This is a genomic window from Mariniradius saccharolyticus AK6 (assembly GCF_000330725.2).
Classification (GTDB): domain Bacteria; phylum Bacteroidota; class Bacteroidia; order Cytophagales; family Cyclobacteriaceae; genus Mariniradius; species Mariniradius saccharolyticus.
The window spans coordinates 1-57,671 of sequence record NZ_AMZY02000023.1 but is presented as its reverse complement, the minus strand read 5'-3'; the positions used below and the strand labels follow the sequence as shown (position 1 = coordinate 57,671).

The window sequence follows — 57,671 nt, the reverse complement described above, 5'->3', positions numbered from 1 at the left end:
TTTTCACCTTGGGCAACCAAACTTCGGTAAAGCCTGTCTCCGCCTTTTTCGTCCTGATTGGTGAACTTGGTGTCGGCGTGGGCAAAAACCTCAGGCTTCTTGATCGAATGGTTGAGCAGGTACATGTCCAAATCCCCATCCTGGTCATAATCAAAAAAGATTGAGTGCGTGGAAAAACCGACAAAATCCAATCCCCAATCAGCGGATGCTTCTCGGAATGTCAGGTCACCTTGGTTGATGTAGAGTCTGTTTTGGCCCTTCAGGCCTTTGTAGTCCCCGACTTGGCAAACGTACAGATCCAAAAAGCCATCGCCGTTTACATCTGCCATGGTCACGCCAGTGGACCAGCCGCCTTCGCCAGTTACCTGCGCCGATTCGGTGATATCCTCAAATTGAAAGTTTCCGTTGTTGAGGTACAGTTTGTTGCTGCCTTGGTTGCTGGAAAAATAAATGTCCACCAAGCCATCATTGTTGATGTCCCCGAGCGCTACCCCGCCACCGTTGTAGAAATACAGGTATTCGAGGATATTAAGCTCCGGAGTGGATTGGAGGGTGTTTTTGAAATCGACACCAGTCTTTGCACTTTCCGTTAAGGAAAACAGCGTTTCCTGCCCTTGCTTATTGCATGCACTGAGCAAGACGACGAAAATAAAGGCCAGAAAGCTTCGCGACATCTTACCTACAATTAAAACCTTCATTTTCGGCAATGGCCCTTAATACAATGTCCGAAGTAAATAACTTATCGATCTTATCCTTTATTGAAACTGATGATGCTAGCTGTAGCGCGTCTAAGGTCCGCAACCCGTCTTGCCAATGCTTTTCGAGGAGCACAAGTGCTAGCGATACAAGATTCGAATCTTGAGAAATAAAAGAAAACTTTGAAGAATCTTGTTGGAACTTATTAATCAATAATTTTCCCTTTTCAATTGAGAGGTCTTTTTTTCTGCATTTTTTCCAAACAGTTGAAGAAAATTCAACTTTGGTTACCTCTGCGAGGAAAATACCATTGATTTCATTTTTTTCAAAAAAATCAAGTAATTCAGCTGTTCCGGTTTCTTTATGATAAAGCTTAAAAAGACTTGACGTGTCAAGAAAAATATTCATCGCTCTTTTCTCCTTTCCTTGATAACCTCTTCAGCAAAGGAACCTTTCACGTCAGCCAATTCTTTTTGCATCTCCAGAAAGGAGAAATCCGCCAACTCCAGTGGTTTGGATGAGCTTTCTTCAAAAGTGACGGAAACCCTTACAGGACCCTCTTTTTCGTAGGGTTTATCAAGTTTCAATTGTCCTTTGAAATAGGTTCCTTTTATCGTCTTCATTCCATCTCTTGTATTTCTTGATCAAATTTAACGAATCGTTCTCCTGAAAAGAAATCAACCTCATTTCCATTCAAAACTCCCAAAACTCCACCCCTTCATTGTTTTTCAACACCATCAGCAGCCTTTGGCCCTTGATGCTGACAAGCTGCAAATCCCGGATGTCCCCATGGAGCTGAAGTCCATGGTCACGGTTGTGCCAATAGATAAACGTGCCGTCGCCTTTTCCCAACAGGATCTCGCCATAGCTCGCGTCATATTGGCCCACTTCAGGCTTCGCCCCCTTCAGGTTACCGCCCATGACGATGTCCTGATGGCCGTCTCCATTGATATCCGCAACCAATGAGGTGTACATCCAAGATCGCTGTGCCATCCGAGGCAATTCCTGTACCTTGAATTTGCCGTTTCCTTCGTTAATCAGCACGGCTGATTGGAAGAAATTGGCTTCCTGCATGACTGCGTTGCGCAACTGGTTAGGTTCAAAGATATCCTCTAGCATTTGGGTTTTGTAAGCGCTGTACTTCAGGTACTTCTTTTTGATCGAAGGTACCTGGCCTTCCAATTGGTGCTTCAGCGTAAAAGGCACATGTCGGCCGCCTTCTTTGTAGGTGAAGATATGCTCGATGGAACCGTTTTGATCAAAGTCATTGACAAACATGCGCACGGGCCGCTCAGTCGTGGCTTTGAATCGACTGTTGAGGCCATGATTACCCAACACAAAATCCGGCTTGCCATCCGCATTGAAGTCGCCGACGGCAACGGATTGGTACCAGCCTTTGTGGCTGGCCATTTCAGGCATTTCGATTTTTTCCAGCTTGGTGCCTGTATTCCTAAAGAAAGTCGGCGCCATCCATTCGCCTACCAAAACCAAATCCATTTTTCCGTCGCTGTCGTAATCCACTACTTGGGCATCCGTCACCATGCCGATTTCTTTAAGCTCGGGAGCGAATTGTTCGGTCAGGTCGGCAAACTTGCCCTTCCCGTCGTTGACTAGTATATGTGAACTGGCATTGACGCCGTATACGAACGGAATCAACCGCGACCCTACAAAAAGATCCAAGGCCCCATCCCCGTTGATATCGATCGTACGGGCCACAGCGCTGCTGTTGGGCAAGGCCTGCAAGCCGTTGTTTTCTGATTTCTTGAAGTTTCCCTTCCCGTCATTGATGTAGAGTCTGTCAATCAGGTCAGGGGACCCAAATCCCGATTCATTTCCGCCCGAACAAACAAACAAATCGAGGCTTCCATCCCCATTGGCGTCGAAGAATAGGGCGTTACGATCTTCCGAGATACGGTCAGCCCAGAAAGTTTCCCTATTGGATTCCTCGAAACCTGTGGCGGTCTGCAGGAACAGTTTTCCGGGAAACCCTTTCGCCCCACTGATAAAGACATCCTCAAGGCCATCCCCATTTACATCTGCCCAAGCGGCTTTTGGACCTTCCGTCGAAAGCAGGTGATAGGTGAGTCTGTCCCGGTCAAAATCTACCATAGTATTTTCAACATGACGGTAGTTGAGGACCTTTCCACTGTCAAGTTTGGTGAATAGTGGCTCAGGTGCTTTTTTGAAGAACTCAAAATCACTCGGTGCCGCGGATGCTTCCTCCCATTTCAGCTTGAGCATTTGGTCTGGAGAGACATCGCGCAGGATTGTCATTTGCCCATCCGGCCAACGAACTTGCACTTCGTCGATTTTGGCAATTTCACCCAAGCCCGCGTGGGGCCTAGGATCCACCGAAGATTGGAAGCCACGGTTTGGCATCTGCTCCAAATAAATCTCTTTTTCGCCCGCCTTGATGCGGATTTGGGTGCCGATAGCGGCGGTATTTCCCAGTTTACCAGTCAAGTCAAAGCTCAGAAAATGCTGGTTGGGAGCCAATTCCCTGCTGCGGTTGCGGTAGAGGCTTATTGGATTGTTGACGTTGTTGATCACAAGGTCGAGCGCACCGTCATTGTCCAAGTCCCCATAAGCCGAGCCGTTGGAATGGATTGGATCGCCCATACCCCATTCGTGTATCACGTTTTCGAAGACCAAATCCCCCTTGTTTTTGAAGGCATAGTTAGATATTGGACTGACCGGCATTGGATCCACGAGTGCGCGGTAATCGACGCCCTGTTGTGAAATGATTTTTTGTTTCGTTTCATCGTTGTCGATAAAATTGAGGTAATCCAAGTCCGTAAGATCCTTGTAAATACCATTGGCGACAAAAATATCTTTCAAACCGTCATTGTCCATGTCGACCATCAGCGCCGCCCAGCTCCAATCGGTCGCTTCAACATTGGCCATCCGCCCAAGGTCGGAAAACGTCCCGTCACCATTATTTACATGAAGCATGTTGCGGGTATATTGGTAGTGGTAGCCATGCTCCACGTTGAACTGGAATTTGTCCCAGCTCTCGAAGGAAGTGACTTGCTTTATCCGCTCAAGCGGCTCGGGCAGCATTTCGGTGACGAATATGTCCAAAAAACCGTCATTATCAAGGTCTGCGATGTCCGCGCCCATCGAGGCAGCAGAGGTCGAGCGCATGTAGTCGGTGAGTTTTTCCGAAAAAGTACCGTCCTGGTTGTTGATGTACAGGTAATCGCGCTCAAAGAAGTCGTTGGAAATAAAAATATCCATCCACCCATCGCGATTCACATCGCCGATGGTGATCCCAAGGCCAAAACCGATTACGGAACCATAGATTCCAGCTGCTTCAGACACATCGGTGAATTTTTCTCCATCATTTCTGAATAGCTTGTCACCGCCGACAGGGTCACGTCTCGGGCGCTCGTTTTGCATCTTATTGAAGCTGCCGATGGCTTGGTAACTGTTGTTGAGCAGGTAAACGTCCAAGTCTCCGTCTTTGTCATAGTCAAAAAATACGGCGTGGGTCGAAAATCCTTGGTCGGCGAGCCCGTAGGCTTCCGCTTTTTCAGAGAAAGTACCATCGCCATTGTTTATAAACAGCTCGTTTTGCTTGTTGTCACCCGCAATGTCCCCCGAGTTGCAGACGTAGATATCCAGCCATCCGTCACCGTTGACGTCGGCCATGGCTACGCCCGTACTCCAGGCCCTTGTGCCCGCAACGCCTGCAGTTTCAGTCACATCTTCAAACTTGAAATTGCCCTTGTTAAGGTAAAGCCTGTTGCTTTTCTGATTTGAGGTTAGGTAAATATCCAAAAGGCCGTCGTTGTTGACGTCGCCGAAGGCCACCCCGCCACCATTGTAGAAATTTCGGTAGGTGAAAATGTTGAATTTCTCGTCAAAAGCGAGGTCATTTCTGAAATCAATACCGGAGTCAACGGCCTCGATTTTCTGGAACAAGGTTTCTTTTGGTGGTTCTTCCTGTTTCTTGCAGGCCCAAAAACTGATGGGGATAAGGGCCAGGCCCAATATCCTATTGAGATGCTTCATTGCTTGGTTTGTTCAGTTCCGTGATATCCTTGACCCTGAGGTCGAGTATTTCGGCACGGACAGTCTTGATGTCTTTGATAAATATCCGTATCAGGCGGTTGCCGTCGATTTTGACCATCGCCCGGATGGTTTTGTCTTGGTTGGTGATTTCCCTGAATCCAGGCCCATACCAATTCTCAAACAGCCCGACCACATCGGCTAAGAGTTTGTCCTTGGTGTATTCTTCATTTGTCGGAAACCAATCTGTGTAGATGAACTCTATCGGCATGAAGAACAGTCGGTCCTCCTCAAAATCCGGGTAAAAAAACATATCGACTTTCTTGCCGGATGGCATCTCAGGATGGTAAAGGACCTGCAAGTGGTGCGGCCCGTTGATGAGTACGCCATTTTTGTTGTGTTCAGCACATGTTTCAAAGAACTCCCTTCTGACCATACCAAACCTAATTCCGAGAAACAAGTCCTCGGCGACGACGCCTGAAGCCTCTGCTTCTTCCTTCATCTTTTGATAGTCTGACTTGCAGGAAAACAAGCCCATGAGGATCAGAACAAAGAGGATGGATTTTTTTGAAATTCTCATTTTGATAATCTTGGTTTTTCATTCATTTTGAAGAACAACATCGTATCGTTGTTGCGGGCTAGGGCAAAATACTTGCCTTTGGGTCCGCGTATGGTATTTAGGCTGCGGATTTCGCCTGAGACGAAGAAGCCCGACTCCGCGGCCGGAATATGTTTGAATCCGCCTTCTTTGTCCAAGATGAAATGCCAACCGTAGCTACCCATTTGAATTCCCAATTCTGGCTTTATTCTACTTTGGTTGCCACCTGCGTATAAATGCAATTGCCCATCGCTATCCGATTCGGCATGAAAGGCATAGACCGCACTGTACTGCAACACCTCTGGGATTTTTACGCTTGCAAAGGTAGCATTTCCCCCTTGGATGTACATGCGCGACTCCAAGGTATGCACTTCCCAAATCTTGGAACGTTGCAGCAAATCCTCCGGAAAAAGGTCCTGAATCGCCTTGTCCCTATAAGCGGCATAATTGAGTAGGTTTTTCCGTAATGCCGGCAATTGTTTGAGCAGCGTGTTTTTCAAAACGATCGGATAGGCTTTGTCGCCTTCATATTGGGTAATGATTTGTTCAACGCTTCCGTTTTGGTCAAAGTCGTTGACATACATTCGCAGCGGTTTGTCCGAGGAAGCCTGCAAACGCGAATTGGTACCCATATTGCCAAACAGCAAATCGGTCTTTCCATCTGCATTCCAATCGCCCGCGAAGATGCAGTTCCAAAATCCACCCGTCTTTTCAAAGCCCATTTCTACCGAGGTTTCCACGAATTTGCCCTGACGCTCGCTGAATACATGGATCGGCATCCAATCGCCGACCACCGCGATTTCCAAGTTGCCATCACCGTCCAAATCTCCCGTCCAAGCATCACGCGCCATGCCCAATCCTTTGAATCCCGGTGCCAGCGCAGTTGTTTTATCCAAGAAACTTCCGTTGCCCTGATTTTCCAACAGCACCAAATCCCCACCGACTCCATAGGCGAAGGGAATCGTTCGGGTACCGACTAGGAGATCGGGTTTTCCATCTTTGTTGAAATCAAGTACCCGGACAAATGCCGAGCTTTCGAATCTTTGCGGCAGACTTTTGGGGGACAATTGGAGCTTCCCGTTTCCGTCGTTCAGGTACAGCCTGTCTTGGTACAGTGGATTGAGGTAGTTGAACTCCAAACTTCCGCTGACCACGTACAGGTCCAAGCGTCCGTCGGCATTGGCATCAAAAAAGAGTCCTTCCACGTCCTCGGGCGCCTCGGATTTCTCCAAAACCTGTGTTTCCCTGAAATTCCCTTTGGCATCCTGCATCCAAATCGTGGACGCCTGTCCTTTTGCTCCGGGCAAAAACAGGTCATCCCAGCCGTCGCCGTTCAGGTCGGCGACCGCGATGCGCGGACCTTCATTGCTCGCCATTTGGAAGCGTAGCCTGTCCCGGTCAAAATCCACGAAGCTGCTTTCCTCGTGTTTCCAGGAAAGTGATGGAGTTGAAGAAAGGAAGGTAGGAGCTATCGTTAGTGCTGGAGTGGTAATGTTGGCTTCCGCTGGATTTATTTTCAGCACTTGGTTGGCAGCGACGGATTTCAGCACGCTTCTTTTTCCATGGGGCCAGTCCACCCAAATTGAGTCGACCAGTTTTAATGTATCCAAACCAATATGCACCCTTTGGTCTACCGAAGACATGTACCCCTTCACGGGGTTATTTTCCGCCAAAAACATTTGTTTGCCCACAAAAACCTGCACCAGCGCACCATAATTTCCCTGTAAATCGAGCTGAAGGAAGTTCCTTTTGGAGATTTGGGGGCTGTTGTTTTGATAGAGGTACACTTCTCCGTTCAGGTTGTTGACGACAAGATCGAGTGCGCCGTCATTGTTGAAATCCGCATAGGCAGCACCGGTCGAAAAAGTCAATTGATTCATGCCGGATTGGGCTGCGATGTTTTCGAAATGGAAATTCCCCCTGTTGTGGAACAGGTAATTCTGCAAGGGTGTGGAGGGTGCCTGCTCGAGAATTTTGGTAATCAGCACCGAATCCCGGCGGTATTGTTGGATCAAATCGGCTTTATCCTCAAAATAGTCCACAAAGTCGAAATCCGTGAGATCCTTGACAATCCCGTTGGCAACGAAGATATCCCGGAGCCCATCGTTGTCTGCATCGAATATCAGTGCCCCCCAACTCCAGTCGGTGGCATGTACCCCGGAAAATCTTGCAATATCGACGAAATGCGCTTCCTTCGTGCCCGGTTTCCAGCCGAGGTTGCGCTGAAGCGTATTTCGGGTGAATTGGTGAAAATACCCGGCTTTGATATTGGCTTGGTACTTGTCCCAATCCTCAAAAGGCGTCTTTGTCTTCGCTCGGTCCCAAGTCGCGGGAAGCATTTCGGTAACGAAGATATCCTGCCAACCGTCGTTGTCCAGGTCCGCGATATCGGCGCCCATGGAACCCATGCTGATTTCGGTCATCGCGCTTTCCAAAACTTCGGAAAAGGTGCCGTCTCGGTTATTGATATAGAGGTAATCGCGCTCGAAAAAGTCATTGGAAACGTACAGATCCGGCCAACCGTCGCGGTTCAAATCCGCCGCGGTCACTCCCAAGCCATAGCCGATTGCGGAACCGTAAATCCCTGCCTTTTCGCTTACATCGCTGAATTTTCCCCCATCATTTCGAAAGAGTTTATTGCCACCTTCCGGGTCACGAACGGCACGCTGCCCTTCGCGAAGATCGTTTAAGCCAATTGAGCGGCCCGAGTTATTAAGCAGGTACATGTCAAGGTCCCCGTCACGGTCATAATCAAAAAAAACAGCATGCTGGGAAAGCCCCTTTTCGGCGATGCCGTAGGCTTGCCCTTGTTCGGAAAAGGTCAAATCCCCATTGTTGATATAGAGGGCATTGTGACGGTTTTCGCCTTCGAGCGGACCGGACTTGCAGACATAAATATCGAGAAAGCCATCCCCATTGATATCGGCCATGCTGACTCCCGTGGACCAAATGCCCTCGACCCAGAGTCCCGCTTTTTGGGTAATGTCTTCAAATTTGAAATCACCTTTGTTGAGGTAAAGGCGATTCGGGGTTTGGTTGCCTGCAAGGAAAATATCGATCAGGCCATCGTTGTTGATGTCGCCGAGCGCGACTCCGGCTCCATTGAAAAAATTCCGGAAAGTGTAGGGGTTGAATTTTTCGGTAAAGGAAAGATCATTTCTGAAATCAATCCCAGTATGGGATGAGGGTAGTAAGGTAAAAAGCTTTGGGGAATCCGTGGTTTCGGGCGCTTTCTTGCATCCTGCGCATAGGAATACCGCAAGCGGGAGTAGGCAGCAGGTGGTTGATATTTGCAACTTTTGGGAAATTCTGGATTGTATCATCGTATGGGTATACCATAGACCTGCCTTTGATGCGCAGGTAGGAGGGGGCTTACTGTAGTCAAACGTGACGAGGAATCAGCCTGAGTTTGTGCTTTGCAAAGGTAAGATTTTGAAGGCGTAGAAACTAAAAAGAAGTGCACCTTAGTGCACTTCTTTCAGTATTTCCGATCGTAAGCCGGAGATTAATAACCTGGGTTTTGGGTCAGGTTAGGATTGGCTTGCAATTGGTTTTGCGGGATAGGGAACAAATTCCTGAATGGCTGTGATGGGTTCTTCTCCCACCAAGCGTCATTGAATCGTCCGAAACGGATCAAATCAGATCTTCTGTGTCCTTCCGCAAACAACTCGCGTCCTCTTTCTGCCAACAAGATGTCAGCGGTCAAAGTGCTCAACGGCGCAGCATTAGCCCTAGCCCTTACTTGGTTAACCAGCGCCAATGCGTCCGATGTTCTGCCCAAACGGAAAGCAGCCTCAGCCTTCATCAAGATCGCATCAGCCAAACGGAAGATCGGGAAATCGTTATCCAGCGAGTTAGGAGATCCTAGTGGTACCTCAAATTTATTGATCCTAGTGCCAGCCTGACGAAGTGCATTCGGAGCCAACTCGTTGATTCGTGGAGTAAAGATCAATGTTGGTCCATCTGGATCATTGGGCTCAACAGCGTTATCCAAGATCGGCGTCCTTCCATCAGCAGCGAACTGCTGCCCTTCCCTCAAACTGGCTCTTCTGGCATCACCAGGCTCAAAGCTATTGTAGAATTCCTCCAAAGCGGTATACCCATTCCATGGTTGTTCCTGCAATTGGAAAGTAGCTTGGTTACCATAATGGAAGGTCATGTGGTGGATATTGAAACCGCCTGCGTTGTTTGCGTCGTAGGGGAGTGTAAAGATGTTTTCAGAAGAACCGCTGTTTCTTGCAGAGAAGTTTGCAAAGAAGTTTGGTTCCAATGAGTAACCTCCAGAATTGATCACCACATCAATTGCAGCTTCCGCCTCTGCCCATTTTGGAACACCTGTGTAAACCTCAGCGTTCAAATACAATTTGGCCAAGATCATGTGCGCAGAGTAGTAGTTCAAATTCGTCTTCACGAAAGTTTTTGGCAACAAGTCCACGTTGTCCTTGATGCTGCTTTCGATAAAGTTGAACACTTCCTGACGGGTATTTTGAGGAGGGTTTCCGCCTCTGTCCGTTTCCAGGATGATTGGAACGTTTCCGAAGTTATCGATCAACCACAAATAAGCCAATGCCCTCAATACGCGAAGTTCGGCATTCAAACCTTCGATCGTCGGATATTGGGACATCAAGAGGTTACACTGTGCCACGATACCATAGCAATATTGCCAGGCACCGTTGTATGCACCGTCTCCAACAGCCCAAGTGTGCCTGTGATTCCGCAACCAAATACCACCATCTTCCCAGTCGGCACCTTTTTGTGGAATGGCTAATTGGTCAGAAGACACTTCATTGATACTCCACATACCACCGTGTCCACCCCAGTTACCGATTACTGAGGCATAGGCACCTTGTTTCAATACGTCTATAAGTTCTGGTCTCGGGCTGTTTGCCAAATCATCGGCAGTCAATCCCGTCAGTACTTCTTGTTCCAGTTCCCAGCATGAGGTGGTAGCCAAAGCGACGAAACCTCCCACACAAATTGATTTTACTAATCGTAACATATTTATTCTGAGTTTATGTTATTTAAACGTTATGGTCAAACCCGCGGTCCAGATTCTAGGAACGAAGTAAGTATTTCTTCTTTCGATGCCTGGTGCCAATGGATTTCCGTCGTCGGTCCATCTTACTTCTGGATCTACACCGCTAAACTGGGTGATCGTGAAAAGGTTTTGCACCCCGCCGTAAATTCTGAAATTGCTGATGCTGCTTGACCTGCTTGCCACATTGTAGCCGATTTGAAGGTTATCCAGCCTCATGAAATCGCCTCTTTCCAAGTATAGATCAGAGAAAGTGGGTGTTGAAATCACTAAAGGAGATATAGGCGTATTTTTCGTGATTACTGAGTTCCATGTATTGGAAGCACCGTCTGCATTTTCATAGAAACCCCTGAAAGAGTTGTAGATCAAGTGACCCCAGCTACCTCTCAACAAGAAGTTCATATCCCATTTGCCGTAAGAGAAGGAATTGGAGAAACCGAAATCACCCGATGGCAAACCGCTTCCCAAATCTTCGAACTCCTCTGGTCTTTCTGTGCTGAGGATATACTCCCCTCTTTCAGTCAAACCAAGGAATCTTGGTCCATAGAACCGACCAACTTCTTGACCTACGCGGTTCCAAACGATTTCGTTGTTGTTTTGACCTGGAGAACCTGGAGTGGCTTGCCTGATTTCAGGAAGGTTGATGGAACCCACACCGATTCTGTCAATGGTCGTTCTTTTGTACATCGTGAAGTTGAAAGAAGGCGTCCAATTGACAGGACCCAATTTCACGTTGTTCACATTGACCAAGAACTCAATACCGGCCTGTGAAAGGTCACCGATGTTCGCCCAAATGGAGTTTGCAGTGTAGAAGTTTCCTGGGTCAAATTCGTTAGGAGCACCTGCTGGCACTTGGGTATTGAAAAGAAGGTCGGAGATCTTTCTGGAATAAACATCCAAAGTACCGGTCACCTTTCCATTCCAAATACCGTAGTCGATACCCAAGTTGATTTCCGTGGTTGTTTCCCATTTCAATTGTGGGTTCGGGTTACCAACTTGTCTTGGTGCTACGAAGCCATTGTTGAATGGATTATCTGCATCCAAGGCAATTCTGTTTCCGTTTTGGAACAAGCCGATTGCCAAAGTCGGAGAGGGTGGCAACTGACCCACTATACCGTATGATGCCCTTGGCTTGAAGTTGCTGAATATACCCATGTCGAAAATCTGTGTCAAATCAGCGCCTGCAGAGAATGCGGGGAATACACCGGTTTGATTTTCTTTACCGAATCCTGAGTAGGTCTCAGCCCGTACGGAAGCAGATAAGAAGTAGGTGTTGTTATAATTGAAGTTTGCCCTACCGAACACAGAATTCAAGGTGGCATTGGTGGCAAATGAACTCATATCGCTACCATTTCCGAATCTTACATAACCTGCACCGAGGTTATTATAGCTTTGGTCAAACAAGAACCTCGTGGCAGAAGCATTAAAGCCTCTTTCCTTGAAGATTTGTGTTTCACCACCGGCCAGGAACGTGAAGTTCATACGGTCAAAGATCTCATTTTCGTAGCGGATGGTACCGTTCCAAATAGATGTGGTACGGTCAAATTGGTTTTGTCCGGCCTGTCCACTACGACCGAAACCTACGTTGAAATCCTGCCAAGAGAACCAGCTACCTGACAGAACGCTTAATCTGTCTTCTGAAAACTGGGACGCAATCGTAATTTTATCCGTGATGTCATATTCCAATCTGTAGGAATAGATCGCACTCTTAATTTCGTTGGTAAATTGTTGCTGATTGATCAACGCTACCGGGTTGAAATAGTCAAATAAGTCTCTTTGGAAATAACCTCCAAATCTCCTATTTGCCAATGCAAGCCTCGCCTCACGGTCTTGGGAAGACTCTTGAGGGTTATAGCCACTTTCCCAAACTGGTGCTGTTGGGTTGTAGATGGTTGCATAACGTACAGCTTCTGAGTTTACGTCTTTGGTATTCGTATTGGTGTAGGCCAAGCTGACATTCATCCTGAGTTTGTTATTCAAAGCCCCATGGTTGAAATTGAAACGGGTGTTCAAAGTCTCACGATTGGTACCTTTTACAACACCGTCGTTGTTACGATAATTGACGGAAACCAAATAATTGGTATTGTCAAAACCGCCTGTTACCGAAGCGTTCACAGTTCCGTTGTATGCAGTTTGGAGGATTTCTTTTCTCCAATCTGTGCTGGAACCCCAATCAAAACCACCTCTTGCGACAAATTCTTCAGGTGACAAAACAGGGATCAGATTTGAAGCGGTTTCAGCTGCCCCGAAAGTGTTGAGGGTCACATTCGCATATCCTTTTTTGGAAGAGCCTTTTTTGGTCGTGATCAAGATCACACCTGCCGCACCACGTGTACCGTAGATCGCAGCGGCGGAAGCATCCTTCAATACGTCAAAAGACTCGATATCATTGGGGTCAACCGCATCGATCGAAGCGCCAATCACACCATCCAATACAATCAAGGGAGATTGGGTAGCGCCAAAGGATGAAATACCCCTCAATCTCAAAGTAGGCTGCGCATTGGGGTTACCACCTGGCCTGGTTACTGACAGACCGGCTACCTTACCTTGCAGCAATTGGGTTGGGTTGGGGAAGTTACCGCGGTTGAACTGCTCTGCACCGACATTAGTCACGGAAGAGGTAATTTCCTTCTTGTCCTGGGTACCGTAACCAATCACGACGGCTTCCTGAAGGCTTTGGATATCCTCCGCCAACTCGATGTTGAATACACTTTGGTTACCGATGGCCACCTCTTGGGCGGTGAAGCCCACAAAGGAGAACACCAAACTTTGGTCACCAGGTTGTACCGTGATGGTAAACTTACCATCCAAATCAGTCGTGGTTCCTCTGGTAGTACCTTTGACGAGTACTGTAACTCCCGGAAGGGGATCCTTCAGGGTCGCGTCCAGGACGGTTCCTGTTACCTCCCGGCCCTGGGCGAAGGCGGCACCGACGCTGATGACCATCAGCAGGCCGGCAATCGTCCACGCCTTTACTTTTTGTAAATAATTTCTCATAGGGTTTGTTGTTTTGAAAAAAACGAAATGGTTTGTATAGTTAATTTCAAGTCTAAAATGATTGTTTAAATTTTAATTTGCAATTTTTAACAAATGCCCAAGATTGCTTTTGGAAGAGGCCTTGTTAACAGAATAATGGTATTTTTTATGAATCGTTAATGATATTTTATTTTAATTTAGGAATACGCAACCGAAAACGATTGAACTTTTCGAATAGTTAAAATTTTTCGATTTTATTAAAAATGTGAAAATCGGGCGGCTGCCTTGGAGCCTTTGCAATAAAATAGGGTTTTTGCCTCAAATCGGGAAAGGAAGCAACTTTTGTGTGTTTGCGTGCAACCTTCTGCCTGGAATGCGTATCTTTATCCCATGGGACTTTTTAGCAAGCAAAGATTGAGACAGGAACGAATGCGTTGGGGCAGCGTCATTTTGATTTGCGCATTTACGGTTTTGCTCTTTACGCCCGAGGAATCCAAGCGGTCATTGGTATACAAGCTGACCAATCCTTGGAGTCTACTTTTTGCAGAGCAGGAAAACCCCGTTCTCCACTTGGTTTCCAAGATCATCACCCCGACCTTTCCCGAAAAAATGCGGGAAGCGATACCTTTGTAAGATTCTTCTGATATAGTTTTTTTTCAACAAGGTCATTTCGAACATGCTCCTCCAAGACATATATATATATCCTATCAAATCCCTTGGCGGCATCCGCCTCCCCAAAGCCAATCTGGAAGAGCGGGGCCTGCAATGGGACCGCCGCTGGATGCTGGTAGACGGGAAGGGGGATTTCCTCACCCAAAGAGTACATCCGTCTATGGCACTGCTGCAAGTGGAACTGAGGGCCGATGGCTTGCTGGTCTTTCACAAGCAGGACCCCACCAAGCGGATCAACATCCCCTTCACACCCAAATCCGAGGCCACCCGCCTCGTCACCGTATGGGATGACACGGTACTTGGGCAGGAAGTAAGCAAAGAGGGGGATGCATGGTTTTCCGAAATATTGGGAATGCCCTGTGGACTGGTCTGGATGCCCCCCAGCACGGAGCGAAAGATCGATGCGAAGTACGCGGTCAACAGTGAGTCGGTCGGCTTTGCCGATGCAATGCCTTACCTACTTATCGGGCAGAGCGCACTCGACGACCTCAATGCCAGGCTGCAATCGCCCGTGCCCATGGACCGTTTCCGTCCCAACCTCGTTTTTTCCGGCGGACCGGCCTATATTGATGATACCTGGGACAAGGTCAAGATCGGCGATGCCCTTTTCAAGATCACCAAACCCTGTGCCCGCTGCGTGCTGACCACGGTCGACCAAGCGACCGCCCAAAAAGGGAAAGAACCCCTTCGCACCCTGTCGACTTACCGGACGGTAGGTTCCAAGGTCCTCTTCGGACAAAACATGCTCCTGCTCGAAGGTACCAGCATTGAAGTCGGCGCCGCGGTGGAAGGGATTCCATTCCTATAAAAATTACCCTGCGAAATAAAACACGGGGTTTTCAACGATTCCAGCCATTTTCATCTGTGTCCATCTGTGAAATCTGTGGTAATCAAATTGAACCACAGATGGCGCGGATTAACACACATATATTTCCTAAGGATTCTGTTTTCTTTACCAATAATGAATAATGGGTAGTTTGAAGGCGGTTATTCATCTGTGTCCATCTGTGGAATCTGCGGTAATAAAATTGAACCACAGATGGCGCGGATTAACACAGATATATTTCCTAAGGATTCTGTTTTCTTTACTAATAATGAATAATGGGTAGTTTGAAGGCGGTTATTCATCTGTGTCCATCTTTGAAATCTGTGGTTTAAAAAAAAATGGACCACAGATGGCGCGGATTTTCACAGATAAATTCACGAAGACTTCGGTTTTCTTTTCCGATAAATTGGCGATTTGACCGCCGTGTTTTACCTGCTCCCTTCTTTGAAATCGGTGGTTAACCCGAGATAGACCTCAACGGTACTCCTTCACCGTCTGGATAAAGACCTTCACTTTTTCGGGGTCGATGTCGGGATATACGCCGTGGCCAAGATTGGCAATGTGGCGGCTACCGCGGAACTGGTCCATCATCGCCCTGGTGGCCGCTTCGACTTGGCGGGCGTCGCCATAGAGTGCGGCAGGGTCAAGGTTTCCTTGCAGGGTCTTGTTCGGGCCGATCATTTCCCGCGATTCGGCAATCCCCATGTTCCAGTCGAGGCCGATGGTCTCACAGGCGAGCGCTGCCATTTCTTTTCTTGCAAAAAACGCCCCCTTGGCAAATACCGTCTTGGGCACTTCCGTTATCGCTTCGCAGATTTGGGAAATGTACCGCAGGGAAAACTCCCGGTAATGGTCCGGCGGCAAAATCCCCGCCCAGGAGTCAAAGATCTGCACAAGATCCGCACCGGCTTGGATTTGGCCTTTCAGGTAATTGATCGTGCTGTCCGTGATCATTTGCAGCAATTGGTGGGAAAACTCCGGCTCGGTGTACAGCATGGCCCGGGACTTTGAAAAGGTTTTGCTGCCCGAACCTTCGACCATGTAGGCAAAAATCGTCCATGGCGCTCCCGCAAAACCAATCAGCGGTACACGGCCATCTAGTGCTTTTTTGGTGATGCGGATCGCCTCCATCACATAGTGGAGGTCGTCGACTCCGTCTGCAATCCGCAGTTTCTTGAGGTCGGCCGGTGTCTTAACGGTCTCGGGAAACCAAGGCCCACGCTTTTCCTGCATTTCGTAGGGCAAGCCCATGGCCTCGGGAATCACCAGGATATCTGAAAAAATAATCGCCGCGTCCACGTCGAGGATATCCACAGGCTGTATGGTCACTTCCGCCGCCAACTCGGGCGTTTGGGCCAGCTCGATAAAGCCACTGACGCTTTCACGCACGGCACGGTATTCGGGCAGAATCCTGCCGGCTTGACGCATCAGCCATACGGGTGTTCGTTCGACGGGTTCTCCCTTTGCGGCCCGCAACAATAGGTCGTTTTTCAATTGCATGGCGCAAAGATAGAAGCAGCCCGGCAAAATTCACGGCTTGGGCTTAAAAATGGGGAAACAAAAACACCCGCTTGCTGGGCGGGTGTTTTGGGAATTCTTTGGCTTGTATCAATTTTTCGGATAAAGCGTCTTGATATCTTTTTCTGTTTTGCCGAGGTACTCCATCACTGCATTGTAGTCGCTGAGGTCTAGTCTCGCACCGGCAAATTCACCGGGTATGACGATGATCCTGAATTTTTGGTTTCTGGTCCAGGAATTGTCGACGTTGGCCAAGTTAAAATTTGAATTCAAAAATAGGCTGAAGTCCACCCTGCTGAAATCAAAATTGTAGATCATTGTCCCTTCTTCAAACAAAACTGTCTGGGGCAATGGTCTCCAAATGACATTACCTCCCTGCACTTCCCATTCGACATATGCCATGACTACGTCACTGTTGAAAATAGGTGGCGTGAAATTGAATACTTCCTGGTAGTTGTTTTGGGCTGTAAAATTCGCAGTGACTTCGAAAACTTCTCCGACGATGTTCACGCCGGGTTGGCCCTGAGGGCCTTGAGGGCCGGGCAATCCGGGAGGTCCCGCAGGTCCGACGCATGCTTGGAAAAAGGCTATTCCTCCGATCAAAAGGAGCAAGGAGATTCTTTTCATGGGATTGGGATTAAAATGAATTGATGATAAAGACGGCAAATATGATAAATTGTTTTGATGGAAAATATTAACCCAAAACAAATGCCAATTACTGCTGAATGGGACTTATGCCAATCACCCGCACCTCCTCCGGATTGACAATCTGATCGATAAAAAGCGTCGGTTCGGGCAGCTTGTTGGCCTTGGCAAAATCCCGGAGCGATGCCTTTACCGTCTCGGGATTGGGCATTACAAAACGGTGGCGGTGGATATGTGCCACGGCGGCTTGAGGGGCTGAAAGATTCAGGTTTTCAAACCCCGGCTGGGCTGCCGTCAACCATTTTTTCTCGATTCCTACAAATACCTCCATGGTATCCAGTTTCCCCGCAGGTTCCCGGAAGTAGATTGTGTGAAGCCTTGCCTCCGGATGCTGCTGTAGGACTTGTTCCATCTGCTCAAAAGACTGCCGAAGCTGCCTGTCCTGGGGAATACCTACGAAGCGCAGCCCCGATAGCTCGATTTGGGGATTTTCCACCACTTCGAGTTCGATTTCCCGGAAGCCGCCCATTCGGTAAAATGTAAAAGCCAAGGCCGCTACAAGGATCGGAAGACCGATCAAGATTACTTTCTTTTTCATACTAAAACAGATACCGCGCCCCAATCGCACCTTGCAGTCGGAAGTGTCCAAACCTTTCGACCAATTCCATGAACAAACCAACCTCTACAAACACACTCAGTGGAATCTCCTCTATGTAGTATTCTGAACCCACAAAACCCTCCGGCCCAAAATCCATATTCCTGCGTTGCTCTGCAAAAGTGACGTTGGGGTTGGTGCCTTGGGAATAAACATAGTCAACCATCACGGACCTCAGCTGTGCGCCAGCCCCGGCATAGGCCAGCAAGTAGCCCGATCCGATGCCGATCATATCGGTGATGTCCTCATGGTAGGCCATTCGGAAGTTCATCGACCAGCGGTTCGAAGTGCTGTGGCCGATGTAAAACGTGTTGGGGCCGGGACGGTTGTTTTCGAAGGTATTTCGATAATACGAGGCCGAGTTGGGACCCGCACTGCCAAACATCCCCTCAATCGAGATATGATCGTCCAGGAATGTCTTGTACGTTATGGAAAAAGGCTCGCCCATCCGAAGGCCAATACCCGGCTCCTGGGCCATAAGGCTCATCGGCATCAGGCAAATTGCCAATAGAAACAGTCTTTTCACGTCGGTTTGGTTTAGTTTTTATCGCCGCAAAAGTAAGAAGGAAGAGGCAGGAAGCAAGGCTTGAGAGGGGAGATGTGATGTGGGAGACACAAGACTTAAGACACAAGACTCAAGATGAAAGACGCAAGTGGGGGATACGAGAGATCAGAGATAAAAAACAAGAGGCGGCGAACACCAATTCACCAATAACTGCAAAAATCTCGAATGTCTAACGCCGAGTGATGAATATCGAAAGGAGCCATCCCGGCACCTCGAATCAACCAATAACTCAATAACCAATAACTTCAAAAATCTCGATTGCTGCGGCTTTGGACTATCGACTATGGACTGAAAAATCTCGAATGTCGAACGCCGAATAATGAATATCGCATGAAGCCATTCCGGCACCAACAATCCACAAATAACTTAATAACCAATAACTATCCGAATATCGAACGCTGCCCACTGCAAACTGCTTCTGCCAACTGAAGACTTCTCACCCAATCACCATCGACTTGAGCTGCATCTGATGGAGGCGGGAATAGTAACCATTGAGTTCGAGGAGGCTGTCATGGGTGCCGCTTTCCTTTATCTCCCCATGGTCCATGACGATGATGTTGTCGGCACTTTGAATGGTAGAAAGGCGGTGCGCAATCACAATCGAGGTACGCCCTTTCATCATCTTCTTGATCGCCTTTTGGATCATTTCCTCTGTTTCCGTATCCACCGAGGAAGTAGCTTCGTCAAGGATGATGATTTCGGGGTCGTATACAATCGCCCGCACAAAGGAAATCAATTGCCGCTGACCGACCGAAAGTGTGGCTCCGCGTTCCATCACGTTGTAGTCAAGCCCACCGGGGAGCTTTTCGATAAACTTCTTGGCGCCGACCAATTTGGCTGCCTTCATCACCTGATCGCGGCTGATGTCGGGATTGCCGAGGGTGATATTGTGGTAAATGGTATCTGAAAACAGGAACACATCCTGCAAGACTACACCTATATGCTTCCTGAGTGCGCCCAATTCAAATTCCCGGATATCCTTGCCATCGACCGTGATGGTGCCTTTGTTGATTTCATAAAACCTGTTGATCAGGTTGATGATCGAGGACTTACCCGCCCCCGTGGCACCGACCAAGGCGATGGTCTCGCCCGGTTTCACCTCGAAGCTGATGTTTTTGAGTACCCAATCCTCGTCGTTGTAGGCAAACCAAACCCCATTAAACTGGATGTGGCCTGTAATGCTATCGGGCTTCCATTTGCCCTCGTTGGGGATTTGGTCGTCACTTTCCAGTAATTTGAAAATACGGGAGGAACTCACGACACCCATTTGCAGGGTATTGTAGCGGTCGGCAATCATCCGGATCGGCCTGAAAAATAACTGAAGGTACATGATAAACGAAATCAAAACGCCCACCTGCATGTCCATATCAAAGACCCGCGTGGCACCATACCATACCACCAAACCTGTACCGATAGCTTGAATGATCTCGGCTACCGGGAAGTAAATCGAGTAATACATGACCGAGTTGATGTGGGCTTTGCGGTGTTCCCGGTTGATTTCCTGGAACTTTTCGTACTCCCGTTGCTCCCGGTTGAAAATCTGCACGATATTCATACCCGTGATATGTTCCTGGAGGAAAGAATTGAGGTTGGCGACTGCATTGCGCACGTCGTTGAAGGCGACTTTGATTTTTTCCTTGAAAATATAGGTCGAAATCAGCAGCAACGGCAAGGTGCACAAGCTCACCAAGGTCAGTCTCCAATCTACCCAAAACATCACCGCCAAGATCGTCGCCAACTGCAAGAGGTCGCCAATAATCGCCGCCAATCCTTCACTGAACACATTGGCCAGGGTTTCGATATCGGACACGTTTCTGGTGACCAAGCGTCCGATAGGCGTATTGTCAAAAAACTTCAGCCGCATCCGCAACAGATGGCGGTACAATTTGATCCGGATGTCCTTGATGATAACCTGCCCAATCCAGCCCGAAAGATACGTATGCGCAAACTGCACAACCGATTGGAGTACCAGCAGGAATACCAGCAGGTAAATTATTCGGACAAGCCCCGGGGTGTCGCCAACAGCCACATAATTGTCGATGGCCACTTGGATAAAATAGGGCCGCGTAGGGGCCAGCAATGCCAATGCAATCGTCAAAAACACCAAAAAGTAAAACCTCCCTTGGTAAGGCTTCACAAAGCGGTACAGTTTCTTCAGCACCTCGGTGTCTATGATATCACCGCTTTTGGTATTTTCTTTTTCCAGGCTCAATTCAAAAACAAATTACAGGTAAATATCCTCGGGGTATACGACATTGCAAAGATAAAGTCCATGGGCGGGCGCCGCGGATTTGGCTTGGCTTCGCTCCCGGCTTTCCAATATTTTTTGGAAATCCGTCCTATCGATCTTCCCATGACCTACTGCCAACAATGTGCCAACAATCGCCCTCACCATTCCACGCAGAAAACGGTTGGCGGTTATCTGAAAGAACAATTCCGGTCCGATTTGTTCCCAAGTTGCTACTTTTATTTTGCAATTGAAGTGGTTGACGTCGGTATGCACCTTGCTGAAGCACTGGAAATCCTCCCATTCCAAAAGCAACGTCGCAGCTTCGTTCATCTTTTGGATATCGGGGGCGTGGAATATCTGCCAGGCCAAGCCCTCCAAAAATGGGTTTTTCTGCAAGGTAATCTTGTATGTATAGCTCCGCCATTTGGCATCGAAACGCGCATGTGCATCTGCTTTGACTTCCCTCATCCGAAAGATCGAAATGTCTTTGGGCAGGATGCCGTTCAGGCTGCGGACAAGATGCGCCCCGTCCAATTCCCCTTCCCAATCCATATGGGCGACCTGAAAGGAAGCGTGCACGCCCGTGTCGGTACGTCCGCTGCCCATGATGCCCACGGGCTGTCCGAGGACGGTATGTATTGCTTTTTCTAATTCCGCCTGCACGGTATGCGCATTTCCCTGGATTTGCCATCCGTGGTAGTTGCCGCCCCTGTAGGCCAATTCGAGAAAATAGCGACGTTTTTCCATTCCAGTCTGCAAAGATAGAACTCGGCATCGAAAAACTCGGGCCTTGGACACTTTCCTTGCGATTGAGGAATTATCCCTGTTTCTTTGTCAAAATTTTCGAAAAATGATCCAACGTATCCAAACCGTGTTCTTGTTTCTGGTGGCTGCGGCCATGATATTGGTAGTAGTTTTTCCTATCTGGCATCAGGTCAATCCCGGACAGACAGAGATGATGACGCTCACGGCATGGCAGCTTGAGACTGTCGATACAGCCACTAATGACGTATTGATTTCCGCGTCAAGGCCAGTTGCGGGCATATTGGCGATATTGACCGCTGGCTTGGCGATTTTCTCCCTGCTGCAGTACCGCAACCGGACCAAGCAGATGTTTTTGAACATGATCAATTCCCTGCTGATGGTGGTCAATATAGGCGTCATCATCTATATCAGCCATACTGCTAATGCAGAGTTCAACCCAAACGTCAGCGGTGCCTTTGTCACGGGCTTTTGGGCGATCTTCGGCGGCATGATCTGCAACCTCTTGGCCAACCGTTTTATCCGCAAGGACGAGTTGCTCGTACGGTCGGTGGATAGGATTCGATAAAATTATTGATTGCAGCTTTTCCATGGTCTTTTATGAATACAAGAATTAAGAGTGAGGACTGGGTAGCATTGGTCTTGTGGATCATAATTCCAGTGGTTGTTTTCCACTTGGTAATTGGAAATTTTTGGAAAACAATGGATATAACTTTAAGTACGAAAGCGACAATTTTTGAAAGCCTCTTTAACATGATTGTTTTGCCAATTTATCTAGTGATCATTGGCAATAGATATATAAAAGACACCTCATTTAGGGACCAAATCATAATTGGATTTTTAATGGTGATTGGAATTGGGCTTTCGATTTTTTTACATTTTAGGAATTGGGCGGATAACGGTGGAAGTTGGCAGAACCCGGACAGAGGTACGTTAGCAGTAATCCAGTTGGAGTTATTTATTGGAGTTGCTGTGGTCTTAATCGGTGTAGTGATCCGCTGGTTGGTTGGCAAATTCGGAAAAAGGTACTCTTTCGACTGATAATGGATTTGGCATTCAAAGCGGTAACATCCCGATTAAGGTGTAAGTGGTAGGATAGCCTTTTGTAATTCCTCTAGGTGCTTTCCTAACTGAAATTGGGCCCTAGCCTTTTAGATGATTATGTGACTCTAGGCTCTGAATTTCCCAAATTTAAAAATCGATTGGCAAGTGGATTAGCTCTTCTTAGGTACACAAGTATTGGTGTCTTCGTGGCAAAATTCCCGCTTTTTGTTTTTGTAAGTGTTAAGTTTGGGAAAATGAAGTTACGATGCGCCTAGAAACCCTCTCCATCCACGCCGGCAATATCATTACAGATACCAACAGACCTGCCGTGCAGCCTATCACCACCGCGACGACCTTTGAGCATGGAAACGGAGCGCACATGTACACCCGCGCCTCCAATCCCAATCGTACGGCATTGGAAACTCTATTGGCAAAACTCGAACATGCGGAAGACGCTGCTGCCTTTTCATCGGGGAATGCTGCCGCCTTGGCGGTGTTTCAGGCTTTGGAACCGGGTTCGCATATCATTGCGCCTGATGATATGTACCATGGTATCCGGAAGCAGCTCGAGGAAATGCTGCGTGGCATCTTGGAAGTGGATTTTGTAGACATGTCGGATTTACAGGCTGTGGGCGATGCATTCAAATCCAACACAAGGTTGGTTTGGGTGGAAACCCCTTCCAATCCCCTTTTGAAAATCTCTGACATCCGGGCAGTTGCGAAGCTGGCAAAAGAAAAAGGCGCTTGGCTTGCTTGCGACAATACATTTGCTTCACCGGTTTTCCAAAATCCAATTTTGCTTGGCGCAGACATTGTCATGCATAGCAGTACCAAGTACCTTGGCGGGCACAGTGATATCCTCGGTGGTGCGTTGATGACCCGATCAAAAAATGCCTTTTGGGAAAGGATTCGCTTCGTCCAACACGTAGGAGGAGCAGTCCCTTCGCCTTTTGACACTTATTTATTGGTCAGGAGCATCAAGACGTTGGCTTACCGGATGAAAGGCCACGCGGAGAATGCGGGCATCATTTCAGAGTTTCTCTCCCAACATGCCAGCGTTGAACGCGTATTTTATCCAGGTTTGAAAAGTCATCCCAATCACGCCATCGCGGCTTCGCAGATGAGCGGATTTGGGGGAATGCTGTCATTTCTGGTCAAAGGTGATGCAGCAGACGCGGATGCGGTAATTTCCAAATTGCACTATTTCACGAATGCAACGAGCCTTGGCGGGGTCGAGAGTTTGGTCGAGCGGAGGGCTGCAGTAGAGGGGCCGAATACCAAAACACCGCAGAATTTGATCCGTGTATCTGTCGGCTTGGAGCATTTGGATGATTTGCTGGAAGATTTGGCCGAGGCTTTACAGAAATAAAGGCTGTCAGAAACAGCCTTTTTTTTGGGGTATAGGGTAAGTTTAAAAAGGGTGACCGAGGCAACTATTTCGGATTGCATGAAAATTACTCAGGATTTTCTGGATTATATAATTTTTTCTAGATTATTTCCTTGTTTATTGATTTTTTTCAAAATCCTAATCATCCAGCCCATCCTTCACGATCCAAACTTCTGTATTGTATCGCTTCCGCCAAATGTTCTACTTTGATCTGTTCACTTTGCCCGAGGTCGGCGATTGTTCTAGATACTTTTAGTATTCGATCATAGGCCCGTGCGGAAAGTCCCAATCGCTCCATGGCGGTTTTCAGCAGCGCCTTTCCAGCCTCGTTGATTTGGCAAACTTCCTTTACGAGGTGTGAAGGCATCATCGCATTGCAATGGACTTCTGGGTTGTCTGCAAATCTCCGCATCTGCACCTCCCGCCCCGCGATTACCCTTTCTCGGATAGACTTGCTCGACTCTGTTTTGCGTGTCGAGGTCATTTCCTCAAACTTCACAGGAGTCACTTCGACATGCAAGTCTATCCTGTCCAACAACGGACCGCTGATTTTGTTCAAATACCGTTGCACCACGCCCGGGCCGCAGACACATTCTTTTTCGGGATGGTTGTAGTAGCCGCAGGGACAGGGGTTCATGCTCGCGATGAGCATAAAATTAGCCGGATAGTCCACGGAGACTTTTGCCCGGGAGATCGTGACCTTTCGTTCCTCGAGGGGCTGCCGCATCACCTCGAGCACGGTACGCTTGAACTCAGGCAACTCATCCAAAAAGAGCACACCGTTGTGCGAAAGTGAGATCTCTCCCGGCTGTGGATTGCCGCCTCCTCCGACCAAGGCTACATCCGAAATGGTATGGTGCGGGGACCGAAAGGGCCGCTGCGCAATCAGCGCGGCGTGTTTTCCCAATTTTCCGGCGACGGAATGGATCTTGGTCGTTTCCAATGCTTCCTGTAGGCTGAGTGGCGGCAGGATAGAGGGAAGTCTTTTGGCCAGCATGGTCTTGCCCGCGCCGGGAGGACCTATCATGATGACATTGTGCCCACCCGCTGCCGCGATTTCCATCGCCCGCTTGATGTTTTCCTGTCCTTGCACATCGGCAAAGTCAAACTCAGCATGCTCCAAGGAATTGTAAAAGATATCCCGGGTGTCGGTGACAAGGGGAGTGATCTCGAGTTGGCCTTCCAAAAATTGAATCGCCTCATCCAGGGTATTGACCCCAATGACGTCGAGCTTGTTGACGATGGACGCTTCGGAGGCATTCTCCAACGGAAGTATGAATCCTTTGAATCCCTTTTTCCGGGCTTCAATGGCGATGGGAAGCGCGCCTTTGATCGGCCTGAGAAAACCGTCCAAGGACAACTCGCCCATAATGATGTATTGCTCGAGTTCGGGGAAGCCGACTTGTTCTGAGGCTTTGAGGATTCCCAAAGCGATCGGAAGGTCATAGGCAGAACCTTCCTTGCGGATATCGGCGGGGGCGAGGTTGACGACGACCTTTTGTCTCGGCATGCGGTAGCCAAAGTGCTTGAGAGCGGATTCCACCCGCTGCTGACTTTCCTTCACCGCACTATCCGGCAGGCCAACCATGAAAAAACTGGTGCCTTGGCCCACATTCACTTCAATCGTGATGAGCTTGGCATCGACTCCGGAGACGGCACTTCCAAAGGCTTTTGAAACCATTTTGCAGGGTTTTTTGAGGATAAAAAAAGGGAACCTAATTGATTCCCTAATTTAGCCAATTTTGTATAAGATGCTTTAGTTATGTGAAATTTTGTCTCGGACGGATTCCCTTTGCCTCTTTTTCTTCTGTAAGCTTGTCCAACTTCTGCTCGATGTTGCGCAGCTTGACCCCTTGCTCAAAGTCGTAAAGTTTGGCCTTCAACTCATTTTTCTCTGTTTCTTTCTTGGAAATCTCACTCTCGAGGTTGTTTCGGACGATTTTATCGGTGCCCCAGGAAATAAGAAACAGGAACAGGCCGATCCATAGAAAATTGGTGACAAGGTAAGTGTTCAATTCTTCGACCCTGAAAATCCCCTTTAGGGAATCAAAAGCGAGGAAAAACACGAGTGAAACACCAAAAAATAATGCGACCAATAGATGCGAGATACGATTGATTTGTTTCATAGGTAGGGCGTTTTAGAAATGGTGCCAATATAGTTAAACTGCCTGGATGCTGGAAAGTTTCTTGTACAAGCCCTCTTCTGCGATGAGTTGGCTGTGTGTGCCGCGCTGCACGATTTCACCCTTCTTGATCACGAGGATTTCGTCGGCGTGCTGAATCGTGCTCAGGCGGTGGGCTATGACCAAAGTCGTCCTATTGGTCATCAGCTTGGTCAAGGCGTCCTGTACCAGGCGCTCGGATTCGGAATCCAGGGCGGATGTAGCTTCATCCAAGATCAGAATCGGCGGGTTTTTCAGCACGGCACGCGCGATGCTAAGGCGTTGCCTTTGTCCGCCGGAGAGCTTGGAACCCCGCTCGCCAATATTGGAATGGTAGCCGTTTTCAAGTTGGACGATAAACTCGTGGGCATTGGCGATTTTGGCTGCCTCCATGACTTTTTCTTCGGATATGCCTTCCAGCCCAAAGGCGATGTTATTGAAAACCGTATCGTTGAAGAGGATGGATTCCTGGGTCACGATGCCCATGAGCCCTCTGAGTTGCGCCAGATCCAAATCCCGCAGGTCTGTGCCGTCCAGCAATACCCGGCCTTCACTGGGATCGTAAAAACGAGGCACCAAGTCCGCGATGGTGGACTTGCCGCCACCCGATGGCCCGACGAGCGCGATGGTTTTTCCTTTTTCCAGGGTGAAGTTGACCTCCGAAAGAACGGTTTCCTTTTCGTACTTGAAGGAGACGTTTTGGAAGGTGATTGATTGAGAAAATGCCGATACTGGTTTCGCGTTGGGGCGATTTTGGATATCGCTAGGGGTATCCACCACTGCGAAAATCCGCTCCGCCGATGCTAGACCGCGCTGGATGCTACTCGCGGCCCGGGAGATTTCCTTGGCTGGATTGAGGACTTGGGTAAAGATGATGATGTAAGTGATGAAATCCGAGGCGCTCAGGTCGGAGGCATTTCCCAGGACCAGGCTACCCCCGTAAAGCAGGATACCTGCTACCACAAATACCCCCAAAAACTGTGAAATCGGTGAAGCCAGCTCGTTTTTGCGGGCCATGGAAATGTTTACATTGGAGTAGTTGTCCGTCTCCTCGTCAAACTTCCCGGTTACATATGATTGCGCGCCAAATGCCTTGATTACCCGCATACCGCCGATGGTCTCATCGAGGATATTGACGATACGGCCAAGGGATTCCTGGCTTTCGATGGCTGTTTTGCGGAGCCTGCGGGTAATCCCACCGATAATCGCGCCCGAGATCGGGATGATGAGGATGGTAAAGAGTGTAAGCTTGACCGACATGAAAAACAGGACCGCAAAGTACAGGATGATCGTGGCGGGTTCCTTGAAAACCACCCGAAGCGACTGCACGATGCTGTTTTCCACCTCTTGGATATCGTTGGTCATCTTGGACATCAGGTCTCCCTTCCGCTCATTGGAGAAAAATCCGATGTGCATTTGGGTGGTTTTTTGGAAAATATCCAGACGCATCTTTTTGATGACTTCTGCACGGACCTTGGCCAATACGACACCCGAGAGGTAAGTAAAGAGGTTGGAAAGAAAGACCGATATGACGATGATGATGCAGACATAGACCAAGGTGCCAAACTTCCCATAGATCTCGGCAATTTGCAAAAAGTAATGGTTGAACATGTGCATGAAATACGCCAGGGAAAAGGAGAACGCAGGCTTGGTCAGGTATTTGTCCATCTCGCCGGGTCCGACCTGCTCGAAGATCACGTCAAAAAGCGGCTTGAGCAGCGTAAAATTCAGCAAGCCAAAGACGATGGCCAAGATCGTGTAAAGGACATAGACCGGAAAATACCGGCGGTAGGGCCTGGCATACGACAATATCCGGAGGTAGGTATTCATGGACAGCAAGATGTTCGGGCTGCAAGTTAGGGATTTTTTGGGGAAGAGGGTCAGGTGCTCGATGCCCTAGCATGAATGGATGCAGTAAGGCTATACTGCTGGTTTTCCAATAACCCAATAACTCAGTAACCTATATCCGATCTCCCTTCCCTAAAAATTAAAATCCCTCCTAATCGCATTAACCCTGAGGGAAAACTGCGTAAAGCCGGTGCTTTGGGGCGTGCTGATGCCTTCGGTCGTCCGGCTGCGGTAGGTATGGCTGAAGTCGAGGAAGATATTCTGCTTGATCATGTAGCTCAGGTTCAGGTTGGCCTGTATCCCGTCGTTTTGGATACCCTGGCCGATGACATTGTTGTAGAGGCCAATGCCTGTCCCGGGATTGGTGCGGTTTTTCAGGACATCCTTGCCGAAGTTCACCTCGGGAGAGGGGTCGTCCCCATAGAACTGGTACAGCCCGGTAAAGGTCGCGTACAGACGGGGAAGGAACTCCGGCTGGTACCGTATCAGGGCGATTGCCTCGCGGAAATTGGCCCCGAGGGGATGGGTCAGCGGCGTACGGTAATTGGAGTAGGACTGGTAGGGGAATTTTTCCTGGTAGGTATAGGGTCGGGATTGGTTGTACTCGAGTTGGAGGTCGAGGTTGGAGACTTTAAAGAGCTCGATGAACTTGAGCCCTGCCTGGATGCTGTGCTTGTTGCGGATGGAGTTTTTGCCACTGATGCCAAAGAACTCATCAAAGACAAACTCATCCAAGGCAAACTGCCCGTAGAACTGCATGCCGGGCACAAGGTTCCACTTGACGTCGGTGCCGATCATGACCTTGTCCGGGGTGCCGAGTTGGTGCTCCACCCAGCGGTAGAAGATGATGGGGTTGAGGTAGTTCCAGTCAAACTCGTTTTTCATCACGGACTGAAAGAGGCCCAGGTTGAAGTTTTTGGCGATGTTGGTGCCAAGGCGGTAGAGCGAAAACCACTTTTGTGGGTAGCGAGCGTCCGTGGGGCGACCTTGACCGTCGAAGATGATATCCGCGGTCTGCTGCGCCCATAGGTTGGTGAGTTGGAAGCGCCAGATTTTGGTGTTGAGCTTGAAAAACATGTAGGGATTGGAAAAATCCGACAAGATCATCGAGCGGTAGCCTTCACCGACAAAGTTACGGTCGTGGCCAAGTTGGGCCTGGATATGACGGGTAAAGTTGAAGCTGATATGCCCCCTGGCGGAGAAGTAGCCGTAGCCTTCCTCCTCGTAGCGTTTCCAGAATCCTTCGCCCGGGACGGCTCCGCTATGCTCTATGTAGTCCTTGACCCAAGAGGGGAAGATCGCCTGCGAAGTCGTGAAGTAGGAATAGAATGCCACCTTGCGGTCGATGCTGCCACGAATTTCCGCGCCCCGGGAGTTTTGGACCCGCATCTTGTCTTGATCGGGTTCGAAGCCGGCGGAGAGGTATAGGACTGGGTTGATACGTATATCCAGGACCGAATCGCGGTAGTAGGCAAAGTCTGCGGGGTTTTTGTAGAGGGCCTTGAATAGCGGTTTGCGGGATTTGGGCATTTCGCCCGACATAAACTCCCAGTTGTCCTGCGTCAGGTAGCGAAGGTTGAAAACGTCCGCTTCACTGAGGTCGGTATCACCTTTAAGCAGCGTGTCCAAAAACGCCCCTACTTCATCCCTTCGGTAGGGTTTGAAGCCGGTGTGGAAGTGAGGGTTGTTTTTGCCGCTGAGGATTTCGTAGCGTTCGAGCAGGTGGTAGTAGTCCCTGTTATAGGGAATATAGGCGCCTTGGGCAAGGGATTCCGAGAGCGCGCAAAGGGAAAAAATGGCAAAGAGAAGGAAGCTTTTTCGCATGGACAAGGATGATCGAAGCGTAAATCTAAAAAAACTGGACGAAACCACAGCCTTGAGGCTCGCAAAGCAAACAGAGGTGCAAAGGGCACAGGTTTATTTCTCGCAGAGACGCAAAGACGCCAAGGAATAATGCCGTGAGTTTTGACAAATGCGCATTTGCGTTCCTCGCGCCTTCGCAGTCTTGGCATACTTGAAATGGGGCACACAAAAAGACGCAGAGACGCAAAGAAAAAAAGAGAACAGTAGGGCACTTGCCTTCGCTGTCTTTGCGAGAAATCCGATAGCCACCAATTCACGAATGGGATTCCCTGCCCACTGCTACTTATATAGCGTTCTCTGCACCTTCGCTGTCTTTGCGAGAAATCCAATAGCCACGAATGAGCGAATGGGATTCCCTGCCTACCGCGACTGCCCACTGCTACTTATTTAGCGTTCTCTGCACCTTCGCTGTCTTTGCGAGAAATCCAATAGCCACGAATGCGCGAATTGATTACCTGCGTACCCTTAAGTAGGAATAGGGAAAATATTTTCCTTCTACATCGTTTTTCAGGAAACCCCTTTGTACTTTAGTCCGTCTTGGCAATAATTGAAATTTACAGAGATGGGATTTTTGAAATATTTGGAAAGAACGCCGTCAATGGCCTGGGTGTGTTTGGCCATCTTCGCTTCAACGGCTTTTTTCCTTCCAAACAGTTCGTTGCTCGCACAGGATAGAAATGCCGAGTATTTCTCCGAAAACAAATACGCCGACTACCCCATCATCACTTTTCGGGAAAATCTCTTCAACCAACCCGTATATTACGTCAATGGAGTGAAGGCAAATGCCGGTGAAGTGCGGGCCTATTTGGAAATCCAGCCCGGGGACGCACAGGATTTTGCTGCTGACAATTCGAAAAGAGTGGGCGGGGCGGCGCTGCGGTACGTAGGATTGGCAGTCACGACCGGTTCATTGGTATACTTATTTACAAACCAGCTACAACCCAACAACTTCAGTACCTTTTTTTGGGTGAGTTTTGGAGGAGGGATTGTAGGGAGTATAGGGGCTTCCATGGAGGCAAATGCCAAACGCCGTATCGCTGGAACAATCGACAAATACAATTATATCATCTCCCGTGACCAATTGCAGGGGCATTACCTGACGATGGACGTACGCGACAATCTACTCGGTGAAAAAATCGACATCTACGATGGCCCCAACCTGTTGAACAAGGCGCAAATCAGGAGCTTGATGGAAAACAGGCCCGACATGTATGCGGATTACCTCAAGGCACTACGCAAACAAAATTTGAGCTTTGCTTTGGATATCGGTTCCCTGGCTTTGGATTTGGTTTTTGTTGCCTATTTCATTTCGCCACAACTCCAATCTTCCACCCCCAATGATATCCTGATACCCCTGGTTTTCACGAATCTTGGTTTGGGAATAATCTCCGGCCAAGTACGCCGCAGCGCAAGGAACCTCACGCGTTCTGCTTTGTACCGCTACAATTTTGGCGATGCGGTGACGCCTTCAGTCCCCATGCAGCAGTCCCCGGTCGCGGTTGCCAATTTTGTTTCCTTCGGTATTCCGTTGGATCGGAGAAAATGAGTCTTCAGAATGCAGTCACAGTTTGCAGTATTCCATTCCATTTTCGTATTCGTGAATTCGTGGCTACTTTTTCTGGTGCAATCCTCCAAATTCACAAATGAACCTCTGCCTACTGAGACTGCCCACTGCTACTTTTTTGGCGTTCTCTGCACCTTCCCTGACTTTGCGAGATAAAATGGCCGCGACTGCACGAATAGCATTCCCTGCCCACTGCGACTTTTTTAGCGTTCTCTTCCCCTTTGCAGTCTTTGCGAGAAACCAGTTTTCCCGCTTCTTTTACCTCTCGACTTTCGTTGCGGGCTAAGTATTCTCAAATTAATCCAAAATAAGATTTGGATGGTTTTTGCGAAAAGGATAACTTTGTGCCTCATTTGAAAAATCGGATCGAAAATAAATAGCAATACCATGAAAAAAGACATTCATCCAAACTACCGCGACGTGGTTTTCTACGATACTTCAAGCGAGTTCAAGTTCTTGACCAAGTCAACTGTAGAGACAACCGAGACCATCGTTTGGGAAGACGGCAAAACCTATCCGGTTTACAAAGTGGAAGTTTCTTCCAACTCACACCCATTCTACACTGGCAAGAAGATGTTGTTGGATACAGCAGGTCGCGTGGAGAAATTCAACAAGCGCTACGCCAAGAAATAATCCCGTCTCGAAAGAAACAGGCAAAAAGTCTCCCGGAACTGGTTTTCCGGGAGACTTCTTTATTTTTGTACCATGGACAACTTGATTTTATTCGATGATCCCACGATTCGTGGATCGCTTTTGCCTTTTACTTTTACCCGCCCCGTGGCGGATATCCGGGTGGGGATATTGAAGATTTCCGAAAAATGGGAAAAGTACACCGGTCACTCGGCAGGCTTTTTTACACAGGAATACCTTTCAGCCAAGTTTTCCAAAAAAAATTCCCCGGCTTTGTTCATCAATGGGGCGCTGCTTCCTGACCCGCAGGTTTGGAATGCGATCAGAAGCTTGCAGTCCGGTGAGGCACTATGGAAAGGGAACCAGCTCTTGGCGCTGCAGATGGACAAACCCGAGCTTTTTGGAATCGAGATAGCCAAAAACAAATATCCCGTCAGCTATGAAGGCGAAGTGGTGCTGGTTCAGAAGACCTGGCATATTTTCCAGTTCAATGCCGCCGAGATCAAAAAGGATTATGATCTGATCACAGCGGACAGGATTTCCCAGCCAGTCGGAGATTCCCATACGATTGTTTATGCTCCGGAAAACATTTTCATCGAAGCAGGTGCCAAGATCAAAGCCGCGGTCCTCAACGCCGAAGGAGGCCCAATCTACATCGGTAAAAACACCGAAATCCAGGAAGGTTCGTTGATTCGTGGTCCTTTCGCGCTTTGTGAAGGATCGACAGTCAATATGGGTGCAAAGTTGCGCGGCGACACGACAGTCGGTCCGTATTCCAAGGTAGGCGGTGAGATATCCAATTCCGTCATTTTCGGCTATTCCAACAAAGGCCACGAGGGGTTTTTGGGAAATTCGGTACTAGGGGAGTGGTGCAATCTCGGCGCCGATACCAACACTTCCAACCTGAAAAACAATTATGCGCCCGTCAAGCTTTGGGATTACACCAAGGGTGGATTTGCCAATACCGGGCTGCAATTCTGTGGCCTGATGATGGGCGACCATTCCAAATGCGGCATCAATACCATGTTCAATACCGGGACTGTCGTCGGAGTCGGCGCCAATATTTTCGGTGACGGCTATCCCCGCAATTTTATCGCTTCATTCGCTTGGGGTGGGGCATCGGGTTTCAGTACTTTTCAGGTCAGCAAGTTTGACGAAGTCGCCACGGCGGTGATGAAAAGACGTGGCCTGACTTATGGCCAAGCGGACAAAGAAATCATCGAAAAGGTTTTCGATTTGACCAGACATTACCGTATTTGGGACAAAGAATCCTGATCCAGCATGTTGTTCGCAGATATTCCCGGATTGGCCGAGACCAAGGATAAGATTGTCCAGGCTGTCAAAAACAACCATTTGGCGCATGCCCTACTTTTCCATGGCCCTGAGGGTTCCGCGAGTTTGCAGTTGGCCTTGGCATTGGCGACCTACCTCCATTGTGCCAACCCCGGTGAAACCGACGCTTGTGGGCAGTGCCCTTCCTGTCAAAAAATGTCCAAATTGGTCCATCCGGACATGAATTTTGCTTTTCCGCTGCCCGGCGAACAAAAGGATGACGATGAGGAAAAGAAAGAAAAGAAAGTCGATTACAACGCCTCCTTTAGGACTTTTGCCACGACTCGGCCCTACGGGAATGTTTCCGATTGGATTTACCAAAATGGCTTTGAAAAAAAGCAACTGAATATTTCCCGAGGTGCGGCACGACAAATCATCAAGACCCTTTCGCTGAAGTCTTTTGAAGGCGGATTCAAGATCATGTTGATTTGGGCACCAGAATACATGCACCCCTCGGCAGCAAATGCGCTGCTCAAGATCATTGAAGAGCCGCCTGCCAAGACCTTGTTTTTTCTGGTGACCGCTCAACCTGAGCAGTTGCTTACGACCATTTTATCCAGAACCCAAAAAATTGTTGTCCGGGCTTTTTCCGACGCAGAGGTGATGACGCATCTGGTAGCCTCCGACCTTTGCACGAGGGAGATGGCTACCCAGATCACCAATCTCGCGGACGGGAATATGCGTGAAGCTTACCGCATGGTCGATGCTGAAGAAGATCAATACACCGGATTGGTGCGGGATTGGATGCGGGCTTGCTATTCAGTCGATATCAATGCTGTTTTTTCCTTTGTCGAACGGATTGTGGAGAAGGACAAAGAATCCTTGAAATCACTCCTTCTGAGTGGAATCAACATCGTTCGGGAGGTGATGTTGGACAAGTCAATAGCCACCGAACTGATGCGAAGTGCCGATTCTGAGCGGGATTTTATCCATAAGTTGGGGAAAAATGTATTGGATGAAGAAAAGCTTCAGGCGATGTACCTGGCATTCAACGAGGCACATTACCACCTCGAGCGCAATGCAAACGCCAAGATACTTTTTGCCGATTTATCCTTCAGGCTGGCCCGGATTATGAAGTCAAATCTTGCCGCGACCACATGAAGAAAACGATCGGACGAAGGGAGAAAATCTCGATTCCGGCTTGGGGCCTGCGCAACGTCTCAGCCAAAATCGATACGGGGGCCTATACCTCTTCCATCCATTGTGAGTTTGCAGAGTTGCGGGAAGAAAACGGAGTTCAGATACTCTGCTTCAAAGTCCTGCGACCTGCCCACAAAAAATACAATGGCCAATTGATTTGCACCGAGCATTTTACCCAAAAGAAAGTAAAGAATTCTTTCGGGGACGAGGAAGTCAGGTTTATGGTCCGTGCAAAAGTCAGTATGTTTGGGGAGAAAATCCTCACTGAATTTACCCTCACCGACCGGACCAAGATGAAGAATCCGATTTTGCTCGGGAGGAAACTCCTTCGCGGAAGGTATTTGGTGGATGTGGATGGCGTCAATCTTTCCAAAAAATCCTCAAAAAAATGAAAATCGCCATTCTTTCGAGAGACCACAACCTTTATTCCACAAGGAGACTGGTGGAGGCAATCAAGGCTGCGGGGCATGAAGCGCAGGTAGTGGATCACATGCTTTGTGATTTGATCATTGAGCAGGATGGGCCATACATCATATATAAAGGTGAAAAACTCGAAGGCATCGATGCGATCATCCCAAGGATCGGCGCCTCGGTGACCTTTTACGGCACGGCGGTCGTACGGCAGTTTGAATTGATGGGTGCATTTTCGGCGGTCGAATCCCAGGCAATTGTGCGTAGCCGGGATAAGCTTAGGAGTCTTCAGATACTCTCCAAAGCCGGTCTAGGAATGCCCAAGACCGCGTTTACCAATTTTTCGAAGGGAAATGAAAAAGCCCTGATAGAGCGCGTGGGCGGAGCGCCTGTAATCATCAAGTTGCTGGAAGGTACCCAAGGACTGGGCGTGGTCTTGGCCGAAACCAAGAAAGCCGCCCAATCGGTCGTCGAAGCCTTTCACGGACTAAAGGCGCGAATCATCGTACAGGAATTTGTCAAGGAGGCCAAGGGTGCGGACATTCGGGCTTTTGTTGTCAACGGCAAAGTAGTCGGAGCGATGAAGCGGCAGGGCGCTGAGGGTGAGTTTCGCTCCAATCTCCACCGAGGGGGGAATGCGACCGTGATCGAGCTGAGTAAGCAAGAAAAGAAAGCGGCCCTGAACGCAGCAAAAGCACTTGGACTTGCCGTGGCTGGAGTGGACATGCTCCAATCTGACAGGGGGCCATTGATATTGGAAGTAAATAGCAGCCCGGGATTAGAAGGGATCGAGCAGGCGACTGGCGTCGATATTGCGGGGGCAATCATCGCCTATGTCGCTGATAGCGTGAAGAAAAAGGGCCATAAAAAGAAAAAGAAAAATGGACAAAATAGTCAAGGTAGGCACTAGGGGCAGTAAGTTGGCCCTGTGGCAAGCTTACCATGTCGCAGATCTACTGAAGCAAAAAGGCCTCAAATCCGAGATTGTCGTGATCGAAACCAAAGGCGACAAAGTCTTGGACGTTTCAATCGCCAAGATCGGCAGTAAGGGAGTTTTTACAGAGGAACTGGAGGAGCAATTGGCCGCTGGCAAGATCGATATTGCCGTCCATAGCGCCAAAGATATGCAGTCCAGCTTGCCGCAGGGATTTGAACTGATCGCCTTTACCGAAAGGGAAAAAGTCAACGACATTATCCTGAGCCACCGAAGCGATATTGATTACAGGGATCCGGGCAAGCCCTTGGTCTTGGGTACTTCATCGACTAGGAGGGTGGCGACTTTGAAGCATTTTTACCCCCATATCCAAACTGTCGAAGTAAGGGGAAACCTCCAAACGCGTATTGCCAAGATGGAGTCGGGTCTTTGCGACGCCTTGCTGCTGGCTTATGCCGGTGCCCACCGAATGGGCTATGATTCCATGATTAGGCATGAATTGTCCCTATTGGAATTCACACCCGCCGTCGGTCAGGGTTCGATTGCAATTGAGTCTTCCGAAGGTTTGGATACAGATATCAAGCAAGAGATCATCGCAGCTTGTCACCATGAGGAAACTGGATATCAGCTGCAGGCCGAGCGAAGCTATCTAAGGGTATTGGAGGGCGGATGCAGTATCCCGGTTTTCGCTTTGGCGAAGGTTCGGGGAGAAGCATTGGCATTGGAAGGCGGAATTGTGAGCTTGGATGGGAAGACGCGAATCGTAAAGAGCGTGTCTGGAGATAAGAAAAGCGCAGTCTCTCTCGGCCAACAACTCGCCAAACTGGTGCTCGATGCAGGAGGACAGGGTATTTTAAAGGAAATCAAAACAGCATTGAAAAAATGAGATACGTTAACTGGTTAGTCGCTTTCCTTGCGGTAGTAGGAATCACTTCCTGCGCTTCCGAGAAGGATTATTTGATCAAAATCCAGACGAAGCATGGCGATATGTACGCAGTGCTATTCGATGAGACTCCTTTGCATAAGCAAAATTTCATAGACCTGGCGAAGGCAGGTAGGTTTGACTCCACTGAGTTTCACCGCGTGATCGAAAACTTCATGGTGCAGGGCGGAGATGTATTCACAAAGGAAAAAATGCCTGCCGACCAATGGCCGACGATTCCTGCCGAGATCGTTCCCGGAATGATCCATAGCAAGGGCATGATCGCAGCTGCCCGAATGGGTAACAATGTCAACCCTGAGCGTCGGTCCAGCGGTTCGCAGTTTTACATCGTGCTGGGTCAAGTCTACAAAAAGGACGAGTTGGTCACCGACATGAAGCTACTTTCCGAGACTTATTTCAAATACATCCAGTTGGAGAGTAATTTGGCGCTGAAGCAACAATATGGCGAATTGTATCAAATGCAGGCTTTTGATTCATTGAACCAGATCATGCTCCAACAAAAACCAAATTTGGAATCCTTTTACAGCATCAAGCTGGAAAAGGAAATGACGCCTGGGCAGGTGGAAGCCTACACCACTGTAGGAGGCACTCCCCATTTGGACAATGAATACACTGTTTTTGGCAAAGTAATCAAGGGAATTGAGGTGGCCGAGATCATCTCAAAAGAGAAAAAGGGTAGAGCCGACAAACCACTTGAGCCAGTCTACATGAAGGTGACGGTCGAAGAACTGCCGAAATCAAAAATCACCAAGGAATTCGGATATCAATATGAAAAGTGAAAAGCTGAGGATCTTGGTAACGGGTGCTAATGGACTTTTGGGCCAAAAGCTGGTAAATGCCCTCAAACGCGATCCCGAAGTGGAGCTTTTTGCGTCAGGAAAGGGAGAATCCCGGCTTCCAAAGGCATGGGATGGTTCCTATCATTGGATTTCGATTGACGTTTCCGACAAAGGTCAGGTTGAAAACGCTTTCGCTGAAATCCAACCCCACACGCTCATTCACACTGCTGCCATGACCCAAGTGGATGATTGCGAAAAAGATAAAGAAGGATGCTGGAATGCCAACGTAATCGCGGTTGCCAATTTGGTGGCTGCCGCTGAGGTCTATCAAACACATTTCGTCCATGTTTCTACTGATTTCATTTTCGATGGTGAAAATGGACCGTATACCGAGGATGCCGATCCGAATCCAGTCAACTTCTACGGTTGGTCCAAACTGGCCGCTGAGCGATTGGTGATGAAGGCTAAGACTCCTTGGGCAATAGCGCGGACGATATTGGTGTATGGAATTGCGCAAGATATGAGTAGGAGCAATATCATCCTGTGGGTGAAGAAGTCTTTGGAACAGGGAAAGACCATCCAAGTCGTCAACGACCAATGGCGTACGCCGACTTTGGCGGAAGACTTGGCGGATGGTTGTATCCTCATCGCAAAAAAGGGTGCGACCGGAGTGTTTAATATTTCCGGAAAGGATTTGCTGACGCCCTATCAGATGGCGGTGATGACCGCGGACTATTTTGGACTTGACAAAGGACTCATTCAGGAATCAAATTCGCGGCTTTTTACCCAACCGGCGAAGCGGCCACCGAAAACAGGCTTCATCATTGACAAGGCTGTCAGGGACTTGGGATATGCCCCCAAAAGTTTTTCCGACGGGATTGGTATTTTAGCCAAACAACTTATCTTAGCCGAATCTTAACATTCAATTAATCATCAAAAAACATCAATTAGATCGATATGGCAATGAATACAGATACCCAAGACAGGGGTCAATTTGGCTCGAGTTTGGGTTTTATTTTGGCAGCAGCGGGTTCCGCAGTGGGCTTGGGAAATATCTGGAGATTCCCCTATTTGACTGCCGAAAATGGAGGTGGTGCGTTTGTTTTTGTCTATATATTCTGCGTGCTTTTGATAGGACTTCCCTTGCTGTTTAATGAGATTGCTTTGGGCCGTAAATCCGGCAAAAATCCGATCGGAGCGATTAGAGAGACCGGCGGCAATCGCTTTTGGCAGTTAGCAGGTGTGCTCTGCGTTTTGGTTTGTTTTTTTGTGCTCAGTTATTACTCGGTGATCGCAGGGTGGACAGTTGGCTACATCGTCACGGAGGTGATCAATATCCCCGTTGATTTTGAAGAGTTTGTGGAGACGCCCATGTATGTGATTCCACTTACGTTTTTCTTTATTTTGATCACAATCTTGATCGTATTGGGCGGTGTCTCAGGTGGTATCGAAAAAGCCTCCAAAGTATTGATGCCCATGCTGTTTATCATCGTGATCTTCATCGCGGGTAGGTCTGTGACTTTGGATGGGGCTTCTGCAGGTATCGAATACTATCTAAACCCGGACTTCTCCAAAATCAATTCAAAGGTTGTTTTGCAGGCGCTCGGTCAGGCCTTTTTCTCCATGTCTGTGGGCTGGGGATTGATGATCACTTTCGGATCCTACCTTAAGAAGGAGTCCAACATCATCCAGGCTTCTACCTGGATCGCAGGTATGGATACTACTGTAGCCCTGTTTGGCGGATTGATGGTGTTCCCCGCTTTGTTTGCCTTGCTTTCGCCCGAATACCTTACCCAAGGCCCTGGATTGGTATTCAACGTACTTCCAAAAGTATTTGACCAAATGCCTGGTGGAAATCTAATTGGCGGTTTGTTTTTCATCCTATTGATGGTCGCGGCATTGACTTCCACGATTTCGATGTTGGAAGTTCCGGTAGCCTATTTGATTGATGATCGCAAGTGGAACAGGAAAAGAGCAACTTGGACCGTGGGTATCGCTGCAATGGTGCTTTCTGTGCCTTCTGCCTTGTCTTCCATCGAAGGCAACGTGTTTGCTGACCTTCGCCTCAATTTCCTTGGGAATCCACTGATAGGATTTTTTGGAATCATGGATTTCATTTTCGGAACCTTTGCTGTGATTGTCATCTGTCTGATGCTGGCACTGTATACAGGTTGGGCGAAAAAGATCACGGATTTTGCTGACGAATTGGCACTAGGTTCGCCAAAATTCAAAGGAACATTCAGGTCAGCTTGGATTTTCTTTATCAAGTGGGTTTGTCCAATCGTCATTGGCTTGGTAATCCTTGATTTGGTTGGTGTCTTTGGCACACCGCAGCAAGGACATTGATTTAAACAGATTGCAAAAAGGAAAGGAACCTTAAACGGGTTCCTTTTTTTTTAAGTGTTTTTTGAAGTCTTGAAGAATATTTGGAAGCCAAATTTCCAGATTAAATAGGCGAAATTGTTTTTTGAATAAAAGTTTATCTATCTTTTGGTGCGAATCCCCCTGTTTATCACCTAATAGACAAGTATGATGAAGGTTCTCGTTGTGGATGATGACGCCATCAATCGGCTCATCCTACAGAAACTGTTTGAAAAAAATAACAACACCGTCCTCACCGCGCAAAACGGTGTGGAGGCTTTGAATATTTTGGTTGCCGAAGATGAAATCCACATCGTGATCACGGATATCATGATGCCCGAAATGGACGGCATCCAGCTTCTTTCCGAAATCAAACTCAACGATAAGATCAACCAAATTCCCATCATCGGATTTACTGCAGGTGACATCGATTATTTCAGAAGCATCACGCCGATTTCATTTGACCGCCTGCTTCCCAAACCGATGAATTTTTCTGAGCTATACGACATTGCCAATCGATTTGTAAGTGCTGGCGTAAATTAATCGTGGTTTCCCAAATCAATTTTTTCTTTTTTGTCGTTTGGATGATACATTGTTGAAACAAAACTCCATCCATTATGAAATATTTATCCACTCTCCTTCTTGTGCTTTTTTCGTGGTCCCTTCAAGCACAGGATTTTTCAATCGGACCAAAAGTTGGATTTTCCCAAGCAAACGTTGCCGTAAATGGCGATGGCTTCTCGACGGGAGATGCTAAGTTTGGATACCACCTTGGTGCTTTCGTGCGGATGGGTGGGCATAGCATCTTCGTGCAACCCGAATTGCTTTTCACCAATACTGGGGGAACTGTCGTGAAATCCGGACAAGGTACTAACGAGACTTATTCTGCTAGCTTCAATCGCCTGGACATTCCACTCATGTTCGGATTCAAGCTGGCAAAAGTATTCAGGGTCCAGGCTGGACCTGTTGCTTCTGTTTTGATGAACTACAAGATTGAAGACTCTGTCGATGCTGTGGTTGATGCCGATTACAGTTCCGCAACAGTAGGATACCAAGCGGGAATTGGTCTTGATGTGGGGAATGTCATCCTTGACTTCAAATATGAGAGCTCCCTGAGCAAATTATCCAAAGGGGTAGCCGGATTCGAAACCGATACCCGACAAAACCAACTCATCCTCTCTGCGGGATTCAGATTGTTCTAAAAGCGAAAAGGTCACCGTGAATTCGGTGACCTTTTCGCTTTTTCCTTGATACCTCTTTCAGGTCTTTTGTTATTTGACTTCGAACACGGATTCAGTGCTGTTGCCATTTTTGGAGGCGACAATCTTATACTTCCCTTTGGCGATCTCCCCATACTCCCAACTCGCCATATTCACCCCGCTCACCGCATTTATGTCCCATTTCTTTATTTCCTGTCCTTGTTCGTTGAGTACTGAGACGCTTGTTGGGCCTGCATTTTTCACGAAAAACATGATCTGTTGGGAAGGTGCCGTGGTTGGCGCATCTGCCCAGGCTGGTCTTCGTCCGGGGAGTCTGATATCAGGAGCACTGAGGATCTGAATCTCCGCCGAGCTGTTGGAGGCAATCTTCTGCAGCGCGTTCAGCTTGACAATAAAGACCGAACGTCCATGGCTTGCGACAACGAGTTCGTTTTCCCGTTTTTGGATTGCCATGTCATAGATGGCTACGTTAGGGATACTTCCTTGGAAAAGTTGGTAGGTTTTTCCGCCGTCTAGGCTTGTGTAGAGGCCATGGTCAGTACCTAGGTAGAGGATTTGGGGATTTGTATGGTCTTCCCTGATGATATTCACCGCTTCCATTGGAAGGTTCCCAGCGATAGGTGTCCATGTCTTTCCGTAATCCACAGACTTGTAGACATAGGGGTTGAACTCGTCAAACCGATAACCTGTCAGTGTAACATATACCACGCCTTCCAAATGCTGGGATGGAGCAACCGAACTCACCCATCGATTCTGTGGCAGGCCTTTGCTGATTTCGGTCCAGGTCGTTCCGTGGTCACGGGTAACCCAGAGATTCCCATCGTCGGAGCCGGCATACAGGGTGCCAAACTCAAATGGGGACTCTTCTATCACGGTCAAGGTGGCGAACGGAACGTTGCCGCTCTTTTGGTTTTTGGTCAAGTCGGGAGAGATCGTTTCCCAGGTGTCGCCTCGATCCAAGCTTCTGTACACGTATTGCGATCCCATATAAAACACATCCTGATTGTGTTTGCTAAGAGTCGCAGGAGTTCTCCAGTTCCATCGGTTGGGCGCACGACCGATATCATGCATGGGGGTGACGGATTTTCGGTCGCCTGTTTTTGTGTTGATCCTGAAGTAGTTTCCAAACTGAAATCCTGTGTAGATGATATCGTTGGTTCGGGTATCCACAGCCACCACCATGCCATCGCCGCCCATGAGTGAGGTCCAGGGTTCTTCGGGCTTGCCGGTTGACTTGCCAGACCAAACGCCATTATCCTGCATGCCGCCATAGACGTTGTAAGGTTTGTTTTCGTCGACCATGACCGAATAAAACTGGCTAATCGTCAACTGGTCGTTGAGGTGGATCCAGCGTTCGCCGCCGCCATAGGAAATATAAAGACCTCCGTCCGTACCCAACATCAGGTGTTTGCTGTCCTTGGGATTGATCCACATGGATTGGTGGTCTGAATGCACGTCTCCGACGGTATCAGTGCGGGCATAGGTCTTTCCCCCATCCCTTGACACCAGTAGCGGTACGCCCAAGACGAAGATCTCGTCGGGGTTTTGGGTGTTGGTTCTGACTTCTCCGAAATAATATCCATAAGTATTGTAAAGGCGCTCGATATTGGATTCGTTGACTTTTTTCCAGCTTTTCCCAGCATCTTCCGAGCGATAGACTTCAGCGCCTACGATCCCGGAATTGAACAGAGAAGCATTGGCATCTTGGCCACCGCCATGGTAAGTGGCGATTTGTGCGGGGGTGATTCTACCCAATCTCACCAATCGTTTTACCGATGCCGCATTGTATTTTGTCGCAAACCGGTTACTTCTCAAAAACTTTTCAAGCTTATCATCTTCAAGTTTTTCGACGTCGGCAGCGGCCATACTCTTGAAGCTGTCCAGTGTCAGTTCGCCCTCAGTCGGTTTTTGTGTTGGCCTAGGTTCACGGGTTTGGGGTTTTTGATAGTCATGCAGTGCGTACACGATGTTGGGGTTGCTCAGGCTGAAATCAAATCCGATCCGGCCCACAAACTCATCCTGTGGGAATCCATCCACTGCTTTTTTCCAAGTGTTGCCCCCATCTTCAGAGCGCCAAATGCTTGAGCCCTTTCCATTTCCGACAAAATCATGGGATTGGCGAAAGCGCTCCCAAGATGCAGCGAGAAGAATATTGGGGTTTTGGGGATGGACTTTGAATTGAATTACCCCCGTGTTGTCGTCCACATACAGGGTTTTTTTCCAGGTTTTTCCCCCGTCAGTGGTTTTATAGAGTCCCCTTTCTTCGTTTTTCGAATAAAGTGCGCCCATGGAAGCCACCCATACCACATCGGGATTTGTCGGGTGAATCTGAATTTGGCCGATATGGTGGGAGTGCGGGAGCCCCATCCATTCCCAGGTTTTCCCAGCATCTGTTGATTTGTAGACTCCGGAGCCTGCATAGGTGGATCGACTGGAATTGTTTTCACCTGTACCCACCCAAATGATATTGTTGTTGGATTTGGAAATGGCCATGTCGCCGATACCCAGCGCACCCTGATGGTCAAAGATCGGGTCAAAGGTCTGCCCATTGTCCTCGGTTTTCCAGACACCCCCGGATGCGGCAGCGATGTAATATGTTTTAAAATCCTCCGTCACCTCAATATCGACAATCCTCCCGCTCATATTCGTCGGCCCGATGTTTCGCGCCGGATAGTTCTTGAAGGGCGACTCTGCCAAAAGTGCTTCATGGCGGGTCACTGCCGCGCGCATATCTTTGGGAGATGTGGGTTTGATTTCTTGGGCTTGGGAAATGTGGCTCAAAAAGCCGATTCCGATGGCAAAAGCCAGCGAAAAAGATTGGTGTTTGATTTGAATCATAGAGCTTGGAATTGATTTTTGAATATAAGCAAACAGAAAAATATTTCGTCCCAAATACGTATAAATTGAAAACATTCGGGATGGTCGGAGATTCTCGGTCCGCTTAGGCTACGTTATGCAGAAAATGGCTTTGATTTGGACTTTTGAATGCCGCAATTTCTATATTTGTTTGACCTGAAAAGCTCCTTCCATGAAAAAGTACCTCAAATACACCAAGAACTTTTACTTCGTGTTCACGTTCGCCTTTGTGATTTGGATGGTTTTCATTGATTCCAACGATATCCTGACGCAGTTTAAGCTCCGCTCCAAGTTGAACGAATTGGAAAAACAAAAGGAGTTTTACCTTGAGCGAAAAGCGAAGATCCAGGCTGAGCGGGAGGAACTGATGAGCAACATGGAGTTGCTGGAAAAATTCGCACGGGAGCGGTATTTGATGAAAAAGGAGTCGGAGGATTTATATGTCGTGGTGGAGCAGTAAGTTTCTCATTTTGATGTTTTTGGGTCTCATGCTTCTGGCAATTCCCGAGGCATTTGCCCAAAGGGAGATTCCAGAAGAAGGAAAAATCCCACTGAAAGACAGGATGTTTTTTGGAGGTAATTTCGCCGTCTCCTTTGGTACGATCACATTTGTCGACATTTCGCCTTTGGCAGGTGCGATGATCACCAACAAGTTTTCTGCAGGCGCAGGGATTACCTATCAGTACTTTCGTGACAGTCGATTTATTGGCGGCGAAAACAATATCTACGGAGGAAGGGTTTTTGGAAGGTATAACGTGCTTCCAAGCATATTCCTGCACGGGGAATACGAAAACCTAAACCTGGATTTGTACAATCAGATTTCAGAGACGTTTCAAAGATCCTGGGTGCCGGGATTGTTCGTGGGAGGGGGGTATTTTGCGCCGTTTGGGGGCAGAGGTGGGGCCAATTTCACCTTTTTGTACAACCTCATGTTTGACAATCAACGTTCACCCTACAACCAACCCTATGTCATTCGGGTCGGTTTTATGCTTTAATCATCCCAAACCATTCCGCCATGGAATCTTTAATTAATAAACTTAGCCGCTCCCACCGGGATTGTCCGAGTTGCCCTTCGCCAAAGGTGATACATTCATTTTTTGAGAATGTACTTGGGTTGCTTTTTCCAGATTTTGCTACGGAGTCCTTGAAAGAGCCCGTGCAGGTCGCGGAGAAAATCGAAGAGCTAAAGCACAAGCTATCCCAAATCCTGATTCTCAACAGACACCTTCACAAGGGTGAGGGTCCGGAGATTGCGGATGCTTTTTTTCAGAAACTCGAAACGGTGTATGATTTGTTACAAAAAGATGTTCAAGCTTTATTTGAAGGCGATCCGGCGGCAAAATCAATAACGGAAGTCATTCGCTGTTATCCGGGCTTTTATGCCGTTGCGGCGTATAGGATTGCCAATCTGCTCCACCGGCTTGGAGTCGGTTTGATCCCGAGAATGATCACCGAGTTTTCCCATAGTAAAACGGGCGTGGATATCCACCCTGCGGCAAAGATTGGGGAAAGATTTTGCATTGACCACGGTACGGGTATCGTCATCGGGGAAACCACCGAAATCGGCAACCATGTCAAAATATATCAGGGCGTGACTTTGGGTGCGCTAAGTGTAGACAAAGAGGATGCTGACAAGAAACGCCACCCAACGATTGAAGATAATGTGGTGATTTATGCCGGTGCTACTATTCTTGGGGGTGAGACAGTGATCGGCAGGAATTCTGTCATTGGCGGAAATGTCTGGATTACCAAGTCAGTCCCCGCCAACAGCAAGATTTATTACCAAGCCAAGATGTACAACCCGGTTTCTTCGGAAACAGAAACCTATATCATCAAGAACGAAGGATGAAACTAGTCTCATTGATAGGCAACACCCCATTGGTAGAGATCCAGCGAATCCACCAAAACCCGAACGTCCGGATTTTTTGCAAACTTGAAGGACAAAATCCCGGGGGCAGTGTCAAGGACCGCGCTGCCTACAACATGATCAAATGTGCCCTGGAAAGGGGAGAGATTAAACCCGGTGATAGGCTGGTAGAAGCAACGAGTGGAAATACCGGAATTGCCTTGGCCATGGTGGCCAGCATTTTGGGGCTCAAGATGACTTTGATCATGCCTGATAATTCTACCCGCGAAAGGGTTCTTTCCATGGAAGCCTATGGAGCCGAGGTGATCCTCACTCCCGCGGAAAGGACCATAGAATATTCGAGGGAATTGGCTGAAAAAATGGCTGCGGAAGAGGGGTATTTCATCCTTAACCAATTTTCCAATCCTGACAATTACATGGCCCACTACCACAGCACAGGCCCGGAGATTTGGAAAGATACAAACGAAAAGGTTACGCATTTCGTGTCCGCGATGGGCACTACCGGCACCATCATGGGTGTATCCAAATATCTCAAAGAGAAAAATCCCGAGATCCAAATCGTGGGCACACAGCCCACCGACGGCTCTCAAATCCCCGGCATCAGAAGGTGGTCGCCTGAGTTTTTACCTAAAATATTTGATCCAAGCCGCGTAGACCGGATCATCGATGTGAGTCAGCAAGATGCCACTTTGATGACACGGAGAATGGCCAAAGAGGAAGGTATTTTGGCGGGTATGAGCAGCGGAGGAGCTTTGTACGCAGGGTTACGGCTCGCCGAAGAGCTGGAGCATGGCCTGATTGTCTGTATTACTTGTGACCGTGGAGATCGGTACCTGAGTTCTGATCTTTTTGGATAAAGAGAAAGCCCTGGCATGTACCAGGGCTTTTTTTCTTATACTTTGCTAGGCTCCGGATGAACCCAGGGTCCTCTGTAAGGTCTCCTAAGTTTGGCTGTCGCTTCCGGATCGTTGACGACAGTCATGGTTTTGGGATCGTAGCGTAGCGGGCGACCGCCAAGTTCCATGGAGATATTGGCAAGGATGCAAGAGGCAGTTGAAATATGCCCTTCTTCCACGTCGGCGATCGGAAGTGTGTCCTTATCGATGGATTCCAGCCAGTTTTTCATATGAAGGCGAGTCGCGGGAGCGGCGTTGAGTTCGATCCGATCCTCGGTCAAGTCCTCGGGGTACTGCTCCCGCTCATATACACAGTCAAAGTGGATTTTTTCCTCCTTTTTGTCATATGGAAAATAGTCTGCCTGCAACGTACTTCCCGCCAGCATGCCGTTTTCCCCATAAATCTTGAATGACCATGGATATTCCGGGTCTGCTGGATTGCCCCAGGTGCGGTGCTGCCATACTACGTTCAGTTCGGGAAATTCAAAAACGGCTGTTTGGGTATCTGCTATGTTGGATTTTCCTTCTTTTTGTACAAATATTCCCCCTGTGGAGGTAATCTGGGATGGCCAGCCGAGTTTGAGCATCCATCTCACCGTGTCTAGCATGTGTACGCACATGTCTCCGGTGATACCGTTGCCATATTCCATGAAGGTTCTCCACCAGCGGATATGGGGAAGCCCATCGTAGGGACGCAGTGGAGCTGGTCCTGTCCAAAGCTCGTAGTTCAAAAAATCAGGGACAGGTTCCACCGGCGGGTTTCCATTGGCGCGCATGTGGAAATAGCAGCAGACTTCGGCATGGCTGATTTTACCCAGCTTCCCAGTATCGATGATCTGCTTTTTGGCTTCGATCAGGTGGGGAGTGCTCTTTCGTTGGGTGCCGATCTGGCACTTGCGGTTGTATTTTCTGGCTGCGGCCACGATGGCCTCTCCCTCGATCACATCCACGGAAATGGGTTTTTGTAGATAGACATGGGCGCCGGATTTCAAGGCCTCGATCGCTTGTAATGCATGCCAGTGATCCGGGGAACCGATCAGCACAAGGTCACATTTGTGTTTTTTAAGTAGTGCACGGTAATCTTCAAAAAGCTCTGGCACCTTTTTGGATTTTTGGCGCTGCGAGACAAGTTCTCCCGCGGCTGTGAGTAGGTTTTTATCCACATCGCAAAGGGCCACTACTTCCACATTAGCTACCTGAATGAGGCGGAACAGGTCAGACTTGCCGTACCAGCCAGTGCCGATCAAGGCAACTTTGAGGGGTTTTTCGTTTTGGATTAAGTTCATGCCCGTCATGCCCATAGAGGCAAGGGCCAAAAGCGCAGTGCTGCCTTTGAGAAACTGTCGGCGATTGACTGGATTTTCGGTCATAGGTTATTGGGAAATAGGTTTTTGAAAATTGATGTCTTTTCCAAGTTACAAAAAGGTGAAAACCAATCAAAAATGATTTGATGGGTGGTCAAACACTCAGGTCGGGATAATGAGAACGATTAGTGTGTGTGAAAAACTGTTTATATAAAATGATGGTAAGCACTGCCATCGGCCTGGCTCCTTTTCCGTTTTCCTTCTTACCATGAAAATGGTTTATTCAATCTTGGAAGATATTACCAATCACACCCGTGGAAATCACTCCCGTTTTTCAAATAAAAACCGAATTACCCAAAAGACTGAAAATCAAGGCCCAATTTTTCACCCAATGCGGTCAAGTCTTCCGCCACAGGCCGCAAAAGTGGGATTCCGTTTTCCTTGCGTTCGATTTCCAGTTCTCTTTCCGGATCACCTGGGATCAAGACTTTCTCGTTTCCTTCTGTGGGAACAGCTGCGCGGAATCGTGTGATCCAATTGTCCATATGGGCTTTGAACTCATCGGCCGGCCTAAAAGCATCCACCCGCATCGCGCCGAAGAAATGCCCGATTCCTTCGCCCACCAAATTTGGCAATGGATCCAAAAATGCGACGAAAGGTGGCACCCATGGACCATAGTTGGCCCCTGAAAGTACTGCTGAAAGTATATCTACGATGGCCCCAAGCGCATAGCCTTTGTGGGAACCGTGTTCGCGGTCACCGCCAAGCGGCAGTAGCGCGCCGCCTTTTTTTACGCCGTTGGAATCGGAAGTCGGATTGCCGTCCTTGTCCTGCACCCAGCCAAGCGGTGCGTCGAGGTTTTTGCGTTGTAGGATTTCCAATTTCCCATTGGCTGCCGTGGTGGTGGCCATGTCGGCTACAAAGGGAGGCTGGTTTTTAGCAGGTATGGCGACTGCTATAGGATTTGTTCCCAACAACCGCTCTTTGGAAAAAGTCGGACTCACCAAAGGACTCGCATTTGTCAATGAAATCCCAATCATATCATGATCGAGTGCCATCATGGCATGGTAGCCGGCGATGCCATAATGGTTGGAGTTTTTGACCGAAACCCATCCAGTACCCACATTTTTTGCCTTGTCGATGGCCACCTGCATGGCCTTCGGTGCGACGACCAATCCTAGACCGCCATCACCGTCCACTACTGCCGTGCTGGGTGTTTCATGAACGATCCTGACATTTGGGACAGCATTGATTCTGCCTTTTTCCCAAAGCCTGACGTATCCCGAAAGCCTCGCAACCCCGTGTGAATCCACACCGCGTAGATCAGCCGAAAGCAGCACTTCAGCTGCCAAACGGGCATCCGCAGGCGGACAGCCGATTTTTTCCAGGATCGATTGAGTATATGTGAATAAGTGATTGTAGGAATAGGTCATGCGATTCAATTCTTAAATTCTATCGAGTCGTGACAGGGGCTAACGAATGCTTTCCCATCAATCGGGAAATCGCTCCTTCCTTCAAGGCGAAGCTGGAACAAATCAAGGTATCGACTGGGACAAACTTCAGGATGTATTCGATCAGGCACGAGGCCACCACGATCATATCCACACGCATCGGGATCATTCCTGGGATATTGAGTCTTTCTTCTTTGTTGAGCGTGAGCAGTTGTTGGGCAATGCGTTCAAATTCTTCCCTTGGCAATTGGAATGTTTGCTGGTCCCGTGATTTGGATTGCTGTAGGGACGCGTAGTAGATGTCGGTGAGTGTATCAAAAGTTCCTGAAGCACCAACCAAACCAGTCGGTCCGTAGTAGTGGATTGCTTCAACCAATGGCACAAGCTTTTCCTCCAAATAGGTAGTGAGGTTCTCTACTTCCTCCCCCAAAATAGGATCGTGGTAATGGAACAAATCCAACATCCTTTGGCCACCGATTTCGAAACTCTGTTTCCAAAGGGCTTCATTAGAATTGCCGATAATAAACTCTACCGAACCGCCGCCTATGTCCATCATCAAGGCAATCTGACCATTCAATGATCCACTCAGGCGAATCCCTTCATAGATCATTTGAGCCTCCTGGATACCGTCGATCACTTGGACATCGATTCCGAATCGATCTTTAATCTCGGTGACAAATTCTGCCCCATTGTCGGCATTTCTCACGCCGGAGGTCGCAAAAGCAAAAACCTCAGTAATGGATTCGCCATCAATGAGGTTCTTGAAATGTTGCAAGGTATGAAGGGCCCTTTTTCGGGCATCAGGATGGATCGTGTTACGGCTAATGCCTCCCTGCCCGATTTTGACCGGGATTTTCTCCTTGTAAATTGTGTGGAAATGGTCTTCAAACAACTCAACCAATACAAGGTGAAAAGTATTGGTACCCATGTCGATGATGGCTGCCTTTTTAGTAATCATGGAGGCTTAAAATTTCGATGGGCGAATATAGAAAGTTTATTCTAAATCCCTCATCAAGAATTTTTTGCAAAAAAAGCCCTTTCTTCTGGCCCCGAAAAAAATTTTCCCGCATGGGCATGCATCCTTATATTTGGCTTTTCCAAAATAACTTTAGACCCTATGGACAGCAATATCAAAGGCCTGTATACCCTTCCCGGCAACGTGGAGAAATTGGAACTTTTGAAGAAGAAAAATGAGGAGGCCCTTGTAGGCGGCGGTGAGAAAAGAATTGCCGCACAGCACCAGAAAGGGAAACTTACGGCCAGGGAGCGTATCCACCTATTGCTGGACGAAGGGACTTTTCAGGAAATCGACAAGTTTGTGATGCACCGGGCGAAGGACTTTGGGTTGGACAAGGAGCACTATTTGGGAGATGGGGTTGTGACCGGGTATGGTGAGATCAATGGCAGATTGGTTTACGTCTATTCCCAAGACTTTACCGTATTTGGTGGCTCGCTCTCCGAGACCCATGCGGAAAAAATCTGCAAAATCATGGACATGGCCATGAAAAACGGCGCACCCGTGATTGGCTTGAATGATTCCGGCGGAGCCAGGATACAGGAAGGAGTAGTCTCTTTGGGAGGCTATGCGGATATCTTTTATCGAAATACGCTGGCATCTGGCGTTATTCCTCAAATTTCGGCCATTATGGGGCCATGCGCCGGCGGGGCAGTTTATTCGCCTGCGATCACGGACTTTATCCTGATGGTGGAGAATACTTCCTACATGTTTGTGACCGGTCCCAACGTGGTGAAAACGGTCACCCAGGAAACAGTCACGGCGGAGGAATTGGGAGGAGCAAGTACCCATAGTACCAAAAGCGGCGTGACGCATTTTGCCTGCGCCAATGAACTCGACTGCATCCAGCATATCAAAAAGCTGCTCAGTTATATCCCACAAAATTGCGAGGACGAGGCCCCAGTGTATCAATATGAATTGAAAGAGGATGAATCAAGGCCTGTTTTGGACAAAATAGTCCCTGACAATCCCAACCATCCCTATGATATCAGGGAAGTGATCGAAGGGATTACGGATGAAAATTCCTTTTTGGAAGTACACAAAAACTATGCGGACAATATCGTAGTGGGTTTTGCTCGATTGGCTGGCAGAAGCATAGGCATCGTAGGTAACCAACCACAATCCCTGGCGGGCGTATTGGATAATCACGCTTCCGTCAAGGCTGCGAGATTTGTGCGGTTTTGCGATTCATTCAATGTGCCGCTACTGGTTTTGGTCGATGTGCCCGGGTTCCTGCCCGGTACTGACCAAGAGTGGAACGGCATCATCACCAATGGAGCGAAACTGCTGTATGCGTTTTCCGAAGCGACGGTTCCTCGCATCACCGTGATTACGCGGAAAGCCTACGGCGGCGCCTACGATGTGATGAATTCCAAGCATATCGGCGCCGATCTCAACTTTGCTTGGCCTACCGCTGAAATCGCTGTCATGGGCGCAAAGGGTGCCGCTGAAATCATTTTCAAAAAAGAAATCGCCGAAGCGGAAAATCCGGAAACCAAGCTCCAGGAGAAAATCGACGAGTACACCGCAAAATTTGCCAATCCCTACCGTGCCGCCCACCGCGGCTTCATCGACGAAGTGATCATTCCTTCCGAAACCCGCGAGAAACTCATCCGGGGTTTCAAAATGCTCGAAAACAAAGTGGACAAGCTGCCAAGTAAGAAGCATGGAAATATACCTTTGTAGAAGTAATTTAGTTATTAGATAATTAAGTTATTGGTTCGTTTTGTGGAGGGGATATCTTTAAGTAGCAAACTTGAATTTTTGGAGAAGTATATGAAATGAAGGTGGTTTCATTTGAAGATTTGGAAGTATGGAAGAAAGCCAGAGAGGTTAGGCTTTTCGTGTGGAAGATTTGTAAAAGACTCCCAGCTGAGGAAAAATTTGGCCTTATGAGCCAGATGAAGAGATCAAGTAGATCAATAACAAACAACCTTGCTGAAGGCTACGGTAGATATTTTTATCAGGAGAATATCCAGTTTTGCAGAATCGCAAGGGGTTCCCTTCAGGAAACTCTCGACCACATGATTATTTCGTCAGACGAGGGGTTAATCGATCCAGAGGAGCTCAAAGCGTTTCGATTATTGCACGACGAATGCCTGAGGCTGTTGAATGGATACATCTTCTATTTGAACAAGGTAAAAAATGGAGCATCTTAAGCCAAAAAAGGCGGGCAATAACTCAATAACTCAATAACTCAATAACTCAATAACTCAATAACTCAATAACTCAATAACTCAATAACTCAATAACTCAATAACTATTCCTAAATGCAACCCTCCCCCACCCACTTCCTCTACACCTACCTCAACAACGCCTCGCCAACCGGCTTTGAGGCATCAGGCCAGCAGATTTGGCTGGAGTACGTGAAACCTTTCGTGGATACCTACTTTACGGACAATTATGGCACGGCTGTGGGCGTGGTCAATCCGGGACATCCTTTCAAGGTTGTAATCGAGGCCCATGCAGATGAGATTTCTTGGTTTGTTAACTACATCAACTCCGACGGCTATATATACGTGCGGAGAAACGGCGGCTCGGACCACATGATAGCGCCCTCCATGCGCGTCAATATCCATACCGACAAGGGGATTGTACCCGGAGTTTTTGGTTGGCCTGCGATCCATGTTAGAAAAGAGGGGAAAGAAGAATCCCCGACCCTCGACAACATTTTCATTGACGTGGGAGCCCGCAACAAGGCCGAAGTGGAGGCAATGGGGATACACGTCGGCTGTGTGATCACATTCAAGGATGAGTTACAGGAACTCAACGGGAAATTTCTATCAGGACGTGCGCTCGACAATAGAATCGGAGGCTATATGATTGCGCAGGTTGCCCGGAAAATCAAAGAAAACAACGTTAAGCTTCCTTTCGGCCTTTATGTGGTCAACGCGGTGCAGGAGGAAATCGGTCTACGTGGTGCCGAAATGATTGCGGCACGGATCAAGCCCAACGTAGCGATTATCACCGATGTGTGCCATGACACCACCGCCCCGCTTTACAGCAAAATCAGTAGCGGGGAGCAAATAGCAGGGAATGGACCTGTGTTGACATACGGCGCGGCAGTGCACAAGAAATTGTTGGATTTGATCATTGAAACAGCCAAAAAGAACAATGTTCCCTTCCAGCGGGCAGCCGCTTCAAGAAGTACGGGGACTGATACAGATGCCTTCGCCTATTCAAATGAAGGCGTGCCGGCAGCACTGATTTCATTGCCGCTGAAGTACATGCACACTACTGTAGAAACTGCCAGCAAGACCGATATCGACAATGTGATCGAACTGATGTACCGGTTCTTGGTTGAGTTTGATCCAGGTTTTGATTTCCGATATATTAGTTAATGGTATTGGTTGATAAAATTATAAGGCGGAAGTCAAAGTCATCTTCTCAATCGATTTAACATTTACTCAATAACCGATCAACCAATAACTCCCCACGAAGTGCCCCAATTTATTGATCAACTCCAGCGGACCATTGCCCTACCTGGTCCGCCAAACCGCATCATTTCTTTGGTACCCTCACAGACAGAGTTGCTGGTGGATTTGGGATTGAGGGACAAGCTTGTGGGGATTACAAAGTTTTGTGTGCATCCAAATGGATTGAAAAAAGAGAAGGTGGTCATTGGTGGAACAAAAAACTTTCATTTTGATAAGATTGACGCACTTCGGCCGGATTTGATCATTGCCAACAAAGAGGAAAATTACAAAGAGGGCATAGAAAAACTCGCGGGAAAATATCCGGTTTGGATCAGTGACATCAATAACTTGGAGGATGCCTATCAAATGATTTTGAGTTTGGGCGAAATGACGGGTTCGATTCCAATAGCCAGCCAAATCGTGGCTGATATCAGAAAAGGTTTGGATAAGGATTTCCATTTCAAAGGCACAGCCGTCTATCTCATTTGGAACGAACCATTGATTGCCGTCGGTTCCGATACGTATATCGACTCTATGCTGGAAAAGGCTGGATTCAAAAATATTATTCAACAACGCAGGTATCCTGAAATCAGAAAGGAGGATTTGTTCCAGCTTAATCCTGATTACCTCTTGTTGAGCTCAGAACCATTTCCATTTAGGGAGAAGCATTTGACCGTATTCAGGGATATTTTACCCAAATCCAACATCAGAATCGTCGACGGCGAAATGTTCTCTTGGTATGGAAGCCGTTTGCTGAGGTCTGCAAAATATTTCGAAACTTTTTGAAGAAGGATCGGCAGGCCAAAGTCCCGTTCATAAAATTATCAATCATTGTCCAAGACTTTTTTAAAATTTTCAATTAACTTTTGAAGCTCAATCATACGTGCACAACCCAAAATCAATGAAACAGAATCGAAGGAACTTCCTCAAAAAGCTTGGCGCTACTGGGGCAGTGGCTGCATTGGGCGACATGGCTTTTTCGCAGGAATCATTAGCCCAACAGACTTTGGCAAGGAGTGAAGGCTCGTCAGAAAATGACCAACCTATTCGATTGGCATTAATCGGTGCCGGTATTATGGGGACAGAGGATACCAATTCAGCCCTTCGTCATGCAAATGTCCAGTTGGTCGCAGTGTGTGACTTGTATTCTGGCAGACTCGAATCTGCCAAAAAACGTTGGGGTGATCACCTTTTTACCACCAAGGACCATATCGATCTACTCAAAAGGAAGGATATCGATGCCGTCATCATCGCTACTCCGGACCATTGGCACAAGCAAATCAGCATCGATGCCTTAAATGCCGGCAAGCACGTGTATTGCGAAAAGCCCATGGTCCATTCCGTAAGGGAAGGTATGGAGGTGGTCAATGCTTGGAAAAAATCCGGCAAGGTGATGGTCGTGGGAAGCCAAGGGGTCTCTTCATTGGGAAATGAAAAAGCCAAGCAATTGCTCGCCGAGGGCGCTATTGGGGATCTGGTATATGCTGAGGGCTTTTGGGCGAGGATGTCACCCGAAGGTGCCTGGCAATACAATATCCCAACCGACGGAAACGAACAAACCGTGGATTGGAAGCGCTATATTTCCAATACAAACAATCGCGTTTGGGACCCGATGCGGTTTTTCCGTTGGAGAAATTATTTGGATTATGGCACGGGCATGTCCGGTGACTTATTTGTCCATTTGTTTTCCAGCCTTCATTTTATCACAAATTCCATGGGGCCAAACAAAATCTCCGCGATGGGTGGATTGAGATATTGGAAGGATGGGAGAGAGGTTCCCGATGTACTATTGGGCACTTTTGATTATCCCGACAGCAAAGAGCACAAAGGATTTAATCTTTCCCTTCGTTGCAACTTTGTGGATGGTACCAGTGGGACGACTTATTTGAGAATCGTCGGGACAAAAGGTTCTATGGATGTCAAGTGGGAGGAAGTCGTGGTCAAAATGAACCAGACTGGTGCAAGTGACGATCCTTTTCTTCAGGAACAGGCCCGCCTTCGCGGAGACACAGAATCCAGAGCTAAAATCCTTCCGCCGAAGGAGTTGGTATATTCAGCGGAGCGATCATGGAAAGGAGCGCATTATGACCATTTCGGTAATTGGTTCCAGGCGATTAGGACTGGGGGCACAGTGGCTGAAGATCCGGTCTTTGGGTTCAGGGCCGCAGCGCCAGCTTTGCTTTGCAATGACAGCTATTTCCAAAACAAGTTTATCAATTGGGATCCAGTAAACATGAAATTGATTTGATATGAAAAAAACAAAATTGATTTGGGTTGGACTTATTGTCCTTGCGTGGTCCTGTGGACCCAAACCGGCGGAGGAAGCCACCGAAGAAGTCACTGAGGTAATTGTTCCCGACAATACGCTTACTGAGGATGAAAAATCCGCCGGATGGATGTTGTTGTTTGATGGCGTTAATACTGATGGCTGGAGGGCTTTCAACGGAGACTCATTACCGTCAAATTGGACAGTTGAAGACGGCGCGCTCAAAGCACTGGGGCATGACGGTGGAGACATCGGTGGCGATATCGTGTTTTCCCCCCTTGAATTTGAAGCGTTCGAATTGGAGTTCACTTGGAAAATAGCCCCCGGTGGCAATAGCGGTGTATTCTACCACGTGGTGGAAGACCCCAAATACAAGGCTCCTTATGAGACTGGTCCCGAATACCAAGTGATCGATCAGTTGGGTTTTGCCGATCCATTGGAAGACTGGCAGTCCCTTGCCGCAGACTATGCCATGTACACACCAGATTTGGAAGGTGTGGTCAAACCTGCGGGAGAATGGAACCATTCGAGGATCATTTTCTCCGAAAATGGCGCTAGTTATTGGCTAAACGGTAAGAAAACGGTAGAATTTATCCCCTATTCGGACGATTGGAATACCCGTAGGAATAGCGGAAAATGGGATGCATTTCCCGATTATGCCAAATCGAAGACGGGGTTGATTGCTCTTCAAGACCATGGGAGTGAAGTTTGGTTCAAAAACATTAAAATTAGACAGTTATGAAAAATCGAGTTATTGTAATGTTTGGAATCTTGGCAGTCGCATTGGCGATGTCGTTCCAAGGTAAAAAAGAGATCACCCTTTTCAATGGCAAGAATTTGAAAGGTTGGAAAATCTATGGTACCGAGAAGTGGTATGTTCAGGATGGACTTTTGATCTCAGAAAGTGGCCCAGATAAAGGATATGGATACCTAGGTACCGAAAAGGACTACAAAGATTTTGAACTCACATTGGAGTTTAAACAAGAGGCTGACGGCAACAGCGGTGTTTTTATTCGATCCACAGTGGATGGGACCAAGGTTTCGGGATGGCAGGTTGAAGTTGCCCCGCCCAGCCATAGCACAGGTGGCATATATGAATCTTACGGCAGAGGTTGGTTGATTAAACCTGATTCCGAAAAGGACAAAGCCCTGAAATATGGTGATTGGAATGAGATGAAAATTATCGTGAAGGGAGACAGAGTTGTTTCATATCTAAATGGATTAGAGATGGTGGATTTTTCAGATGAAAAAATCGGAAAAGGTGAAGGAGGAATTTTGCTTCAAATTCATGATGGAGGAGGAATTAAAGTATATTGGAGGAACATTCGATTAAAGCCTCTCTAGGAAATAGAATGAAGATGATATGAAATCTCGCTTCGGCTATCGCTGTTGCGAGATTTTTTTTTGGTTGAGCATCAGGTTTTTCGCGGAGTTCAAATGTTTTTTTAGCATGCGTCTTTGTGAATTAGAAAAAAGACTTTCAAATTTGCAATCCCAATCGACGGGAAAGCTGATTATTGCCGAGGATAAGAAAAAAAATAATTTTCCCTCTTGTCTGAATAAAAAAGGTTCTTACCTTTGCAGTCCTGTTCGAAAGGGAAAGGGATTTGGCGGATGAAAATCCACGATGCGTTACCCAAAATTGGGACTATCAACGCAAAAGTTCATTGAAACGATGAGGATGGAACGGGCCGTTTATTAAGGCGGTCCGGTAGGATAACGACGGTACCGTGTTCCGCGCGATGCGGGGCATTGGATACCGAAAGACAACATACTATGGAGAGTTTGATCCT

General features: G+C 48.0%; 50 protein-coding genes (1 of these 50 running past the window's edge). 28 read left to right on the top strand and 22 right to left on the bottom strand.

The features are described from left to right. The 8 genes from C943_RS20090 to C943_RS20055 form a co-directional block, all read right to left on the bottom strand. Positions 1-674 carry the start of a VCBS repeat-containing protein gene (locus C943_RS20090; protein WP_008631602.1) on the bottom strand. 2,608 nt of this gene lie to the left of the window's left edge, so the window shows 674 of its 3,282 coding nt (coding positions 1-674); it begins with the start codon at positions 672-674; its stop codon lies beyond the left edge, outside the window. 1 nt (position 675) lies between these two features. After that, positions 676-1,104, bottom strand: coding sequence for a type II toxin-antitoxin system VapC family toxin (locus tag C943_RS20085; RefSeq protein WP_040481545.1), 429 nt, complete (start codon positions 1,102-1,104; stop codon positions 676-678). After that, entirely contained in the window at positions 1,101-1,319 is a 219-nt protein-coding gene (locus C943_RS20080; RefSeq protein ID WP_008631600.1) for a hypothetical protein, read from the bottom strand. The genes C943_RS20085 and C943_RS20080 overlap by 4 nt, the downstream gene beginning before the upstream one ends. Before the next feature lie 70 nt (positions 1,320-1,389). Further along, entirely contained in the window at positions 1,390-4,710 is a 3,321-nt protein-coding gene (locus C943_RS20075) for a VCBS repeat-containing protein (protein ID WP_040481543.1), read from the bottom strand. Beyond that, positions 4,694-5,287 carry a hypothetical protein gene (locus tag C943_RS20070; protein ID WP_008631596.1) on the bottom strand — a complete coding sequence of 198 codons (594 nt, stop codon included), beginning with the start codon at positions 5,285-5,287 and terminating at the stop codon, positions 4,694-4,696. The genes C943_RS20075 and C943_RS20070 overlap by 17 nt, the downstream gene beginning before the upstream one ends. Further along, a complete protein-coding gene (locus C943_RS20065; protein ID WP_008631594.1) occupies positions 5,284-8,628 on the bottom strand; it encodes a VCBS repeat-containing protein in 3,345 nt (1,114 codons plus the stop codon). Before C943_RS20065 ends, C943_RS20070 begins: the two co-directional genes overlap by 4 nt. 182 nt (positions 8,629-8,810) lie before the next feature. Continuing rightward, positions 8,811-10,304, bottom strand: a complete 1,494-nt coding sequence (locus tag C943_RS20060) for a RagB/SusD family nutrient uptake outer membrane protein (protein ID WP_040481541.1) — start codon at positions 10,302-10,304, stop codon at positions 8,811-8,813. An 18-nt stretch (positions 10,305-10,322) separates the two neighbouring features. Continuing rightward, entirely contained in the window at positions 10,323-13,337 is a 3,015-nt protein-coding gene (locus C943_RS20055; RefSeq protein WP_008631589.1) for a TonB-dependent receptor domain-containing protein, read from the bottom strand. 369 nt (positions 13,338-13,706) lie between these two features. On the opposite strand from C943_RS20055, the gene C943_RS20050 reads away from it, so the two are divergent. Together C943_RS20050 and C943_RS20045 are read left to right on the top strand one after the other, a co-directional pair. Further along, positions 13,707-13,949: a hypothetical protein gene (locus C943_RS20050; protein ID WP_008631586.1), complete on the top strand. Its 243-nt coding sequence runs from the start codon at positions 13,707-13,709 to the stop codon at positions 13,947-13,949. A gap of 43 nt (positions 13,950-13,992) precedes the next feature. Beyond that, positions 13,993-14,796, top strand: coding sequence for an MOSC domain-containing protein (locus C943_RS20045; RefSeq protein WP_008631585.1), 804 nt, complete (start codon positions 13,993-13,995; stop codon positions 14,794-14,796). A 492-nt stretch (positions 14,797-15,288) separates the two neighbouring features. Here C943_RS20045 and hemE read toward each other — a convergent pair whose 3' ends face one another. From hemE to truA, 6 genes are all read right to left on the bottom strand, one after another. Further along, a complete protein-coding gene (hemE, locus tag C943_RS20040; RefSeq protein WP_008631583.1) occupies positions 15,289-16,314 on the bottom strand; it encodes a uroporphyrinogen decarboxylase in 1,026 nt (341 codons plus the stop codon). 108 nt (positions 16,315-16,422) lie between these two features. Then, entirely contained in the window at positions 16,423-16,959 is a 537-nt protein-coding gene (locus C943_RS20035) for a hypothetical protein (RefSeq protein ID WP_040481538.1), read from the bottom strand. An 88-nt stretch (positions 16,960-17,047) separates the two neighbouring features. After that, complete coding sequence (locus tag C943_RS20030; RefSeq protein ID WP_008631580.1) at positions 17,048-17,575, bottom strand: hypothetical protein; 528 nt, start codon at positions 17,573-17,575, stop codon at positions 17,048-17,050. Position 17,576: 1 nt separating this feature from the next. Then, entirely contained in the window at positions 17,577-18,158 is a 582-nt protein-coding gene (locus C943_RS20025) for a hypothetical protein (protein ID WP_008631579.1), read from the bottom strand. Between the two features lie 475 nt (positions 18,159-18,633). Then, positions 18,634-20,409, bottom strand: a complete 1,776-nt coding sequence (locus tag C943_RS20020) for an ABC transporter ATP-binding protein (RefSeq protein WP_008631578.1) — start codon at positions 20,407-20,409, stop codon at positions 18,634-18,636. Positions 20,410-20,421: 12 nt separating this feature from the next. Then, positions 20,422-21,174 (bottom strand): tRNA pseudouridine(38-40) synthase TruA, encoded by a 753-nt coding sequence (gene truA, locus C943_RS20015; RefSeq protein WP_008631573.1) that lies wholly within the window; start codon positions 21,172-21,174, stop codon positions 20,422-20,424. A 103-nt stretch (positions 21,175-21,277) separates the two neighbouring features. Here truA and C943_RS20010 point away from each other — a divergent pair, with 103 nt between their 5' ends. The 3 genes from C943_RS20010 to C943_RS20000 all read left to right on the top strand — a co-directional run bounded on the left by C943_RS20010 (position 21,278) and on the right by C943_RS20000 (position 23,602). Continuing rightward, positions 21,278-21,757 carry a DUF4293 domain-containing protein gene (locus C943_RS20010; RefSeq protein WP_008631572.1) on the top strand — a complete coding sequence of 160 codons (480 nt, stop codon included), beginning with the start codon at positions 21,278-21,280 and terminating at the stop codon, positions 21,755-21,757. 32 nt (positions 21,758-21,789) lie between these two features. Further along, positions 21,790-22,230: a hypothetical protein gene (locus C943_RS20005; protein ID WP_040481535.1), complete on the top strand. Its 441-nt coding sequence runs from the start codon at positions 21,790-21,792 to the stop codon at positions 22,228-22,230. A 268-nt stretch (positions 22,231-22,498) separates the two neighbouring features. After that, positions 22,499-23,602, top strand: coding sequence for a trans-sulfuration enzyme family protein (locus tag C943_RS20000; RefSeq protein ID WP_008631570.1), 1,104 nt, complete (start codon positions 22,499-22,501; stop codon positions 23,600-23,602). A gap of 160 nt (positions 23,603-23,762) precedes the next feature. On the opposite strand, the gene C943_RS19995 is transcribed toward C943_RS20000, so the two are convergent. The 4 genes from C943_RS19995 to C943_RS19980 form a co-directional block, all read right to left on the bottom strand. Then, positions 23,763-25,301 (bottom strand): YifB family Mg chelatase-like AAA ATPase, encoded by a 1,539-nt coding sequence (locus C943_RS19995; protein WP_008631569.1) that lies wholly within the window; start codon positions 25,299-25,301, stop codon positions 23,763-23,765. Between the two features lie 79 nt (positions 25,302-25,380). Continuing rightward, positions 25,381-25,746, bottom strand: coding sequence for a hypothetical protein (locus tag C943_RS19990; RefSeq protein WP_008631568.1), 366 nt, complete (start codon positions 25,744-25,746; stop codon positions 25,381-25,383). A 33-nt stretch (positions 25,747-25,779) separates the two neighbouring features. Next, positions 25,780-27,612: an ABC transporter ATP-binding protein gene (locus C943_RS19985; protein WP_008631567.1), complete on the bottom strand. Its 1,833-nt coding sequence runs from the start codon at positions 27,610-27,612 to the stop codon at positions 25,780-25,782. A gap of 150 nt (positions 27,613-27,762) precedes the next feature. After that, the gene (locus C943_RS19980) at positions 27,763-29,454 is read right to left on the bottom strand and encodes a hypothetical protein (protein WP_008631566.1); all 1,692 of its coding nucleotides are present in this window, start codon (positions 29,452-29,454) and stop codon (positions 27,763-27,765) included. Positions 29,455-30,055: 601 nt separating this feature from the next. Here C943_RS19980 and C943_RS19970 point away from each other — a divergent pair. The 12 genes from C943_RS19970 (at position 30,056) to C943_RS19910 (ending at position 40,789) form a co-directional block, all read left to right on the top strand. Beyond that, positions 30,056-31,039: a hypothetical protein gene (locus C943_RS19970; protein ID WP_051069645.1), complete on the top strand. Its 984-nt coding sequence runs from the start codon at positions 30,056-30,058 to the stop codon at positions 31,037-31,039. A gap of 405 nt (positions 31,040-31,444) precedes the next feature. Continuing rightward, complete coding sequence (locus tag C943_RS19960; protein WP_008631562.1) at positions 31,445-31,690, top strand: type B 50S ribosomal protein L31; 246 nt, start codon at positions 31,445-31,447, stop codon at positions 31,688-31,690. A gap of 72 nt (positions 31,691-31,762) precedes the next feature. Then, the gene (locus tag C943_RS19955; protein ID WP_008631560.1) at positions 31,763-32,962 is read left to right on the top strand and encodes a GlmU family protein; all 1,200 of its coding nucleotides are present in this window, start codon (positions 31,763-31,765) and stop codon (positions 32,960-32,962) included. A gap of 6 nt (positions 32,963-32,968) precedes the next feature. Next, positions 32,969-34,120: a DNA polymerase III subunit gene (locus tag C943_RS19950; RefSeq protein ID WP_008631558.1), complete on the top strand. Its 1,152-nt coding sequence runs from the start codon at positions 32,969-32,971 to the stop codon at positions 34,118-34,120. Beyond that, positions 34,117-34,551, top strand: a complete 435-nt coding sequence (locus C943_RS19945; RefSeq protein WP_008631557.1) for an ATP-dependent zinc protease family protein — start codon at positions 34,117-34,119, stop codon at positions 34,549-34,551. Before C943_RS19950 ends, C943_RS19945 begins: the two co-directional genes overlap by 4 nt. Further along, positions 34,548-35,480: a 30S ribosomal protein S6--L-glutamate ligase gene (rimK, locus tag C943_RS19940; protein WP_008631555.1), complete on the top strand. Its 933-nt coding sequence runs from the start codon at positions 34,548-34,550 to the stop codon at positions 35,478-35,480. Before C943_RS19945 ends, rimK begins: the two co-directional genes overlap by 4 nt. After that, positions 35,452-36,390 carry a hydroxymethylbilane synthase gene (gene hemC, locus C943_RS19935; RefSeq protein ID WP_008631553.1) on the top strand — a complete coding sequence of 313 codons (939 nt, stop codon included), beginning with the start codon at positions 35,452-35,454 and terminating at the stop codon, positions 36,388-36,390. The genes rimK and hemC overlap by 29 nt, the downstream gene beginning before the upstream one ends. Continuing rightward, positions 36,387-37,226 (top strand): peptidylprolyl isomerase, encoded by an 840-nt coding sequence (locus tag C943_RS19930; RefSeq protein ID WP_008631552.1) that lies wholly within the window; start codon positions 36,387-36,389, stop codon positions 37,224-37,226. Before hemC ends, C943_RS19930 begins: the two co-directional genes overlap by 4 nt. After that, positions 37,216-38,145, top strand: a complete 930-nt coding sequence (locus C943_RS19925) for an SDR family oxidoreductase (protein ID WP_008631551.1) — start codon at positions 37,216-37,218, stop codon at positions 38,143-38,145. The genes C943_RS19930 and C943_RS19925 overlap by 11 nt, the downstream gene beginning before the upstream one ends. Before the next feature lie 38 nt (positions 38,146-38,183). Then, positions 38,184-39,572: a sodium-dependent transporter gene (locus C943_RS19920; RefSeq protein WP_008631550.1), complete on the top strand. Its 1,389-nt coding sequence runs from the start codon at positions 38,184-38,186 to the stop codon at positions 39,570-39,572. 183 nt (positions 39,573-39,755) lie between these two features. Further along, positions 39,756-40,130 (top strand): response regulator, encoded by a 375-nt coding sequence (locus tag C943_RS19915; protein ID WP_008631549.1) that lies wholly within the window; start codon positions 39,756-39,758, stop codon positions 40,128-40,130. 74 nt (positions 40,131-40,204) lie between these two features. After that, positions 40,205-40,789 carry a porin family protein gene (locus tag C943_RS19910; RefSeq protein WP_008631548.1) on the top strand — a complete coding sequence of 195 codons (585 nt, stop codon included), beginning with the start codon at positions 40,205-40,207 and terminating at the stop codon, positions 40,787-40,789. 69 nt (positions 40,790-40,858) lie between these two features. Here C943_RS19910 and C943_RS19905 read toward each other — a convergent pair whose 3' ends face one another. Further along, positions 40,859-43,645, bottom strand: a complete 2,787-nt coding sequence (locus C943_RS19905) for a WD40/YVTN/BNR-like repeat-containing protein (protein WP_008631547.1) — start codon at positions 43,643-43,645, stop codon at positions 40,859-40,861. A gap of 190 nt (positions 43,646-43,835) precedes the next feature. Here C943_RS19905 and C943_RS19900 point away from each other — a divergent pair, with 190 nt between their 5' ends. Genes C943_RS19900 through cysM form a run of 4 tightly spaced genes read left to right on the top strand, consistent with a single transcriptional unit; the run spans position 43,836 to position 46,387 of the window. Continuing rightward, entirely contained in the window at positions 43,836-44,123 is a 288-nt protein-coding gene (locus tag C943_RS19900; RefSeq protein ID WP_008631546.1) for an FtsB family cell division protein, read from the top strand. A 13-nt stretch (positions 44,124-44,136) separates the two neighbouring features. Next, positions 44,137-44,658: a hypothetical protein gene (locus tag C943_RS19895; protein WP_008631545.1), complete on the top strand. Its 522-nt coding sequence runs from the start codon at positions 44,137-44,139 to the stop codon at positions 44,656-44,658. A 20-nt stretch (positions 44,659-44,678) separates the two neighbouring features. Next, complete coding sequence (epsC, locus tag C943_RS19890) at positions 44,679-45,512, top strand: serine O-acetyltransferase EpsC (protein WP_008631544.1); 834 nt, start codon at positions 44,679-44,681, stop codon at positions 45,510-45,512. Further along, positions 45,509-46,387 carry a cysteine synthase CysM gene (gene cysM, locus C943_RS19885; RefSeq protein ID WP_008631541.1) on the top strand — a complete coding sequence of 293 codons (879 nt, stop codon included), beginning with the start codon at positions 45,509-45,511 and terminating at the stop codon, positions 46,385-46,387. Before epsC ends, cysM begins: the two co-directional genes overlap by 4 nt. A gap of 35 nt (positions 46,388-46,422) precedes the next feature. Here the strand turns inward: cysM and C943_RS19880 are convergent, their stop codons facing one another. From C943_RS19880 to C943_RS19870, 3 genes are all read right to left on the bottom strand, one after another. Beyond that, positions 46,423-47,796, bottom strand: a complete 1,374-nt coding sequence (locus tag C943_RS19880; protein WP_008631539.1) for a Gfo/Idh/MocA family oxidoreductase — start codon at positions 47,794-47,796, stop codon at positions 46,423-46,425. A 284-nt stretch (positions 47,797-48,080) separates the two neighbouring features. Next, a complete protein-coding gene (locus C943_RS19875) occupies positions 48,081-49,163 on the bottom strand; it encodes an Ldh family oxidoreductase (protein WP_008631537.1) in 1,083 nt (360 codons plus the stop codon). Positions 49,164-49,182: 19 nt separating this feature from the next. After that, on the bottom strand, positions 49,183-50,139 hold the full coding sequence (locus C943_RS19870; protein WP_008631535.1) for a Ppx/GppA phosphatase family protein: 957 nt from the start codon (positions 50,137-50,139) through the stop codon (positions 49,183-49,185). A gap of 159 nt (positions 50,140-50,298) precedes the next feature. Here C943_RS19870 and C943_RS19865 point away from each other — a divergent pair, with 159 nt between their 5' ends. The 7 genes from C943_RS19865 to C943_RS19835 all read left to right on the top strand — a co-directional run bounded on the left by C943_RS19865 (position 50,299) and on the right by C943_RS19835 (position 57,222). Next, positions 50,299-51,882 carry an acyl-CoA carboxylase subunit beta gene (locus tag C943_RS19865; RefSeq protein ID WP_008631530.1) on the top strand — a complete coding sequence of 528 codons (1,584 nt, stop codon included), beginning with the start codon at positions 50,299-50,301 and terminating at the stop codon, positions 51,880-51,882. Positions 51,883-51,977: 95 nt separating this feature from the next. After that, positions 51,978-52,355, top strand: a complete 378-nt coding sequence (locus C943_RS19860; RefSeq protein ID WP_040481518.1) for a four helix bundle protein — start codon at positions 51,978-51,980, stop codon at positions 52,353-52,355. 111 nt (positions 52,356-52,466) lie between these two features. Further along, complete coding sequence (locus tag C943_RS19855; RefSeq protein ID WP_008631525.1) at positions 52,467-53,537, top strand: M42 family metallopeptidase; 1,071 nt, start codon at positions 52,467-52,469, stop codon at positions 53,535-53,537. Positions 53,538-53,636: 99 nt separating this feature from the next. Then, the gene (locus C943_RS19850) at positions 53,637-54,398 is read left to right on the top strand and encodes a helical backbone metal receptor (RefSeq protein WP_008631523.1); all 762 of its coding nucleotides are present in this window, start codon (positions 53,637-53,639) and stop codon (positions 54,396-54,398) included. Between the two features lie 115 nt (positions 54,399-54,513). Next, positions 54,514-55,860 carry a Gfo/Idh/MocA family oxidoreductase gene (locus tag C943_RS19845; RefSeq protein WP_008631522.1) on the top strand — a complete coding sequence of 449 codons (1,347 nt, stop codon included), beginning with the start codon at positions 54,514-54,516 and terminating at the stop codon, positions 55,858-55,860. Position 55,861: 1 nt separating this feature from the next. Then, the gene (locus tag C943_RS19840; RefSeq protein WP_008631521.1) at positions 55,862-56,620 is read left to right on the top strand and encodes a 3-keto-disaccharide hydrolase; all 759 of its coding nucleotides are present in this window, start codon (positions 55,862-55,864) and stop codon (positions 56,618-56,620) included. Beyond that, the gene (locus C943_RS19835; RefSeq protein ID WP_008631520.1) at positions 56,617-57,222 is read left to right on the top strand and encodes a 3-keto-disaccharide hydrolase; all 606 of its coding nucleotides are present in this window, start codon (positions 56,617-56,619) and stop codon (positions 57,220-57,222) included. Before C943_RS19840 ends, C943_RS19835 begins: the two co-directional genes overlap by 4 nt. The last annotated feature ends 449 nt before the right edge of the window (positions 57,223-57,671 follow it).

Coding starts and splice junctions, on each gene's coding strand:
- C943_RS20075 (WP_040481543.1), bottom strand. CDS start 4,710: ATGAAGCATCTCAATAGGATATTGGGCCTGGCCCTTATCCCCATCAGT.
- epsC (WP_008631544.1), top strand. CDS start 44,679: ATGGAATCTTTAATTAATAAACTTAGCCGCTCCCACCGGGATTGTCCG.
- C943_RS19980 (WP_008631566.1), bottom strand. CDS start 29,454: ATGCGAAAAAGCTTCCTTCTCTTTGCCATTTTTTCCCTTTGCGCGCTC.
- C943_RS19985 (WP_008631567.1), bottom strand. CDS start 27,612: ATGAATACCTACCTCCGGATATTGTCGTATGCCAGGCCCTACCGCCGG.
- C943_RS19950 (WP_008631558.1), top strand. CDS start 32,969: ATGTTGTTCGCAGATATTCCCGGATTGGCCGAGACCAAGGATAAGATT.
- C943_RS20035 (WP_040481538.1), bottom strand. CDS start 16,959: ATGAAAAGAATCTCCTTGCTCCTTTTGATCGGAGGAATAGCCTTTTTC.
- rimK (WP_008631555.1), top strand. CDS start 34,548: ATGAAAATCGCCATTCTTTCGAGAGACCACAACCTTTATTCCACAAGG.
- C943_RS19840 (WP_008631521.1), top strand. CDS start 55,862: ATGAAAAAAACAAAATTGATTTGGGTTGGACTTATTGTCCTTGCGTGG.
- C943_RS20045 (WP_008631585.1), top strand. CDS start 13,993: ATGCTCCTCCAAGACATATATATATATCCTATCAAATCCCTTGGCGGC.
- C943_RS19960 (WP_008631562.1), top strand. CDS start 31,445: ATGAAAAAAGACATTCATCCAAACTACCGCGACGTGGTTTTCTACGAT.
- C943_RS19930 (WP_008631552.1), top strand. CDS start 36,387: ATGAGATACGTTAACTGGTTAGTCGCTTTCCTTGCGGTAGTAGGAATC.
- C943_RS19925 (WP_008631551.1), top strand. CDS start 37,216: ATGAAAAGTGAAAAGCTGAGGATCTTGGTAACGGGTGCTAATGGACTT.
- C943_RS20070 (WP_008631596.1), bottom strand. CDS start 5,287: ATGAGAATTTCAAAAAAATCCATCCTCTTTGTTCTGATCCTCATGGGC.
- C943_RS19995 (WP_008631569.1), bottom strand. CDS start 25,301: ATGGTTTCAAAAGCCTTTGGAAGTGCCGTCTCCGGAGTCGATGCCAAG.
- C943_RS20010 (WP_008631572.1), top strand. CDS start 21,278: ATGATCCAACGTATCCAAACCGTGTTCTTGTTTCTGGTGGCTGCGGCC.
- C943_RS19910 (WP_008631548.1), top strand. CDS start 40,205: ATGAAATATTTATCCACTCTCCTTCTTGTGCTTTTTTCGTGGTCCCTT.
- C943_RS19875 (WP_008631537.1), bottom strand. CDS start 49,163: ATGACCTATTCCTACAATCACTTATTCACATATACTCAATCGATCCTG.
- C943_RS19970 (WP_051069645.1), top strand. CDS start 30,056: ATGGGATTTTTGAAATATTTGGAAAGAACGCCGTCAATGGCCTGGGTG.
- C943_RS19855 (WP_008631525.1), top strand. CDS start 52,467: ATGCAACCCTCCCCCACCCACTTCCTCTACACCTACCTCAACAACGCC.
- cysM (WP_008631541.1), top strand. CDS start 45,509: ATGAAACTAGTCTCATTGATAGGCAACACCCCATTGGTAGAGATCCAG.
- truA (WP_008631573.1), bottom strand. CDS start 21,174: ATGGAAAAACGTCGCTATTTTCTCGAATTGGCCTACAGGGGCGGCAAC.
- C943_RS19900 (WP_008631546.1), top strand. CDS start 43,836: ATGAAAAAGTACCTCAAATACACCAAGAACTTTTACTTCGTGTTCACG.
- C943_RS19955 (WP_008631560.1), top strand. CDS start 31,763: ATGGACAACTTGATTTTATTCGATGATCCCACGATTCGTGGATCGCTT.
- C943_RS20005 (WP_040481535.1), top strand. CDS start 21,790: ATGAATACAAGAATTAAGAGTGAGGACTGGGTAGCATTGGTCTTGTGG.
- C943_RS19880 (WP_008631539.1), bottom strand. CDS start 47,796: ATGACCGAAAATCCAGTCAATCGCCGACAGTTTCTCAAAGGCAGCACT.
- C943_RS20060 (WP_040481541.1), bottom strand. CDS start 10,304: ATGTTACGATTAGTAAAATCAATTTGTGTGGGAGGTTTCGTCGCTTTG.
- C943_RS19895 (WP_008631545.1), top strand. CDS start 44,137: ATGTTTTTGGGTCTCATGCTTCTGGCAATTCCCGAGGCATTTGCCCAA.
- C943_RS19920 (WP_008631550.1), top strand. CDS start 38,184: ATGGCAATGAATACAGATACCCAAGACAGGGGTCAATTTGGCTCGAGT.
- C943_RS19835 (WP_008631520.1), top strand. CDS start 56,617: ATGAAAAATCGAGTTATTGTAATGTTTGGAATCTTGGCAGTCGCATTG.
- C943_RS20055 (WP_008631589.1), bottom strand. CDS start 13,337: ATGAGAAATTATTTACAAAAAGTAAAGGCGTGGACGATTGCCGGCCTG.
- C943_RS19860 (WP_040481518.1), top strand. CDS start 51,978: ATGAAGGTGGTTTCATTTGAAGATTTGGAAGTATGGAAGAAAGCCAGA.
- C943_RS19905 (WP_008631547.1), bottom strand. CDS start 43,645: ATGATTCAAATCAAACACCAATCTTTTTCGCTGGCTTTTGCCATCGGA.
- C943_RS20000 (WP_008631570.1), top strand. CDS start 22,499: ATGCGCCTAGAAACCCTCTCCATCCACGCCGGCAATATCATTACAGAT.
- hemC (WP_008631553.1), top strand. CDS start 35,452: ATGGACAAAATAGTCAAGGTAGGCACTAGGGGCAGTAAGTTGGCCCTG.
- C943_RS19915 (WP_008631549.1), top strand. CDS start 39,756: ATGATGAAGGTTCTCGTTGTGGATGATGACGCCATCAATCGGCTCATC.
- C943_RS19845 (WP_008631522.1), top strand. CDS start 54,514: ATGAAACAGAATCGAAGGAACTTCCTCAAAAAGCTTGGCGCTACTGGG.
- C943_RS19865 (WP_008631530.1), top strand. CDS start 50,299: ATGGACAGCAATATCAAAGGCCTGTATACCCTTCCCGGCAACGTGGAG.
- C943_RS20050 (WP_008631586.1), top strand. CDS start 13,707: ATGGGACTTTTTAGCAAGCAAAGATTGAGACAGGAACGAATGCGTTGG.
- C943_RS20065 (WP_008631594.1), bottom strand. CDS start 8,628: ATGATACAATCCAGAATTTCCCAAAAGTTGCAAATATCAACCACCTGC.
- C943_RS19990 (WP_008631568.1), bottom strand. CDS start 25,746: ATGAAACAAATCAATCGTATCTCGCATCTATTGGTCGCATTATTTTTT.
- C943_RS19945 (WP_008631557.1), top strand. CDS start 34,117: ATGAAGAAAACGATCGGACGAAGGGAGAAAATCTCGATTCCGGCTTGG.
- hemE (WP_008631583.1), bottom strand. CDS start 16,314: ATGCAATTGAAAAACGACCTATTGTTGCGGGCCGCAAAGGGAGAACCC.
- C943_RS20030 (WP_008631580.1), bottom strand. CDS start 17,575: ATGAAAAAGAAAGTAATCTTGATCGGTCTTCCGATCCTTGTAGCGGCC.
- C943_RS20080 (WP_008631600.1), bottom strand. CDS start 1,319: ATGAAGACGATAAAAGGAACCTATTTCAAAGGACAATTGAAACTTGAT.
- C943_RS20085 (WP_040481545.1), bottom strand. CDS start 1,104: ATGAATATTTTTCTTGACACGTCAAGTCTTTTTAAGCTTTATCATAAA.
- C943_RS19870 (WP_008631535.1), bottom strand. CDS start 50,139: ATGATTACTAAAAAGGCAGCCATCATCGACATGGGTACCAATACTTTT.